This window comes from Chitinispirillales bacterium ANBcel5 (assembly GCA_029688955.1).
GTDB classification, from domain to species: domain Bacteria; phylum Fibrobacterota; class Chitinivibrionia; order Chitinivibrionales; family Chitinispirillaceae; genus Cellulosispirillum; species Cellulosispirillum alkaliphilum.
Genome location: JARUKZ010000031.1, coordinates 1 through 51,591, shown reverse-complemented (window position 1 = coordinate 51,591; position 51,591 = coordinate 1). Strand labels below are relative to the sequence as shown.

Annotated in this window: 49 protein-coding genes; 32 read left to right on the top strand and 17 right to left on the bottom strand. The window is 41.5% G+C overall.

Annotation, left to right across the window (positions count from 1 at the left end; genetic code table 11):
• The first annotated feature begins 659 nt into the window (after window positions 1-659).
• The 6 genes from QA601_14560 to QA601_14535 all read left to right on the top strand — a co-directional run bounded on the left by QA601_14560 (window position 660) and on the right by QA601_14535 (window position 7,451).
• On the top strand, window positions 660-1,301 hold the full coding sequence (locus QA601_14560) for a GNAT family N-acetyltransferase (GenBank protein ID MDG5816314.1): 642 nt from the start codon (window positions 660-662) through the stop codon (window positions 1,299-1,301).
• A 97-nt stretch (window positions 1,302-1,398) separates the two neighbouring features.
• Window positions 1,399-1,551 (top strand): hypothetical protein, encoded by a 153-nt coding sequence (locus QA601_14555; GenBank protein MDG5816313.1) that lies wholly within the window; start codon window positions 1,399-1,401, stop codon window positions 1,549-1,551.
• Between the two features lie 233 nt (window positions 1,552-1,784).
• Window positions 1,785-2,471 carry a TetR/AcrR family transcriptional regulator gene (locus QA601_14550; GenBank protein MDG5816312.1) on the top strand — a complete coding sequence of 229 codons (687 nt, stop codon included), beginning with the start codon at window positions 1,785-1,787 and terminating at the stop codon, window positions 2,469-2,471.
• Window positions 2,472-2,614: 143 nt separating this feature from the next.
• Window positions 2,615-5,239 (top strand): PEP/pyruvate-binding domain-containing protein, encoded by a 2,625-nt coding sequence (locus QA601_14545; GenBank protein MDG5816311.1) that lies wholly within the window; start codon window positions 2,615-2,617, stop codon window positions 5,237-5,239.
• Window positions 5,236-6,429: an MFS transporter gene (locus QA601_14540; protein MDG5816310.1), complete on the top strand. Its 1,194-nt coding sequence runs from the start codon at window positions 5,236-5,238 to the stop codon at window positions 6,427-6,429. The genes QA601_14545 and QA601_14540 overlap by 4 nt, the downstream gene beginning before the upstream one ends.
• A gap of 101 nt (window positions 6,430-6,530) precedes the next feature.
• The gene (locus QA601_14535; GenBank protein ID MDG5816309.1) at window positions 6,531-7,451 is read left to right on the top strand and encodes a glycosyltransferase; all 921 of its coding nucleotides are present in this window, start codon (window positions 6,531-6,533) and stop codon (window positions 7,449-7,451) included.
• Between the two features lie 10 nt (window positions 7,452-7,461).
• Here QA601_14535 and QA601_14530 read toward each other — a convergent pair whose 3' ends face one another.
• The 6 genes from QA601_14530 to QA601_14505 form a co-directional block, all read right to left on the bottom strand.
• Complete coding sequence (locus tag QA601_14530; GenBank protein ID MDG5816308.1) at window positions 7,462-7,953, bottom strand: cupin domain-containing protein; 492 nt, start codon at window positions 7,951-7,953, stop codon at window positions 7,462-7,464.
• Between the two features lie 57 nt (window positions 7,954-8,010).
• Window positions 8,011-9,273, bottom strand: a complete 1,263-nt coding sequence (locus QA601_14525; GenBank protein ID MDG5816307.1) for a PLP-dependent transferase — start codon at window positions 9,271-9,273, stop codon at window positions 8,011-8,013.
• Window positions 9,274-9,431: 158 nt separating this feature from the next.
• Complete coding sequence (locus tag QA601_14520) at window positions 9,432-10,259, bottom strand: M48 family metallopeptidase (GenBank protein ID MDG5816306.1); 828 nt, start codon at window positions 10,257-10,259, stop codon at window positions 9,432-9,434.
• A gap of 3 nt (window positions 10,260-10,262) precedes the next feature.
• Window positions 10,263-10,769: a DUF4870 domain-containing protein gene (locus tag QA601_14515; protein MDG5816305.1), complete on the bottom strand. Its 507-nt coding sequence runs from the start codon at window positions 10,767-10,769 to the stop codon at window positions 10,263-10,265.
• An 80-nt stretch (window positions 10,770-10,849) separates the two neighbouring features.
• Window positions 10,850-11,431 carry a DUF4389 domain-containing protein gene (locus tag QA601_14510; GenBank protein MDG5816304.1) on the bottom strand — a complete coding sequence of 194 codons (582 nt, stop codon included), beginning with the start codon at window positions 11,429-11,431 and terminating at the stop codon, window positions 10,850-10,852.
• 118 nt (window positions 11,432-11,549) lie between these two features.
• Window positions 11,550-12,662, bottom strand: coding sequence for a hypothetical protein (locus QA601_14505; protein MDG5816303.1), 1,113 nt, complete (start codon window positions 12,660-12,662; stop codon window positions 11,550-11,552).
• A 290-nt stretch (window positions 12,663-12,952) separates the two neighbouring features.
• On the opposite strand from QA601_14505, the gene QA601_14500 reads away from it, so the two are divergent.
• The gene (locus QA601_14500) at window positions 12,953-14,140 is read left to right on the top strand and encodes a DHH family phosphoesterase (protein MDG5816302.1); all 1,188 of its coding nucleotides are present in this window, start codon (window positions 12,953-12,955) and stop codon (window positions 14,138-14,140) included.
• 37 nt (window positions 14,141-14,177) lie between these two features.
• Window positions 14,178-14,603: a DUF2267 domain-containing protein gene (locus QA601_14495; protein MDG5816301.1), complete on the top strand. Its 426-nt coding sequence runs from the start codon at window positions 14,178-14,180 to the stop codon at window positions 14,601-14,603.
• A 38-nt stretch (window positions 14,604-14,641) separates the two neighbouring features.
• Here QA601_14495 and QA601_14490 read toward each other — a convergent pair whose 3' ends face one another.
• Window positions 14,642-17,020 carry an ATP-binding protein gene (locus QA601_14490; protein ID MDG5816300.1) on the bottom strand — a complete coding sequence of 793 codons (2,379 nt, stop codon included), beginning with the start codon at window positions 17,018-17,020 and terminating at the stop codon, window positions 14,642-14,644.
• A 208-nt stretch (window positions 17,021-17,228) separates the two neighbouring features.
• Here QA601_14490 and QA601_14485 point away from each other — a divergent pair, with 208 nt between their 5' ends.
• Both QA601_14485 and QA601_14480 read left to right on the top strand, forming a co-directional pair.
• Window positions 17,229-17,366 (top strand): hypothetical protein, encoded by a 138-nt coding sequence (locus tag QA601_14485; GenBank protein ID MDG5816299.1) that lies wholly within the window; start codon window positions 17,229-17,231, stop codon window positions 17,364-17,366.
• 193 nt (window positions 17,367-17,559) lie between these two features.
• Window positions 17,560-18,093: an OmpA family protein gene (locus tag QA601_14480; GenBank protein ID MDG5816298.1), complete on the top strand. Its 534-nt coding sequence runs from the start codon at window positions 17,560-17,562 to the stop codon at window positions 18,091-18,093.
• 57 nt (window positions 18,094-18,150) lie between these two features.
• Here QA601_14480 and QA601_14475 read toward each other — a convergent pair whose 3' ends face one another.
• From QA601_14475 to msrA, 3 genes are read right to left on the bottom strand one after another with little or no spacing between them, the layout of a single operon-like run.
• A complete protein-coding gene (locus QA601_14475; protein ID MDG5816297.1) occupies window positions 18,151-19,038 on the bottom strand; it encodes an SDR family oxidoreductase in 888 nt (295 codons plus the stop codon).
• A 53-nt stretch (window positions 19,039-19,091) separates the two neighbouring features.
• Window positions 19,092-19,538, bottom strand: coding sequence for a peptide-methionine (R)-S-oxide reductase MsrB (gene msrB, locus QA601_14470; GenBank protein ID MDG5816296.1), 447 nt, complete (start codon window positions 19,536-19,538; stop codon window positions 19,092-19,094).
• Complete coding sequence (msrA, locus tag QA601_14465) at window positions 19,535-20,080, bottom strand: peptide-methionine (S)-S-oxide reductase MsrA (protein MDG5816295.1); 546 nt, start codon at window positions 20,078-20,080, stop codon at window positions 19,535-19,537. Before msrA ends, msrB begins: the two co-directional genes overlap by 4 nt.
• Window positions 20,081-20,217: 137 nt before the next feature.
• Between msrA and QA601_14460 the strand changes: the two genes are divergently transcribed.
• A complete protein-coding gene (locus QA601_14460) occupies window positions 20,218-21,171 on the top strand; it encodes a PAC2 family protein (protein ID MDG5816294.1) in 954 nt (317 codons plus the stop codon).
• Window positions 21,172-21,175: 4 nt separating this feature from the next.
• On the top strand, window positions 21,176-21,385 hold the full coding sequence (locus QA601_14455) for a helix-hairpin-helix domain-containing protein (protein MDG5816293.1): 210 nt from the start codon (window positions 21,176-21,178) through the stop codon (window positions 21,383-21,385).
• Here the strand turns inward: QA601_14455 and QA601_14450 are convergent.
• Window positions 21,382-22,293 (bottom strand): PEGA domain-containing protein, encoded by a 912-nt coding sequence (locus QA601_14450; GenBank protein ID MDG5816292.1) that lies wholly within the window; start codon window positions 22,291-22,293, stop codon window positions 21,382-21,384. The two genes, QA601_14455 and QA601_14450, sit on opposite strands and share 4 nt — an antisense overlap.
• A 90-nt stretch (window positions 22,294-22,383) precedes the next feature.
• Between QA601_14450 and QA601_14445 the strand changes: the two genes are divergently transcribed.
• The 5 genes from QA601_14445 (at window position 22,384) to QA601_14425 (ending at window position 27,067) form a co-directional block, all read left to right on the top strand.
• Window positions 22,384-23,979: a right-handed parallel beta-helix repeat-containing protein gene (locus QA601_14445; protein ID MDG5816291.1), complete on the top strand. Its 1,596-nt coding sequence runs from the start codon at window positions 22,384-22,386 to the stop codon at window positions 23,977-23,979.
• Between the two features lie 18 nt (window positions 23,980-23,997).
• The gene (gene nfo / locus QA601_14440; GenBank protein ID MDG5816290.1) at window positions 23,998-24,840 is read left to right on the top strand and encodes a deoxyribonuclease IV; all 843 of its coding nucleotides are present in this window, start codon (window positions 23,998-24,000) and stop codon (window positions 24,838-24,840) included.
• Between the two features lie 463 nt (window positions 24,841-25,303).
• Window positions 25,304-25,453, top strand: coding sequence for a sensory rhodopsin transducer (locus QA601_14435; GenBank protein ID MDG5816289.1), 150 nt, complete (start codon window positions 25,304-25,306; stop codon window positions 25,451-25,453).
• Between the two features lie 22 nt (window positions 25,454-25,475).
• On the top strand, window positions 25,476-26,672 hold the full coding sequence (locus QA601_14430; GenBank protein MDG5816288.1) for a D-arabinono-1,4-lactone oxidase: 1,197 nt from the start codon (window positions 25,476-25,478) through the stop codon (window positions 26,670-26,672).
• 32 nt (window positions 26,673-26,704) lie between these two features.
• On the top strand, window positions 26,705-27,067 hold the full coding sequence (locus QA601_14425; protein ID MDG5816287.1) for a sensory rhodopsin transducer: 363 nt from the start codon (window positions 26,705-26,707) through the stop codon (window positions 27,065-27,067).
• A 3-nt stretch (window positions 27,068-27,070) separates the two neighbouring features.
• Here the strand turns inward: QA601_14425 and QA601_14420 are convergent, their stop codons facing one another.
• Entirely contained in the window at window positions 27,071-28,345 is a 1,275-nt protein-coding gene (locus tag QA601_14420; protein ID MDG5816286.1) for a cobalamin-dependent protein, read from the bottom strand.
• A 292-nt stretch (window positions 28,346-28,637) separates the two neighbouring features.
• On the opposite strand from QA601_14420, the gene QA601_14415 reads away from it, so the two are divergent.
• The 3 genes from QA601_14415 to QA601_14405 all read left to right on the top strand — a co-directional run bounded on the left by QA601_14415 (window position 28,638) and on the right by QA601_14405 (window position 31,262).
• The gene (locus tag QA601_14415; protein ID MDG5816285.1) at window positions 28,638-29,393 is read left to right on the top strand and encodes a glycosyltransferase; all 756 of its coding nucleotides are present in this window, start codon (window positions 28,638-28,640) and stop codon (window positions 29,391-29,393) included.
• Between the two features lie 117 nt (window positions 29,394-29,510).
• A complete protein-coding gene (locus tag QA601_14410) occupies window positions 29,511-29,966 on the top strand; it encodes a single-stranded DNA-binding protein (protein MDG5816284.1) in 456 nt (151 codons plus the stop codon).
• Window positions 29,967-30,020: 54 nt separating this feature from the next.
• Window positions 30,021-31,262 carry a CNNM domain-containing protein gene (locus QA601_14405; GenBank protein ID MDG5816283.1) on the top strand — a complete coding sequence of 414 codons (1,242 nt, stop codon included), beginning with the start codon at window positions 30,021-30,023 and terminating at the stop codon, window positions 31,260-31,262.
• A gap of 14 nt (window positions 31,263-31,276) precedes the next feature.
• On the opposite strand, the gene QA601_14400 is transcribed toward QA601_14405, so the two are convergent.
• Both QA601_14400 and QA601_14395 read right to left on the bottom strand, forming a co-directional pair.
• Entirely contained in the window at window positions 31,277-31,759 is a 483-nt protein-coding gene (locus QA601_14400) for an NfeD family protein (protein ID MDG5816282.1), read from the bottom strand.
• 2 nt (window positions 31,760-31,761) lie between these two features.
• On the bottom strand, window positions 31,762-33,228 hold the full coding sequence (locus QA601_14395; protein ID MDG5816281.1) for an NfeD family protein: 1,467 nt from the start codon (window positions 33,226-33,228) through the stop codon (window positions 31,762-31,764).
• Window positions 33,229-33,584: 356 nt separating this feature from the next.
• On the opposite strand from QA601_14395, the gene QA601_14390 reads away from it, so the two are divergent.
• Window positions 33,585-34,415 (top strand): RNA polymerase sigma factor RpoD/SigA, encoded by an 831-nt coding sequence (locus tag QA601_14390; protein ID MDG5816280.1) that lies wholly within the window; start codon window positions 33,585-33,587, stop codon window positions 34,413-34,415.
• 74 nt (window positions 34,416-34,489) lie between these two features.
• Here QA601_14390 and QA601_14385 read toward each other — a convergent pair whose 3' ends face one another.
• Window positions 34,490-35,482, bottom strand: coding sequence for a class I mannose-6-phosphate isomerase (locus tag QA601_14385; GenBank protein MDG5816279.1), 993 nt, complete (start codon window positions 35,480-35,482; stop codon window positions 34,490-34,492).
• Window positions 35,483-35,964: 482 nt separating this feature from the next.
• Between QA601_14385 and QA601_14380 the strand changes: the two genes are divergently transcribed.
• Window positions 35,965-37,410 carry a sugar transferase gene (locus tag QA601_14380; protein MDG5816278.1) on the top strand — a complete coding sequence of 482 codons (1,446 nt, stop codon included), beginning with the start codon at window positions 35,965-35,967 and terminating at the stop codon, window positions 37,408-37,410.
• A gap of 279 nt (window positions 37,411-37,689) precedes the next feature.
• On the opposite strand, the gene QA601_14375 is transcribed toward QA601_14380, so the two are convergent.
• Window positions 37,690-38,757, bottom strand: a complete 1,068-nt coding sequence (locus QA601_14375; GenBank protein ID MDG5816277.1) for an MlaE family lipid ABC transporter permease subunit — start codon at window positions 38,755-38,757, stop codon at window positions 37,690-37,692.
• A 484-nt stretch (window positions 38,758-39,241) separates the two neighbouring features.
• On the opposite strand from QA601_14375, the gene QA601_14370 reads away from it, so the two are divergent.
• The 10 genes from QA601_14370 to hemW all read left to right on the top strand — a co-directional run bounded on the left by QA601_14370 (window position 39,242) and on the right by hemW (window position 49,134).
• The gene (locus QA601_14370) at window positions 39,242-39,691 is read left to right on the top strand and encodes a hypothetical protein (GenBank protein ID MDG5816276.1); all 450 of its coding nucleotides are present in this window, start codon (window positions 39,242-39,244) and stop codon (window positions 39,689-39,691) included.
• A gap of 269 nt (window positions 39,692-39,960) precedes the next feature.
• A complete protein-coding gene (locus tag QA601_14365; GenBank protein MDG5816275.1) occupies window positions 39,961-41,106 on the top strand; it encodes a 1-acyl-sn-glycerol-3-phosphate acyltransferase in 1,146 nt (381 codons plus the stop codon).
• Entirely contained in the window at window positions 41,096-42,487 is a 1,392-nt protein-coding gene (locus tag QA601_14360; GenBank protein MDG5816274.1) for a diadenylate cyclase, read from the top strand. The genes QA601_14365 and QA601_14360 overlap by 11 nt, the downstream gene beginning before the upstream one ends.
• A 66-nt stretch (window positions 42,488-42,553) precedes the next feature.
• The gene (locus QA601_14355; GenBank protein MDG5816273.1) at window positions 42,554-43,897 is read left to right on the top strand and encodes a glucose-6-phosphate isomerase; all 1,344 of its coding nucleotides are present in this window, start codon (window positions 42,554-42,556) and stop codon (window positions 43,895-43,897) included.
• Window positions 43,894-44,310: a secondary thiamine-phosphate synthase enzyme YjbQ gene (locus QA601_14350; protein MDG5816272.1), complete on the top strand. Its 417-nt coding sequence runs from the start codon at window positions 43,894-43,896 to the stop codon at window positions 44,308-44,310. The genes QA601_14355 and QA601_14350 overlap by 4 nt, the downstream gene beginning before the upstream one ends.
• Before the next feature lie 138 nt (window positions 44,311-44,448).
• Entirely contained in the window at window positions 44,449-45,969 is a 1,521-nt protein-coding gene (gene trpE, locus QA601_14345; GenBank protein ID MDG5816271.1) for an anthranilate synthase component I, read from the top strand.
• Entirely contained in the window at window positions 45,963-46,565 is a 603-nt protein-coding gene (locus tag QA601_14340; GenBank protein ID MDG5816270.1) for an aminodeoxychorismate/anthranilate synthase component II, read from the top strand. The genes trpE and QA601_14340 overlap by 7 nt, the downstream gene beginning before the upstream one ends.
• Window positions 46,562-47,338, top strand: coding sequence for an indole-3-glycerol phosphate synthase TrpC (trpC, locus tag QA601_14335; GenBank protein MDG5816269.1), 777 nt, complete (start codon window positions 46,562-46,564; stop codon window positions 47,336-47,338). Before QA601_14340 ends, trpC begins: the two co-directional genes overlap by 4 nt.
• 2 nt (window positions 47,339-47,340) lie before the next feature.
• Window positions 47,341-47,970, top strand: a complete 630-nt coding sequence (locus tag QA601_14330) for a phosphoribosylanthranilate isomerase (GenBank protein ID MDG5816268.1) — start codon at window positions 47,341-47,343, stop codon at window positions 47,968-47,970.
• A gap of 12 nt (window positions 47,971-47,982) precedes the next feature.
• Window positions 47,983-49,134, top strand: a complete 1,152-nt coding sequence (hemW, locus tag QA601_14325; protein MDG5816267.1) for a radical SAM family heme chaperone HemW — start codon at window positions 47,983-47,985, stop codon at window positions 49,132-49,134.
• Here the strand turns inward: hemW and QA601_14320 are convergent.
• Window positions 49,127-50,857 carry a response regulator gene (locus QA601_14320; protein MDG5816266.1) on the bottom strand — a complete coding sequence of 577 codons (1,731 nt, stop codon included), beginning with the start codon at window positions 50,855-50,857 and terminating at the stop codon, window positions 49,127-49,129. The two genes, hemW and QA601_14320, sit on opposite strands and share 8 nt — an antisense overlap.
• Window positions 50,858-51,591 lie beyond the last annotated feature (734 nt).

Below are 51,591 nucleotides of genomic sequence, written 5' to 3'. Positions count from 1 at the left end.
TGGTTTTGGTTAGTTTTCAAATGGCGGTGTACTAAAGCCCACCAGAGAGCTCCTTTGTTTATTAGTATGCTATTTTGGGGTTCAGTAAAAAGAAACGTAGTTAAGATATAGATTCGATTAGGTTTGAGATGATTATGTATAAGTTAGCAGATGAAATGATCTGGTTTAGACCATTTTGTCTGGCATCTCTCAAAGATGCGGTATCTACAATACACGATATATAGTTTCAAAAACGCACCTATTGGCGATAGCATACTTCTTAGTGGGTTATTTAGGACGGCAAAGTGGGACCATAATTGCGCAAACACTGTAATTGTGCAAACGCTTTGTTACAATGGGGAGGAGACGAAGGGTGTTTGTCACAGGTGTTGGCGCTTTTATTGGTGGAGGGCTCACAGTTTAATGGTTTTGAAGCAAAAAGCGTAAAAAGGAAGAATACTACCCAAGCAAAAATTAATTTAAAAAGGAACTACAAGGGTAACCTGTTTTCAGGGAATATCGCTTCGGAAAACGGGCAAGGTTTTCTATACTACGTGTATTGTATTTGTATAGAGAAGTAGTTGTAAGTGTGTAAAAGCCTTTGTATCGCGAACCGTTGCTTAGTAGAGCCGGTGTTAGCCGCAAGTTGGGTAATTTTAAAATAAGCGGGAGTAGACGAGATGGGTGCTGTAGAGATCAGGGATTGTGATAGTGAGAACGTGGAAAAGTGCGCAGAAGTTGTGGCTGAATCGTTCAAAAATGAAGTAATGACAGAGTATCTGTTTGATTTTTCAAAAGATAGTACCTACCAGGCTTATCGCAGGAATATAGCCAATGAAGCCAGGGGGGTAGCTGAGAGCGGTTGCAGGGTGCTGGCTGCTTTAAGGGATGGTGAAGTTTCCGGGGTGGCGCTTATTAAAAGTAACAGGAAACTTCCACTGGGTAAAAGGATCACACTTCTGATGAAAAGATTGCGCTGCATTGCTCCCATGGTACTTAAAATAAGGATTGGAAGAGCGCTTTCAGTGAGAAATACTATACCTGCACCCAAGAGCTTAAAAGGTAATTACATCATACTTTTAGCTCTGGCTGTTCATCCCAAGTATCAAAATCAGGGGATTGGAAAAAAACTCCTTTCACAAATTCATTCAATCAGTGAAAACGATCCAGACAGTTCAGGAGTATACCTTTTTACTGCTGACAAAAAGAATCAAATCCTTTATGAAAAGGTTGGGTATAAGACAATTGATGAGCGGCATGCCGGAGATTTAACTGTATATCACATGTTTAGAGAAAACCGAAATGCCCAAAAAGCATGCTGAGTAATATTCTTTTAACAGGGGCTTTGCGCCCCTACGCCTCGTGGGCGATAAAATTAGTTTGTTAACGAGTAAACATTTTTTATAAAAAGAGGAGCTAATGAGAAGACGGTACTGGCAACTTGGCTTTCTTAGTCTTTTGGGTATAAACGGCATCGTTAAGGTTATTCAGGGAGATCTATTGACTTCGGTGTGGCTTTTATGGTTTGTTTGGGTTGTATGGTTTTTGCCTGTCAAAGAAAGTGGCAAATAGCATCCAACCTGATTGGCTATACATTAGTGTTAGCTGCAAGAGTTTCCTCTGGCCACCGTTTACTCTTTCAATGATAGTTTATAACCATTCCCACCGTTTTAATGAAAACAGCTGGGAAAATATTTGAGAGTATACAAAAAGATCGCAAAAAAAGGTGTTGACTCCACAATGAAATGGGGGTATATTAAAACTAAACATACCGACGGTCGGTATAAATAGAAGGGAGGACACTTTTGACCAGGCATCACGATCCTGAGAAACGAAAACAGGACTTTCTCAATACCGCCCTTGAGCTTTTCAACACCAGGGGTTACGAGAAAACCACGGTAAACGATATAATCAAAGCAATGGGGGTATCAAAAGGTGCCTTTTACCATTACTTTCAGTCCAAGGAAGATGTAATCGAGCAGATATCGGAGAACTATGCAGATCATGTGTTAAGGGTTTTGGGGCAGATCGCGCACAGAACTGACCTTAATGCAGTAGAGAAGCTTAATGTGATGATTGCAACTATTCAGGGCCATAAAACGGGCACAAAAGAGCAGAGGTCTAAAATTAAAAAAGTATTTAAAGAAGATGACAACTTGAAACTGGAACGTAAAATTCTAACCAAACTGCGGGCAAAAATGCTCATCATTACCAAAACGTTTATTACTGAGGGGATCGAAAACAAGTTGTTCCGAAGCTGTGATGCGCATGAACTTTCTGAGTTTCTTATCTTTGCGTTGAATAGCCTGGATACCTCAGCAGAAGAATTGGTGAACACTGAAATGGTAAAAAACCCACCGGATCTTAAAGAGCTCAGGGGGCGCCTGGTAAAGAAATTGGATTACTATGAGGAGATAATAAATGAGGTTCTTAAGCTTTCTCCGGGAACAGTAGTGATAAAAGAGCCGTATTTGAACCGCTTTTTGGGGTGAGTAGTGGATAAGGCATTTTTTTTGCCTACATACATACCGACGGTCGGTTTAGGAAAGGAGTGTGAATTTGCTACTCAAAAAGAAAGAAACACGTTGAGGGGAAAAACTTAAAACTATAAATACACATCATTTAGGAGAGAAGTATGAGTTACCTGTATGTGAAAAATTTAGAGGATGTACGAAAGACTGATCTTGCCGTAGTGGGTGGCAAGGGAGCAAACCTTGGTGAGATGATAGAGGCCGGGCTTCCTGTTCCGGGCGGATTTGTTTTACTGACCAATGCATACAGGGAGTTTGTGAAGATTAACGGACTGGATGAAAAGATTACAGCACTGCTTTCAGAAGCTGGTATTGATAATGAAAGAGAGGGGGAGTGTGTTTCAGAGAAGATTAAGCGATGGTTTGTGGATGGTGTTGTTCCCGGGGAGATTAAGGCTGAAATTGAAGCGATCTATAAGGCCCTGGGCAGACCGGTGATAGCAGTTCGCTCCTCTGCTACAGCCGAGGATCTGCCCGGGATCTCTTTTGCGGGTCAATACTCCACATTTCTCAATGTGCAGGGAGAAGAGGAGCTGTTAAAAAGTGTTAAACAATGCTGGGCCTCGTTGTGGAATAGCCGGGCACTGTTGTATCGTAAAAAACTGGATATCAGTAATCTTGATCTGGCACATGGAGTGGTGGTTCAACACCTTATTCTCTCAGAGAAATCCGGTGTCCTTTTTACCGCAAATCCGCTAAACGGCCGTCGTGACCAGATTCTGCTAAACTCATCCTGGGGTCTTGGTGAGGCGATTGTAGGGGGAGAAGTAACCCCCGATCAGTGGGTTGTTCAAAAAGGCAATGAAGAGATTGTTGAGACTAGTGTTGCAAAAAAGGAGCACATGACTGAGCGAAAAGCGAATGGTATCGTTTTGGTACCTGTAGCAAAGGAGCTTCAGGAAAAGGTAACACTCTCTAATGAAGAGGTGAAGACGATGCTTAAGCTTGCGTTGCAGGTTGAGAACTATTTTGGCACTCCGCAGGATGTTGAATGGGCCTATGCAGATAACCGGTTCTATCTGGTACAGTCGCGTCCGGTAACTTCACTATTCCACTTGCCCGAACGGGTGCAGGGGCGAAACGGGCTTCGAATCTATCTTAACATGAATAACTACTCTCAGGCGATGCAGGAGCCGTTTACACCGATGGGTGTTCAGGTAATAAAGGAAATGGTCAGGGATACGATTAGGAAATTTGGTGGTAAGCATTTGGATGATTCAAGACTGCTTTGGGCTTTAAATGATCTGGGGGGGCGGCTTTTTGTCGATATAACGGAGTTAATGCGAATGCGAAAATTCCGGCGCAAACTGGAAAATAATCCAATAGATAAAGATCCTGTTACCTCTAAAGCATTGCTTCAGTTATTGCAAAGGGAGCAAAAGGAGATTACAAGCGGTAAGGGTTTGAATATGTTGAAACTGTTAAACCGATATACTCTCCGATATGGGCTGAGTGCCTTAAGAATGTTTAATGTCGGCAAGCGCGGTGCCGAGGCGGGTAGAAAAGGGGCTATTGCTTATGGTGAAGAGTTGGTCAATGAAATAAAGGCAGAGTGTGCGCAGCTGAAAACAAGTGAAGATCGTATGCGCTTTATCGAGCACACAGCCGGTGACATTATGTTGAAAGGTTTTGGCATTGTATTCTTTGTTGCAGTGTCCTCAACATACATCGAAAAGGCACGAAAGATCATGAGCACTTGTATGGATGATGTTTCTGATCTTGAAGCAGTAGAAAAGGCAATACCCCACAGTGTAACAACTGAGATGGGTATGGCGCTTCTGAAAATCGCTGAAGAGCTGGATGGTTCAGGAAAGCGCGCAACGGTGAACAGCCCTCAGATACAATCATTTCTTGAAAACTATGGACATCGTAACAACATCGAACTCGATGTAGGTGTACCATCATGGAAAGAGGATCCATCCTATGTGGTAGATCTTGTTAATACGCACATCGAAAACAAAACGTACAAAGAAGGTCTGAAACGATTTTTTGAGGCCAGGGAGGAAGCTGAAGCAGCGATTGCGCGCATTAGAAAAAAGATGGAGGAGCTCGGGTGCAGGGGTAAAGCAAAAAAGGTGGAAAAGATGCTCAGAGACTTTAGGGAGATGTTTGGTGTCCGGGAGCTCTCGAAGTTCTACCTGCGTCATGTGTTAACTATCTACAGGGAGCAGTTGTTTGAGGTTGGCAGGGAACTGGTTACAAAGGGTCGTCTCAAGCAGCCTGAAGATATATTCTTGGTAAATTTTGAAGACATCCGTTCCGGTCTTGATCTCAGGGCAAAAGCAGCAGAAAACAGGGAACGCTATAAGCTTGAAATGAACAGAAGAGCCCCAAGGATTGTAACCAGTACCGGTGAGAGTATCTATTCGGCTTCTGTAGAAGCTGGTGAGAACGCATTGGCTGGTGTCCCGGTATCACCCGGTGTGTTTGAAGGCTATGTGCGAATTGTCAGGCGTCCGGAGGATGGGGAATGTCTCAATAAAGGTGATATTATGGTTACCATAGGCACAAATCCTGCATGGACGCCCCTGTTTTTAAAGCTTGGTGGGCTGATCATGGAAACAGGTGGTCCAATTAGTCATGGTTCAGTGGTAGCCAGAGAGTATGGGCTGCCTGCAGTGGCTGGGGTGGCAAACGCTACGGTGGAGCTTAAAGAGGGGCAACGGGTACGCTTAAATGGCGAGACCGGCATTGTTGAACTATCGAGTGAAGAGGAAAGTAAAAAATGACAACGAGGGCGGTAGTTATTCTTTACATCGGTATTGCACTGGCTATGGTTGGGTATGGGATCGCCATACCTCTTTTTCCCTTCTATATCGAATCGCTTGGTGGCAGAGGGATTCATCTTGGGTTATTAGTATCGGTATATGGACTGATGCAGTTGCTTTTCGCGCCCCTGTGGGGAAGCCTATCAGACACCCATGGAAGGAAGCCTTTTTTACTTCTTGGAATGCTTGGGTTGGGTACAGGAATGCTGCTGATGGGTTTGGCCACAAGGCTATGGATGCTTTATGGGGCGCAGGTGTTAGCGGGGGCGCTCTCCTGCGCAACTTTTCCGGCAGCTATGGCAATGATCAGCGATCTCTACAGTGATGACAAACGCAGTGCTGCTATGGGGCGGGTTGGTGGCGCCGCGGGACTGGGAGTGATTCTTGGTCCCGGTATCGGGGGAGTGCTTGCGTTTAGTTCACTTTCTGTGCCGTTTTTTATCGCAGCGGCGTTTAGTTTCCTGACTTTGGCCGTGATGGTTGTATGGCTTCCAGAATCATTGGAAGAGAAAAATCGCGCCACTAAGAAAAACGATAAGAATTGGTTTTTTAAGGTTAATTTCCACACTGCACTTGTGGGTCCAATGGCTATAGGGCTTATTGCTGCGTTCGCTGTAAATTTTGGTAAATCAGGATTTACCAGTGTGTACGGCCTCTTTGCCTGGCAGAGATACGGGTATGGTCCTGCGGAGGTTGGGTTACTACTGATGATTATGAGTCTGATGTATGCAGTTGCGCAGGGGGTTTTGGTTGGGCCCTTAACAAAGCGCTTTGGTGAGGTTACTCTGATACGGCTACTATTTCCGGTGATTGCGCTTGGGTTTATAGTAATGTTACTGGCCACCCATACTGTGACAGTGATACTATCAATAAGTATGTTTATGCTTTTTATCGCCTTGTTAAAACCGGTGGCCCTTTCTTATGTCTCAAGGCAGTGTTGTGGCAATCAGGGAGCAGCGATGGGTGTTGCGGAATCGTTTATGAGTATCGGTCGCATTGCTGGCCCTTTGTGGGCCGGGTTTGTTTTCGACATAAATATTAATTTCCCCTACCTGAGTATAGCTGCTTTTTTTGGATTGATGTTTCTGATGAGTTTCAGAGGACGGGTGTTAAAAGGCGCAGGAGAGTGTTTAACAATGAAATGTTTATAAGGGATTCATTGGTTTAAGGTCACCTTATTCATAGACCAACAGACATATTGATTATGAGTCGCTCCTATAGTAAGCTCTAAAGTGCAAAGAGGTTACTATTTATGAGCAATAATGAAAAAACAACTTCGCTGTCCATAATTATCCCCACACTAAACCGGCCACAGGATCTAAAGCGGGCACTTAAGTCCCTGGGCAACTTCTGGGTTGATGGCTATGAGGTGATCGTTGTCGATCAGTCTGATACCTACAATCATACAACTGCACAGAAAAACCACCCACAGGTGAAATTTATCAGGCAGAAGAGAAAAAATCTTCCCCTGGCCAGAAATAACGGAATAAAACAGAGTGGTGGTGAGATAATTTTGTTTATCGATGATGACTGCGAAATAAAAGGAAACTGTATAAAACAGCACCTTCAAGCTCACAGGGATTTATCGTGTGGGGTTGTGGCTGGGAGGGTAAGGCAGAAGGGTACAGCTAGCTGGGCAGCAACCGATGTTGTGTCCACAATAGACCCCCTAACCGGTGAAACAACCGGCAACTTTGATCTGGATTATCATGGCGAAGTGGAATATGCAACGGGGGCAAATTTCTCTGTAAAAAGAGGTGTGCTGTATCGTAGCGGGTTGTTCAATGAGCGATTTACCGGTAATGCTCTCTTTGAGGATGTGGACTTTTCATTGAGGGTAAGAAAAGCCGGCTTTAAAATAATCTATGACCCTAAAGCGCTTGTTCATCATCACGGTAGATCATATGGTGGTTGTCATGAGAGTCGGGAATACCGGTATTACCTCTCAAGGCTTCACAATCATCTTCTGTTCTATCTTTTACATTTCGGAAAAATACCACAGAAGGTGTTTATTATATACCTTAAAAATCTCATAGAGTATCTTTCCAGAAAAGCCAACAGTAAACATAGTTTTAAACTGTTGGCGTTAAGCGGTATGCAAATACTTAAAGCGTATATAGACTTTTTAGCATCCTGTATGAAAATGCCTCTTTACCTTAAGAAACAGGTTTGAGCTATAAAGCCTAACCATTGATACGCTTTATTAAAGATGTATGCTGAGGATAGAGCTTTGAGAGTTCATCAGAGTTATACAGTGTAAAATCATTGAAATCAAATCCCGGCGAAACCATACAACTGACGAGACTGAATGAGTCTTTAGTGTCTACCTCTGCGCCAAAAATGGTATTAGCCTGGATAACAAACTGAGGAGTTTGTCCATTGTTTATTCCCGGACCGAGCTTTATATCCTTCAATGATCCATCACTGTCTATCGTATGTATGGTCATCGCTGAACCGCAGTGATAAAACCAGATTTCATCAGACTTTAAACTGTGAAATTTGGAGTGTTGGCCAGATTCGAGCAGAAAATAGATGGTAGTTGAAAGATTTCTGGTTCCGTTGACATATCTGTCATCAGAAATGGTTAGTGGGCTTCTGTAGACTTCACTGTAATACCCTCCCTCAACATGGGGCTGAAGATTGAGGTTTTTTATAAAAAAATCTGCTGTATACAATGTTGGCGACCTTTAGATAGAATGAAATTTTAAAATAAGTAAAAACTCTTACGGTTATTATAAGTTGTTAAAACTCTGTTCAATATCTTCAATTATGTCATCAATGTTTTCCAATCCAACAGAAACGCGTATTAATCCGGGATTAATGCCTGCTGCGACCAACTGTTCATCGGTGAGTTGTCGGTGTGTTCCACTTGCAGGGTGAAGTACACAGGTGCGAATGTCAGCCACATGCACCTCCTTACAGGCAAGCTTTAGACCATTAATAAACTTTGCGGCTGTCTCCTTGCCTCCCTTTATGGTGAAACAAACCACACCACTTGTGCCTTTGGGGAGGTATTTTTTCGCTGCCCTGTAGTACTTATCATCCTTTAATCCCGGATAGAGAACAGACTCCACTTTAGGCGAACTCTTAAAGTACTCTGCCACCTTAAGTGCGTTTTGGCAATATCTCTCCATGCGCAGCGGAAGCGTTTCCAGGCCAAGATTGAGCAAAAACGCAGAGTGTGCTGCCGGGTAACATCCCAGATCACGCATAAGCTGCATCCTAAGCTTTACGATGTAGGCTGCGGTATCAAATGTTTCGGTGTATATCACTCCATGGTAAGACTGGTCAGGTTCAGTAAATTCAGGAAATTTGCCATCGCTCCAGTTAAACTTACCACTGTCAACGATTATTCCGCCTACCTGAAGAGCGTGGCCATCAAGATATTTGGATGTAGAATGAACCACAATATCCGCACCGTACGCAATTGGCTTACATAAAATTGGTGTAGCAAAGGTATTATCGATGATAAGAGGCACGTTGTTTTTATGGGCAATTGTCGCAAATTTCTCTATATCCAGTACTGCCAGCGCGGGATTAGCCAGTGTTTCCCCAAAAATGGCTCTGGTGTTGGGTTTAATAGTGTTTTGAATCTCTTCTTCATCGGCATCGGGATCCACAAAGATACACTCAATTCCGTATCGTTTGAGAGTGACCGCAAAGAGATTAACCGTACCGCCGTAAATAGTAGAGGTACTGATAAAACTGTCTCCGCTGGAGCAAATGTTGAGAATGGATAGTAGTGAAGCGCTCTGGCCCGAGGAGGTTGCTATGGCGCCTACTCCGCCCTCAAGTGAGGTAACCTTCTTCTCTACCGCTTCTACCGTAGGGTTGGAGAAACGGGAATACATATGTGCTGTGGGAAGATCAAATAATTCCCCGATCCGTTCGGTCGTATCGAAACGGTAGGTAGTACTTTGAACTATCGGCATTACGCCCGGCTCTCCATTCCCAGGAGCATAGCCTTCATGAAGACATTTGGTTTCATCTCTCATTAGGATTCCTTTCAGAAACTTGAAAAAGATAGGCGTGGTTGGACTAAACCTGCCAAAAATAATTTATTAACCAACCGGGTAGGTCACACATTTTTTAGCGGGAATCGCAGGCGTGTAAGTTGTGGCGTTTATAGTGGAAAAGCCTTAAAATCCTCACCTCAATCGAATATAGAAGGAAGGCCTTTTAGTAACTCATCCCAGTTAAAGTCTAAGGGTATAGCATCAACATCGTATTTTAGTGCGGCTGAGTTTGCGTTTTGGATTCTTGACCTTACTGGCGGGTGGGTACTGAAATACCGAAGGGGCGAATCGCCCTCAGAGGTCTCCTCATCAAGCTTATTCATAAAATCTGAAAAGTGTGAAGGGCAGATACCTGCTTCAGCTAAAAAGAAAAAAGCGGTACTATCTGCCCTTTCTTCTTGCTCCCGGGTATAGGTGACATCGATCAGATTTTTGATTACTGATTGCAGATGAGTACTCGAGCCTCCACCCATGATTGAAAGAACCGTTGAGACACCAAATTGCCTGACCATTCTTTTTAATGGATCTCTGTTAACTACGTGTGCGACTTCGTGCGCTATCACAGAGGCAAGTTGCTCTGGAGAATCACATAAACGTATAAGAGGAACGTAGATCACTATAAGGCCACCGGGGAATGTAACTGCATTGACAGTACTGCTATTTACCACCAAAACTTCGATAGGATAGGGAATGTCTTCAATGGAATGTTCAAAACGGTTGGTTATTGAGTCAATCAAATGGCTGATTTCGGGGCTGTTTACTAAAGCCGCGTCTTTAATAATTATATTCTTCACCTGTTTTGAAAATTTCTTTTCCATATCGATTGAGAATTGATCCATCTGATTCAATCCTAATTGCAGAGAGGACCTGTTTTTAATGTATTGCTGGGAAAAGAACGCCACACATGCGGTGATAACTATAAGTAATCCTAAGAGTAATAATTCCTTTGATGCTCTTTGTGTCATTGCTTAAAAGTCTCCGGGAGGGGTATTGACCATTTCCGCCTTTGGGGTCTCTTTTTTGGGATTGTAGTAATGGTTAAAGGCTAATCTGCCAAAAACAAGATAATAGTAAAATTTACCTTTTCTCGCTGCGATACACGCTATAATCGAGAAAACGATATAAATTAGATTCCAGAAGAGGGTAAATAGAAGAAAACTGTAGAACGTGCTGTTAAAGGACCGCTCTGTAAAAAGTATGAAGATAGTCCATATCACAGCCACTCCGTTAAATACTGAGATAATTGATTCTGTCAGTAATGATTGAAGCGAGTGAAATCCCACAAATTTAGAGGTTTTACTATTAAGGTAGTGGTAAATAATAGCCGCTATAAGACTTAGAAATGGAATTGGCAACCCTGCTCCCAAAGCGCCAAACATCATCAGGTACGCTCCCATAGCATCCTCTTTTTCCCGTTCGGTGATTTCATGAGGTTGGGGGATTGTGAGACTTGTCGCTGTTTGGTTTTCACTCATCGGTTTGAATCCTGAGGTTTAATGGTGAACTTACTGCACACAACATAGTAATTATTAATGTTGTGTACAGTGATTTTGATTTATTCTTTTCCTGAAAACTTTGGGTAAGTATCGGTTAAAAAGGATTTGTAGGCCTTTAAACGCATCATCCAACGCAGGGTGCCTACATTAAAACTGTGCCATGATTCGGGATAGGAACCTGTGAACAACACCACCCACCATGCAAGAAATTCAAGAAAAGAACCAATTATTAATCTGAAATACAGAACAAACCAGTGAGGGATTGTTATATAGAATATGCCAAAAAACGTTCTGAGTAACACAAGTCCGCGGCTTAGTTTTTCAGGATAAGGAATTTCAAGGGTAACTTTATCATCTGGTTCTAAACCTAAAGAGGGATACCCATCGAAGAGGTGGTTAATGGATCCCGCTACTCTTGAAGACCAGTTCATAAGCTTTACCTGATATTCAAACATACTCTGAGGATATTTACCTGTGAAAAGAACTACCCAGAAAGCAACAAAGCCAAGTATTCCACTCCATATACCAGCAAAAAACAGTAGGAAGAAATGAGGGATTGCGATGTACAACCACCCAAAAAAGGAGCGTAGAAGCAGCTCTGATCTGGAAAAGTATTCCTGTCTGGGGATATCAAAAACCATTTGAATTTCCTCCTTAATCAGTGTATGTTGGTGAAACAGAATTTATAGCAATATATATTGTATTGAAGTAAAGAGTCAATATGGATAAACAGTACAGAATTCTTAGCTAATAATTCACTTAAGCTAAAGAGTAAAGTGTCTCTCCACTAATAGGGTCCAAACCATACTCCTGGCAAAGGTTAACGAGAATATCTCTATGAGTAGCTGCGCAGTTCATAACCGTATCGTTACCACCGTAATAAATTATAATGGTTCCATCTTCTTTGCACTCTAAACCACATGTAAATACAACATTGGGTACGTGAACATAATCATACTCATTTACCTTGCAGTCTGCCATTGAGGGGAAAAGAATAGGGATGCCTGAAACCTTAACTTTTTGAGGGTCATTTAAATCATGAAGAGCAACTCCCAGAACGTAAGGGTTTCCGTCCATAGTTGATCTGACACCATGGAAAATGTTTATCCACCCTGCATCTGTTTTAACGGGCGGAGCTCCGGGACCGATTTTATCCTGAAATGCACCTGGTCCTTTACCGGTTTTAAAGACTGGTTGGGAATTTATCTCCCAGGGGCCGTTTTCCCAGTCTGTTGTGTAACCCAGGTGGATGCGCGTAAATGCTCCGCCAACATCACTATCTGATGGGTCATTGGGCCTGAATAAGGCAGCATACTTACCCTTAATTTTTTCTGGAAATACAACAACATTTCTCATGTCTATGTTTTGCATTGCTCCCAGTCGGGTAAAGGTGTTGAAATCCTCTGTTTGTGCTATACAGACTCGTACTCTGTCCTTTTCTTTACTGCTGTAGGCACTGTAGGTGATGGCAAAGGTGTTATCAATAGGATTTATCCTGGGGTCTTCAATACCACCGCTTTCAGTTTCTATCTGATCGTTAGGGTTAAGGTTTTCCTTGAAATCGCTGGATTGATTAGCTGGTATGAGTACTGGTGAAGGGGCAACATTCCACCGCAAAAAGCCATCTTTGCTTTTAGCCAAACCGATCACGCTGATTCCGTTTTTAAGATGTGAGCGAAAGAGCATGATGGTTTGGCCATCAAAGTAGGTAATACCGGCGTTGTGAACGGTGGTGACCTGAAGAGCAGGTGATTTCCATATTTGGTTTACTTTTTGTGGGGTTAGGATGGGGTTAAGTGGAAAGCGCAGTACTGGATTCTGGGGAGTTACATATCCGGAGAAGTACGGTTTGAAGTGAACTTTTCTATTCATGCTTCTCTCCAAAGTTAAAAAAGTGTGGATGAGCATTGTATTTGATGGGAGATGGGATACAAAGGGAGGCAATAATAGTACCACTCTTTACTGCTCTTTTCTGCACATCGCTTATAGATCTTTTCTCAAAAGTGATAAGAGCAGGACAAATTAATAATAATTGTTTGGTGAAATTGAGCGTTAAGGCCTGCCGTGTGATGGCATAGGTATTGCTCCAAAGGTTAAAAGGAATAAAAAAAACAGTATATGGTAAGTACTATTAAGCTTAGAAACGAGAGAGTGGGGTTTTGATGTTCATACAAACAGAGAAAGTAGAGTCTGTGCGGGGATTATTTGCGGTTAGAGACTGTATAGAGTCTGCGGAGAGTATTGTGATAGCTGGACATAAAAATCCCGATGGAGATTGTATCGGATCGCTTCTGTCACTGGGTCTTGGGCTGGAGCGTCTGGGCAAGCAGGTTTATATGGTATGTGATGAGGGGATTCCGGAGCGGTATTGTGAGCTTGCCGGAGCAGAAAGAGTGTACAGGCATGTGGAAGGGCGTTTTGATATTGCTATAGCGGTTGATTGCGCCGGCAGGGAGATGGTTGCAGAAGGTGGCGGGGTGTTTAGGAGGGCTAAAAAGATCATTGAAATAGATCACCATCAGTGCCGCGCAAGTTTTGGAGATTATTCCTATATAGATGATGAGGCCGCTTCGGTCGGTGAGATGGTTTTTCATCTCTTAACTGAGCTTGGAGTGGAAATAACCGCTGATATTGCTCAGAGCATCCTTACTTCCATTATAGTAGAAACCAACTCTTTTCGTCTTCCGGGTGTACGGCCCGATACTTTTCAAATATGTGCTGAACTTTTAAAGACAGGAATGGACTTTTCGCGTGTGGCGGAGACGGTTTTTTGGGTTACATCAAGGGAGACAGAAATTTTGGGTGGTATTTGTCTTTCACGGTGTAGGTTCTACCATAATGGTCAGCTTGCCTGTTCCTTCCTTACCAGGGAAGATTTTTTAAAGCTTGGTGCCGGTGAAGCCCATGGTGACCCTGTGATAGAAAAGATGCGCTCAATAAGTAGTGTAAAAATTGCTGTGCTTTTCAGAGAACAAAGAGGGGGTAAGCTGCGGGTTAGTTTCAGGTCAAAAGAGGGGATGGATGTTTCGTTATTGGCAAAAAAGTTTGGAGGCGGGGGGCACATTGGGGCTGCAGGCTGTACAATCCCCGATTCAGCACAATGCAGAGAAGAGCTTTTGAAAGCTACAGAGCAACTGTTGCTTTTGAATCAATTATCTCAGTATAGGAGTGAAAACGGGATACAAAATAGCCGCTCTGTAACCACTACGGGAGATAAATCAGATACAAAGTTTTTTAATAAACATGATGAATCGCTGATAGAACACTGCCAGGACTGGGTGACCAATCTTGGAGATTGTAAAAAGAACGAAAGCGTTCAAAAGGTAGGCCAGGGAAGCGTGGCTGTGTAAATCTGTGCGCACAATCGAAAAAAAAGGAGTAAAGTGTATGACTATGACAGGGTTAGAGAGCTTTGATACTGCTGTGCAAAAAGCTGATATTTGGCTCAAAGAAATAATGCAGGAGATGGGGGTTGATTCCCGAAGACGGGCTTATGGAGCATTAAGAGCAGTTTTACATTCTCTGAGGGATAGGCTGACACTGGATGAAGCTGCTGATTTAGGCGCTCAGCTCCCCATGCTTGTTAGAGGAATCTATTATGATGAATGGGACCCGTCACGTAATCCTGTAAAAATTCGCCATATTGATGATTTCTTAAACTACATACAGCAAAACTATCATAGTGATGGTGAGATTTCTACAGATAAAATTGCCCGATCAGTATTCAATGTATTAAAAAGAAGAGTAACAGAAGGTGAAATAAAGGATGTAAAAGGGATGATGCCTGAGGAGTTGTTGGAGCTCTGGAAGTAAAACCTACTCTTTAAACCGGGGAAAATGGTTAGCTACACCTATGTTTCCCCGGTATTTGTCTTTTCAACCCTGAAAATCATCTCTGCTGTGCACCCTGTTGCTTGTTGGTTGTTATAAAGTTGTATAGTGCCTCTGTGACTTTCAACAATCTTCTTCACTATCCCAAGTCCAAGTCCTGTACCTCCTTTGCGGGTAGTAAAAAAGGGATCAAACAATCTCTTAAGATGGTCAGGAGATATCCCGCTGCCCTGATCAATCACCTTAATAATAATATTGTCTTCCCCGGCTGCTAACTCGGTGCTCACCAGTACCTCTTTAGTGTGGTCGCTGTGAGCACAGGCGTTTTCAATAAGATTGAGCATGACCTGTTGAAGCTTCTCCTGATCACAGATAATCATTTTATCGTGCACATTTCTTCTGATCTTTAGCCTGACTTTATAATTTTTGTATTTTGATGATTGCTGCCAGGTAGAGATGGCGTCCTTTAAGATATCTTTTACTCTAAAGGCACACATATCCTTTTTCTCTACAGGACGTCCAAGATCAAGCAGTTCGTGCATTAGGTTTGATAGCCGGGTTACCTGAGCTCTAATGTGTTCAATATAGGGGCGGTACTCCTCATTTTTACCAAGCTCCATATCCAGGGCTTCTGTAATAGCAAGTATGCCATTGAGTGGATTTCTTACTTCATGAGCCACACCTGAAGTTAACAAACCAAGCATTTTCATCTCCTGGTTTTGAAAAAGTTGCTGCTCAAGGTTGCTCTGTTCAATCTCACGGGCTAAAAATCGGGAGAAGATTTCAAGTTGCTGAAACTCATATTCTGTAAAAACTCTGGGTTGGGTATCCATAGCACAAATAGCGCCGATCAGTCGTTTATCATTACCAAGAACAGGTACACCGATAAATGAAATCATATCCGGATACTCTGCAAAAAATTGGGGATAGTGTTCCTGTAGCTGCCCTGATAGCTGCAAGGGCTGCTTATCTTTTAGAATGATTCCGCAAGGATGACTACTTAAGGCTATGGAGTTTTGATGTTTCTTTATACCGTTATGGTGTTGGGACAGAGTGCTGAAATTTTTCTGATGTACTATACCCAGCGCTGCATGGGGGATGTGGAGCACTGTAGCTATGCCCGAAATTATTCTGTCATAAAGGTCGTAAAAATCATTGGTGACACTTGTTGCTATAGAGTAAACATTTTCCAGGGCTAGATGTTTTTGCAGTAGTTCATGTTCGGCTCTAAGCCGCTCTCTTGTCTCTGTTCTAAGCATCTGGTGTGAACGGTTCAGCGCAGCGGTTCTTGATTCTACACGCCTTTCAACTTCGCTGTAGGCGCTCTTTAATGCCTCTTCTGCTCTTTTGCGCTCTAATATAGTTCCAATAAGTTTTGAGCTGAGAAATAGTCTGCTTTTGGCTGTCTCGGTTATAATTGATGGGGGCGCTTTTGAGTTATAGGAAAGAGAGTAGAGTTTTTTGTAATCGACATTGATCTTTTTGGCAATCTCAGCAAGATGCTCAGGGTTTTTATAAGGATTTCCATAACCAAAAACCAGTGCCCCTACTATTTCACGGTTGGCTTTGATTGGAATCGCAAAGAGGTTTAACCCAAGGTGACATTTACTGCTAACTGCCTCTGATCGATTGATTGCTTCTTTGGCCACCGAGGAACACGACTCATGACATAACCAGCAACCACTCTCCATGGCTTCACTATTTGATTCGGTATCAACACTCTCACGTGTGGCCTGATTGAGAAAACGGCACCATTCATTAGTTATCATATTGAGAGCATAATGGCAGTTTTTTTCAAAAATTACAGTATTTATCCCGGGTAAGTTTAAAAAATCACTTGCAATGTCCTTTAACATCTCTTTGCCCAGGCTGTTTAGGATCTCTCCGTTTTTGTTTAGTGCGGTGAGGTCACCATAGGGCATAGTAGAAACAGAAGATAAAGAAGTAGGGGAGAGATAGTGAGACAGTAACCACTGGCAATAATCGGGCATGGCTTTGTTATTTTGGTGTGTACAGCACTCTTCACTGCTCAGTTCGTATAGCAGCACAATTGTAGAGAAGTTTTCAGAATATTGGAATTGTACTTTAGCTGAGGACAAGAGATACTTTTTATGGTCTGTTAAAGTGGTTATGGTGGTATTAGAATGGGGGGTATTTTTAATCCGGTCAGCGATGTAGGGTTTGTTTGCTTTGCATCTCTTAAAAACACTTTCGACCAGCTCTCCCTTAGGGTTAAAATTCAACAGGGAAACAGCTGGTTTGTTTGCGCTTGAAACACAATAGTGTTCATCGAGAATCAAAACAGCAAAGGGCAAATCGTGCAGGAGTTTCTGTGCACTGTTCTCATACTCTGCAAGATTTGAAAACACTTTAGATGAGGTATTCAAAGGGTTGTTCATTTAATATTCTCACTTCAATCATTTTTGCTATTCTTCAGCGTTTAGTTTCTTTAAAAAACGGGGGGTAGAGTTATTTGATCTCTTGTTTTATCCCCATTTACTGTAATGCTTGCTTAAGCCAAGCTACTGGAAGGAGAAAAATGGTGCCCGGCGAAGCTTAAATGAGCTTCTTTAAACAAAAATGCTACTAAAAGCGATTACAATCCAGATGGTAGATACAATATATGTTAGGAGTATTGATTCAGTAAATGGAAATATTTATAAAGAGAGAGAAAGTGGGGAGAGGGGAAGAAATGCTGGGATTTTGCCGGTAAAAGGAGCTCTGAATGGGGCTGGGTGGTATTGAAATAGTGCTTCATACTGGTTTTTTTTCACAAAAAACGTTTTTTAATGGATATTTTAAAATTTTTACATTATCTTCCCTGTTGAAACTTGCTCAATTCAGTATTCACATAATATATTTCACTTTGTATCAAAAAACGGTAATCTGAAAAAAAAGTCTAATTTCTCAAATCAACACAAGAGTGTGGAGGTATCCGATGAATAGAGTTTTGTACGGTTTCATGGTCCTTACATTTGCCATGAGTGTGGTAATGATGGGCTGTGGAGGAAAAGAAGTCACAACAGTTGAACCTACCCCTGAACCACCGCCGGTTGTTGAGGAACCGGAACCGCCACCACCGCCACCACCGCCTCCACCACCAGAGCCGGATGTAGACTCTCTGCTTCGGGAGACATTACAGACCGTTTATTTCGATTTCGATCGTTATGAATTGCTTCCAGAAACAGTTAGAAAACTTGAAACTGTGGCTCAAGTCTTAAGAGAGCACGAATCGGTGAGAATCCGTGCTGAAGGACACTGTGATGAACGTGGCTCTTCTCAGTACAACATGGGTTTGGGTGAAAATCGCGCAAGTGCAGTAAAAGATTATCTGGTAAATTATGGTATCTCTGCCAACAGAATCGATATTACTTCCTACGGTAAGGAAAATCCTGTGCGCAGAAACTGTGGTATTAACGATGACTGTCACTCACAAAACAGACGTGTTGAGTGGACAGTATTGAGTAGATAGAGTTAGCGCAAGAAGAACGGTATAAAGGGGTGATCCAAACGGGTCGCCCTTTTTTTATTAGCCATTTCTAAGCTCTTCCTTTAACTTCAAAAGCCCTTCAACCACTGTTTTTGGACAGTAACCCAGTGAGAATGCTTTTTCACTGAGCAGCGAAACATCTCTGGGTCTTGCTGCGCTTGTAACAATATCTCTCTGACTCGTAGCAGCTATAAGGGACTTATTCAGCTCAAAAATCTCCGCTATCAAACCTCCAAATTGGTATCTGCTAACAATTTCTTTTCCACCCAGGTGTAGCGTACCGCTTAGCTCCGGGGGGCATTGAAGTAAAAATCTGGCTACATCAGATGCATTCGCAGGAGTGCGGAATTCATCATGAAACAGATTAACTCTTCTATTGGCTCTCAGTGAATCGATAACAGACATGGTAAAATTTTTTTTGTTAGCACAAAAGCCGTAGAGTAATGGTAGTCTACAGATAAGGGCGTGGGGGTTTGAGCTGAGAATGCTTTTTTCTGCAAGGTGTTTGTGCTTTCCATAGGTGTTTATGGGAGATGGGGGTGAGTCTTCCCTGTAGGGAGCAGACTCACCATCAAATATTAGATCTGTGGAAGTATAGATGAACCGCACTCCTTTAAAGTAACATAATTTAGCAATATGAGCGGGGGTTTGGGTGTTTATGGCAAGTGAAAGTTTCGGGTGTCTTTCACAAGTTTCGGGAGAGGCAACAGCAGCACAATAGATTAAAGTATCTGGCGTGACCGTTTCGATAACAGCTGATAGGTTTTTATCTTTGCACAGATCACATTTGAAATTCTTAACGCCTGTTAGTGCTAATTTAGTATGATTGTAGGTGGCAGTAATATCGAACGCTGTATTCTCCCTGAGTGCCTCTCTGAGAAGGTGAAATCCCAGAAATCCACTTGCCCCTATAATGAGTATTTTCATCTCGTCTGCCTGGTAAAGGTTTCACTGCTTAGTAGTAAATATAGTATAGGAAGTTAGTGTTCGAACAGTTCCTCGTACTTCCCGTAACCTTCTTGCTGCAGTTTTCCTTTCGGAACAAAACGCAAAGCAGCTGAATTGATGCAGTACCGTAGTCCTGTGGGTTCTGGCCCATCATTAAAGAGATGTCCCAGGTGGCTCTTGCCATGTTTACTGCACACCTCTGTGCGTACCATACCGTGACTTCGATCCTCTGCTTCTATAAGGTTTTCCCTTTTCAGGGGCTTGAAAAAACTTGGCCACCCGGTACCTGAATCGTACTTGTCTTTTGATGAAAAGAGTGGCTCACCGCTTACAATATCCACATATATCCCCTCCTCATGGTTGTCCCAGAATTGATTATCGAAAGGGGGCTCGGTGCCGCACTGCTGGGTAACTCTGTACTGCAGTGGAGTCAGTTTGGACTTAATTATTTCTGGTGATGGGCGTTTATACTCTTTCATTTCCTTTTCCTTTGTTTGCCAAGAGTTGAGTTTATGAACTGTTCCCTTCCTGATGCTTTTTTGTATAATTGGTAGTGAAGGGGATTTTTTCGGTAATAGAACTGATGATCTGGTTCAGCTTTATAGAATTTTGTGGCAGGGATTATTTCTGTTACTACTTTTTTATCGAAAACGGCTGAATTTTGGAGCATCTCTTTAGACTCTAAGGCCAACCTTTTTTGCTCTTCATTGTGATAGAAGATCGCTGTTTTGTATTGTGAACCCCGGTCGGCAAATTGTCCATTAGGATCGGTAGGGTCAATTTGGAGCCAGAATATTTCAAGCAGCTTGGTATAGCTGATTTTTCCGGGATCAAACAGTACCTGAACCGCTTCTCTGTGACCGGTGTTCCCCTGGCTTACCTGTTGGTAGGTAGGGTTTTCAGTTGTGCCTCCTGTGTACCCGGCCCATACTTCAATTACTCCATCCTGAGCTTCAAAAGGACCTTGGAGGCACCAGAAACATCCTCCTGCAAATGTGGCATACTGATAATGATTGTTCATAAAAATAGTTCCTTTCTAAGAATAATTCGGCTTTTGGGGGGATAAAATTTTAGTCCAAAGAGGTAGTTATGGAATGCTTTTTGCAACCAGTCTTAAGTGAATAAGTAGATCATATTTCATGTAAAGGGGTGAAAAGTATGGGCAAAGGGATGCTGGATTTTAACACTCCGCCGCTTATGTTTGCAGCGTGGCCGGGGATGGGTGATGTAGGATTAACCGCAATGGAGTACATAAGAAGGGGAGTTGATGCAAGGCTCTTTGCTGAGCTTGATATGGGTCCATTCTATTCGCCTGAAGAAGTCGTTGTTCATAAAGGACTTGCCAGCTTTCCCGAAATTCCCAAAAGTTTTTTTATGGAGCAACACAACCCGGATCTGGTTTTCTTCGAAAGCACGATGCAGCTTGGTGGAACTGAAGCTATAACCGTGGCAGAAGCTGTTTTGGATGTGGCACGGAAAATAAAGGCCCCACGAATTTTCACCGCAGCTGCTTTCCCTTATCCTATGAGTTACAAAGCACCAAGCAGAGTTTTCGCTGCTGCAAACAGACAGAAATTTTTAAGGGAACTTTCGCTGTTTGGTATAGAGCCTATGCCTGAGGGGTTTATCAGTGGGCTTAATGGTGTATTGCTTGGAATCGCGGCTTCTCAGGACATTGAAGCAGCCTGCATCCTTGCTACTATTCCATCGTATGCCTCAGGGCTTCTTTATCCAAAGGGCTCTTTGGAAATAATTAAAGCCCTATCAAAAATCGCAGATCTTGATGTGGATACTTCTGAGATCGAAGAGCAGACACGGGCTTATGATGAGACTTATGAGGATATAGAGGAGAGACTCAGGCAGGTTTTCCCTTCAATGATTGAAGGTGATGAGGAGTTGGGATTGGAGCAACCTTTTGAACTTAAGGAGCAGCAGGGAGATGATGAGAGGGTTCCGGAAATGGTTATGAACAGAATTGAGAGGCTTTTCAGGGAGGTGGCTCAAAGTAAAAACAGGGAAAGAGCAAAGGAGCTTAAAGCGGAGTTAGACCGGTGGGGTATTTTCGACCTTTATGAGAAAAGATTTCTCGATCTGTTTAAAGAGGAGGAATAATATATTGGATAATGGCTCAAGGGTGAATCTTAATAAATCTGGGTTAGAGGAGATTTCAAAACTGCCTCAGATTGGTGAGCTTAAAGCTAAAGAGATTGTCGACCACAGGCCCTATCGCTGTTGGGAGGATTTGAAACGAAAAGTGCCAAGTATTGATGAACGGTTGTTGAAGATTCTTCAGAAGCAAAAAGACAGAATAGATTTTGAGCTTTAAAATGCAAACGAAAGTCCAAGCGAGACACCACTTAAAATCAAAGAAGAAACAGCCAGGCGTTCAAAGGTCTGGGCTCTTTTAAAAAGTGTGTCAAACCTTTCAGGCCGCTCAAAGTAATCTTCCCTTCCCAAAGAAAGGTACTGCTGATGATAATGGTTCTCAAGGGTGTAAAAGACCACCGAAGAAAGAGCGCTGAGAGCTGCTACGTAAAAATATTTTGAGTGGTAAAACCTTCTCTTGTTTAGTTGAAGGTAGATGCTGTGGGTTCCTCCATCTTCAAAAAACAGATCTTTGCATAAAGTCTGATACCCTTCTTTTGATGCTTCAATGGAAAACCGTCCAATGGGTCTAACCAGCTCAAGGGGAGTGATACCTTCGATTCCACCGGGTCCTTGGATATTAACCCCTTCAGGAGATGAATAAATCCTTATATGGTAGAGGTATTGATTTCTGAGGTTCTCTTTTATTTTCCTGGCTATAATGGATTGGGTGGCAAACAGGTCTTCCCTGCTTACAGAAAAAGAGATCAGTGGGTTGGCGACCATCTCTTTGATTTCCGATCTACTCTCGGGTGGCTTTTGGGATATGGAAGCAAGGAGTAATGGCTCTTTTGTATCCAAATCAGCTTCATTTTCTATTATAGACAGTAGAAGAGTTAGCTGCTCGGAATCATTTCTCTCAGTGGAACTCTCTTCGTACCAATGGTCCATTTCTATAAGACAGTACCCAATTTCTCTCAAAGAGGAGTATAATTCTTCGAAGAGTTCCTTTAATAGCGATTCATTGATTATATTTTCTGGATAGAGATAGGTGGTAAAGAGGAGGGGTTTGCTATCTTCAGGACACTCACTGTCAGAAGCAATAGCACTGCAATAAAGAGTTAAAACGATTAAACCTAAAACTCTCACGTGTTACCTGTCCGGTTATGAATGGGTATACCCTTCTTTGGCAAAACTCATACATGATAAATATACATTAATGTTTCGGAAGGCATTTCCTTGGTTGGGCTGAATTATAAAAACAGAAGAAATCCTACAACGTTTAGAGGTGGAGAAGGTATTGTTTCACTTCGGGTAGGTTTGTTAGTTTCAGCTCTGCTCACAGCAGCTTTTTTATCCTCCTGTATTGAACGTAGTAATCCCTGGGATCCTCATAAAGGCTGCCCCAATATAATTATTGAGGAGTTGTATGAGGAGAACACCCAGTACATCGATTCTGTTTTGAATCGCATGGCTGATTTAACTAAACGATCTGAAGATGAAGATTTGTTAGATTCAATTAATGAACTTAATGCTGATTCTGAGACTAAAAACCTACATATAAAACAGAGCAATGACTCCATTTTAGCCCTCAATAGCTACATCGATAGTCTAAATCGTATCCGTTCGGAAAACGAAACACCACAATTAAAGAGTTTATTGGATACCTTGACTTTTTATCTTTTCTCTGAAAAAGAGTTTGGTTATAAGGCAATTGAGGCACAGTTCCAGGACGGTTCGGTATATGTAGAAAAACTGATTTCTGATGTGAATGATAAGTGTCTACCAAACGGTGTCTTCCCTTCCTTCTATGTCGATTCCGTTTTTAATAAACTAGATTCTCTGGATTCCAGAATCAGCAAAATGAGGGCTTCAATCGAGCAACACAGTTACTATTTAGAGAAAAACAGCGGGTTTATTGCTGATTATAATAACAATGTTCATAACCTTAACATACAAATATTAAGATATAATGATTCTATTCTGTATGATTCCCGAACCCGTCACGAACCAACGGTTAGAAATGACCGGGAGCTTCTTGAGGCAATAAATGAGTCCAGTCCTGGTGATACAATCGTACTTGATTCAGGTGTTTACAGTGTTTCACTAAGATTTTTTAACACCGGAACAGAAGCTAACCCTATAGTCATTATCGGTGCTCCCCTTCACCGTTCAGTTCTTGATTCCAGTGATGTAATTATCAGCAATCGTTCCCATATTCAATTCTACGGCCTTGTTTTCGCAAACAGTGCTGTGAGCGGGGTGAAAGTTGAGGCTCACAGTAGATCAATTTACTTTGAAAATTGTATATTTACCAGCAACAGGCAATACGGCATTGAAGTACTTGAAAGTGAAGTAACTCTTAAGAATTGTAAAGTTTTGTATAATGGCTGGTCCGGCATACGTGCTCAGGGAAACGTCATAAGCGATTATAAACTGATAGGTGAAAATGTGTTAGTTGCTCATAACGGGCTTCATGGTATAAATCTTGTGTCTCAGACCCTTTTCTTTCAGAGAAGTACCATTTCTGATAATCGCTCACAGGGGGTACGAATAGAATCCGCTAATCGCCAGGCAGATTTTGAGCGTTGCCTTTTTACGTTCAATGGCAGCTATGGAATAAAGAGGGACGAAAACGGCTCAGAGCAGGGAACATTTACTACCCAGCTCAGTGTTTTTTACGGTAATGAAGCTGGGGCGTTTGATGCAGAAGCTTCCCATATAGAACATAATGTACCTTATATCTCGCACGATCCACTATTTCATGACAGGCAAAATGGTGATTTTACTGTTACTGCTCAGGATGTGCTCAATTTAGGTGCTGGTTTTAGGTAGAATTATACTGGAGGAGATGTGAAAAAAGTAGGACCACACGTTAGCACTGCTGGAGGGGTACACAATGCTCCCTTGAACGCCCATGCACTGGGAGCAAAGGCATTTGCACTTTTTACAAAAAACCAGAGACGCTGGGCTGCTAAACCATTAGAAGATAAGGTTGTTGATGCTTTTAAAAGCAATTTACGTGCGTGTGACTATATTCCCGATGACATCCTTCCCCATGGGAGTTATCTGCTAAACATTGGGCACCCGGATCCACAAATCCGCTCCAAATCTATTGATGCATTGATCGATGAGGCTGAACGCTGTGCATTGCTTGGTGTACCGTGGCTTAATATTCATCCAGGCAGCCATCTGGGTGCTGTTTCTGAAGAGCAATGTTTAAAAACCGTTTCTGATTCAATAAATAGGGTACTTTCTGCTGTCAGTGGTTGTGGAATTGTGATCGAAACAACTGCAGGGCAGGGGGGGAGTGTAGGGTACCAATTTGACCATTTGGCCAGAATACTTGACGGGGTCGAAGATCGCTTGCGTTGCGGAATCTGCATTGATACTTGTCATATATTCGCTGCCGGATATGATATTACCACAATTAGTAATTATGAACGTGTTATGAAAGAGCTTGATTCTCTGGTTGGAAGAGAACATATAAGAGGTGCTCATTTAAATGATTGCAAGACAACTCTTGGCAGCAGGGTTGATCGTCACGAAAGTATAGCTAAAGGCAATATCGGTGAAACCGCGTTTCGATGTTTAATGAATGATGAACGTTTTGAAGATATACCTCTTGTTCTTGAAACCATCGATGCAGCGATATGGCGTGAAGAGATAGAGCTCCTTTACAGTTTCTGTGCTTAGTATTTCAAAATGAAGCTTCCGGAATTTTCCTCATAGTAATGGAAAATGAGAATAAATGAAAAACAATAACAGACTGTGTACTAGCTGCCTGTGTTGGTGAATCTTTTTATATAAAGATTTATTGATATATGTAATATGCTTAGCCGCAGTTATCAAATTCCAAGATGGATGATTTCGGGCCTACGTGCATAATAGTAACTCAACTCTATAGTTAACAGCTTCTAAACAGGTGGAGTTTTGTTATCAAAAAGTCTGTTCGTACATAACCTTCCGTAGTTAAAAGAACTATAATTTTTTCACTAAACATTCGAGACCCGTTACTGGGATACTTGTACTTTGAATACCATATGGTTTGAGGAAAACACTAAAACCAAAATGGGGCAAAGCTTTTGCTTCATTAACCAGTATCATCACCAGAAAAGGAGTTTATTATGTCTGAGGGCGCAATACCGGGAAAGCGAAAATGGGCAATTGCCCAATGCCCATACCTGCAGGAACTGACTATGGTTGTGTTATAGAGTCTGATCTTCCCGTGGTTGTTCAGCATACCCGATTGGACAGCAGGCAGGCTGAAAATGCAATTATGAGCACAATAGCTTTTGGCAGTGATTGAAGTAAAAAGAAAGTGTCTGTAGATGCAACATCAATGGAAAAACTGGTCTGGAACAATTCATTTCACGCCAGGGAGTTATGTCGCTCCCAAAGAAGAAGAACAGGTAGCTGAGATTGTTGCCAGTGCAGCAAGAAGGGGCTTGGGTGTTCGTCCATTGGGACGAGGGCACTCCTCCTCTCCACTTGTTCAGACCGATGGAGTATTGCTTTCCCTTAAAAATTTCTCGGGAATCTCATCTTTTGACTTAGACAACTCAGAGGTATGGCTTGGAGCTGGTACCGTACTGAGCAAAGCAGGCAGAGACCTTCTTGAGATCGGTTTTTCTATGGAAAATTATGGGGATGTTGCCTATCAGTCTGCTGCAGGGGCATTTGGAACCGGAACTCATGGCTCTGGAGTGCACCTCAAAAATCTCTCCTACCATCTTACCGGAGTGAGGTTTATTGATAGTCGTGGAGAGATTATTCAGGTAGAAGAGCAGAGCAACCCTGAGTTTTTTAAGGCCGCAAGGGTTTCCCTTGGTACGCTTGGAATTTTTACAAGTGTAAGGCTTAAGGTGATACCGGCTTTTCGTGCCGTTCGTCGCTATTGGTGCACTCATGTTGATGATTGCCTTGAACACATTGAAGAGCTTCAGAATAATAACCGTAGTTTTGATTTTTACTGGTACCCACGTAGCGATCTGGTTCAGATACGCACACTCAATCTGGTAAATGAAGATAAGAATGAGGCTACAGGTTCATCACAATTGCGAAAAGAAAAATATGGTTATGCTACTGACATAATCCCACATGAGCGAACTTTAAAATATCATGAAATGGAGTTTGCTTATCCTCTCAAAATGGGCCCCCTGGTATTTAGGAGGATCAGGAACAGGGTAAAAAAGATCCATAGAAAAGATGTTTGTTGGAGGGTTTTGTATAGAACTGTTGCCGGGGATGATACTTTTCTCAGCAACTGTTACGGTCAGGACACAGTGGCAATCACCATTCACCAGAATGTTACTCTTCCCTATGAGCAGTATTTTGCCGATATGGAGCCACTGTTTGTGTCTTTGGGAGGGCGTCCGCATTGGGCCAAAAAGCACTCACTGCAATCTGAATCGTTAAAAGAGCGCTACCCTATGTGGGACGATTTTCTCGCTGTCCGTAAAAAGTGGGATCCCGAAGGGGTTTTTCTAAATAGCTATTTGCGACAACTGTTTGGTTTAAAGAGCTAAGAGCAAAGAAAGGAAGAGACGTTTTGGAGGCGATGGGAAAAAGGGTATGGGTTATTTCTGGTGGATATATTAACATCGAGTCTACCGGGCATGAGCCAGAACTAACCAGTCACGATACTGTAGCAGTTTTAAACACAGGCAACAGGGGTACAAAACTATCCATAGAAATTTTTTACAGCGATCGTAAGCAGGAGGGGGCTCATCATATTTTGGTTGATGCGCAAAGGGTGCGTCTGATACGTTTTAATGATCTTATTGATCCCGAACCTATTTTACTTGGAAAAGCGTTTGGAGCGGTGATAAAGAGCAGTGAAGCGATAGTTGTGCAGTTCTCAAAACAAACTACAGCTTCATCTGCTCTTAGTGAGATAACGACTTTGGGCTATTGTGAGTAGTTATTAGGTCGCTACATCAAAGCTACGCAGAGTATCTTCCGGAGTTTTACAACGATAAAATTCTCTCCAGAGCAGATCATAGGATTCCATGAGTTTTTGCTCTGTGAAATTTTTGGGTTTAAAGACCACGTTGGAGTGGTTCCAGAGGTCATAGTTTCGGTGAAGAACCCTGTTTTCTTTGACCACCTGTGTTCCAAAAGGGGTTCCCGGGAAGGGAGTAATAATATAGAATTCAGCTAAATCGATACGAGCATCATCACAAAATTTTAGAATTCTGTCAACAACTCCTTCGTCCTGATCATCAAACCCTATTCCAAACGACCCAAAGAAATGTATTCCGCTGTCTTCGATCATTCGGACCAGATCGACACCTTTTTTCCAGTCTTCCGCACTGCACTCAGGGCTTAAAAGGTTTTTGGATACACTGTCAAAGCCAAAGATCGTATAGATCGACTCAGCTTTCCCTTCATAGAGCTTTTTATAGAATTGGGGATCGGGGACCATCATCATGGTTGAAGCCAGAAATATTCCTGCATTGAGATCTTTTGTTCGCTCCATTATTTGAAGCAGAAAGCGCATGTTTTTCTTCCCCGGCAGCATCACTGTATCGTCGGTGAAATAGAACTGTCTGTAGGGCATGGATTCGATGTCTTTAATTATGTTTTCGACCGGTCTGAACCGAAACAGAGGACCTTCTTTTTCAGGAATGGGACATCCTGAGCACTTAACCGGGCACCCACGCATCGTAAGCACAAGGTGTGCATTCCATTTATATTTGTCACTGCTGAATATTTCTCTTTTGGGGATGGGAAACTCCGAAAGGCAATAAGGTTTGGTTGCTTGGTAGACTTTTTTTAAATTTTTGGCCCGGGCATCTTCAAGTACCTCATGCCAAATAGGTTCTACTTCACCAATACACACAGAATCGCAGTGCTGGAGGCATTCATCGGGAATTGCAGTGGGGTGGATTCCACCCATAATGGTTGGGGTTCCTCTTTTTTTGAACTCATCGGCTATTTTGTATGCTCTTTGGGCTTGTGGTGTAAAACAGCTTATTACTACAAGATCCACCTTTTCATCAAAGTCTATTTGCTCTCCAATATTATCATCTGTTAGGTTAACTTCGATATCCTCTGGAGTAAGTGACGCGATAATCGGCAAAGCCAGTGAGGGTGGCATTGTGTAGTCTCCCACTACATGATCTTTTAGTGATTCACGAAGAGAGGGGTGGTCCTCAAGAAATTTCTTGAACTTGGGATAAATGAGACGAAGTTTCAAAGTATACTCCAGGTTATAACTGTTTTTTTTCAGTGTTGGTAGTCTGCAGTCTTATAGCCCTTAATGTGCAGGGTATGAGGCTTACTGATTTTGAAACTATAAAATATTATAGGCACATTAAGGAAACCAGCACTGTAAGCAATGGAAACAAGTATGTAGAGTAGGGTAAAAGAAATAAAATGGTAACACAGGCGCAGTATGAAAAACGAGAGTTATTTGAATCGTTGTAATTAATCAGGTATTTTATTATCTTAGAACGATTTGTAATTTCAACTTTTCGGTCATATTTTCAGTGAACAAAGAAGACAATGTATATCTGTCCATAGTTATACCCGCTTTTAATGAAGCGGGAGCGATTAGGGCTGGTAAGCTTAACCGCATCGTTACCTGGGTTGAAGAGCAGGCATTTAGCTCTGAAATTGTAGTAGTAGATGATGGTAGTTTAGATGAGACTGCATCACTTGCTGCTCTTTCTGCAGACAGGGTGCTGAGGATAGAACATGCTGGTAAGGCCACCGCTTTAGTCAGTGGGATCTCACAGGCCAGGGGAGAGAAGATTCTTTTCACTGATATGGATCAGGCAACGCCAATAAAGGAAGCCTCTAAGCTTCTCGATGCACTCAAAACTGTGGATGTTGCGATTGGCAGCAGGGGGCTGGTTCGTCCCGGAGCCCCACTAGGAAGGTATTTGCTCTCCTGGGGTCAGGTAGTTTTACGAACTTTGATACTTGGTCTTAAATTCTCTGATACTCAGTGCGGCTTTAAGGCAATGAGCTCAGGGGCGTGTAAGGATATTGTTTCAAAGCTTTATCTCTACAGAACCAATCGAAGAAAGAAGCTACACGGTCCCAGTGTCACAAGTGGCTTTGATGTGGAGTTTCTTTATGTAGCTAAAAAGCTTGGCTACAGTGTAGCGGAGATAGGGGTAGAGTGGAATTACCAGGAAACCCGCAGAGTTAATCTTTTCCGTGATTCCTTACGCGGGATAAGGGATCTGATTTATATAAAAATGGCTGCTTTAACGGCTAAATACTCACGAAGAAGCTAAAGATTAGTCTCAGGGAAAGTAAAATGTTGCGTTTAGGCTGGGTAAGATCAATTTTATAGTATCACGGCTCAAAAATAACAGAATTTTTTAATACCCCAAATACCGGAGGAGGTAAAAATGGGTGTGAACAAAGCGATTCTCATAGGAAATTTAGGTCGGGATCCGGAACTCAAGTACACTCCCTCAGGTCAACCGGTAGCGTCATTCCCACTAGCAACTTCTGAGCGTTGGACCGACAAGTCCGGCCAGAGACAGGATCGCACTGAGTGGCATAATATTGTTGTGTGGGGACGTCAGGCGGAATTTGTTAACCAGTATTTAAAAAAAGGAAGGTCCTGCTATATCGAGGGAAAGATCAGCACTCGCTCCTGGGATGATCGGGATGGTAACAAGAAGTATCGTACAGAAATAGTGGCTCTATCTGTTGAGTTTTTAAACTCTCCTTCCGGTTCGTCCGGATCTGCTCAATCTGGATCGAATCAGTCGCAAAACTTCCAGAATTCATCACCTTCTCCTCAGTATGAGCCTCAGGTGAATGAACAATTTTCTGCCGATGAAGATCTTCCTTTTTAAAAAAACACCCCTTTTTTCAGAGCGGATCATTGGATTCGCTCTGTTTAAGAGCTTATGTCGATCTTTATATTGCTGCTTTTTTTAACGACACTGTTTATCGTTCTTTCTGCATTTTTTTCCGCTTCTGAAACGGCACTTTTTTCCATACCCAGGGAGAGAATACTTTCTTTCCAAACTCATGAAAAACGATCGTACAACCTTGTCTACTCTCTTCTTCTTGATGGACAGCGCACATTACTTTTGATTCTGCTGGGTAATACTTTTGTGAATATTACCCTTGCCGGAATCGTTTATTCGTGGATGAGCCTCATTTTTCGCGAACAATCTGCTCTAGTGAGCCTTTTTGCAGGAACTGGTATTATAGTTGTTTTTGGTGAAATTATTCCAAAAAACTATGCACTTAGAAATAATGAAGCTCTTGCGGTTTCTATCGCCCCCTATTTTCACAGGTTAAAACGGTTACTCTCTCCTGTTTTGTCTTTTATTGCCCGACTCAATCAGTTTTTCCTAAAAAAATTTAGGGTACACCTTAAAAGCCCCTCTCCATTTGTTACTTTCGAAGAGCTTAAATGGGGAATAATAAATCTTAGAAAGCGTGGTGCTATAACCCCAAGCGAACAGGAAATGATACAGGGGATGCTTGAACAGGGGGCGCTTGCTGTAAAAAAATTTATGACCCACCGTTCAATGATACCTGTTTTTCTGCCTACAAAGAGGTGCAGCGATGCGATTAGAGAGATGAGCGAGTTAAAACAGACATTTGCGCTGGTCAGCGACTCTGAAAGTAAACTGCATGTTAAAGGGTTTGTTAGGCTTCACTCACTTCTCAAATCGCCTCCCCATGCTCCGGTGGGGCGGCACTGCTATGGTGCCCATTGGGTTCCGGATAGTGTCGAGATGGCGCAATTGTTGGCTTTTATGTTTCGCAAAAAAGTTACCGAAGTTTGTGTTCTCGATGAATTTGGGGGATATTCGGGGGTGTTTTCGTTATCCGTGGGGCTTAGAAAAATATTTCAGTCGGCGCAGCAAACCACCGAAACTATTCATTTCAAGATCCCTGCAGCATCAATGGTTTTTGATGGATTGCAGGATATTGAGTCGATGGAGGAGTGGTTACCACCTACTCTTTCACAACATTCCCAGGGTGCCAGAACGTTAAATGGGTTACTGAGCAATTATTTGGGGCGTATACCCGAAACCGGAGATAAGTTTTTTGTAGATGAATGGTATTTTTACGTAGTTAAAGCAGAACCGACAAGGATAAGTACTGTTCTTATAAGAAAGAAGATTACATAAAGAACAGCGTTGCTTTACTGAGGTTTTTTCTTTACTACAATTCTGTTGCCGTCAGTAGCAGCTACAATTACAGGCGAGTTTTTGGCTATAAACTCTCCTCTGCTTACCACATCACAGCGTTTGCTCCCAATGATTGCTACCCCCGCAGGTCTAAGATCTGTAACCGTTTCCCCTTCAACCCCTATAAGCTCTTTTGGGGACTTAGGTTCATTGGCATCTGAGCCATCACCCTGACCCAAAGAACTCCTAAGAGTAACAGGTGAGATGGCAAGCAATTTTACTCCTATAATAATCAGTATGGGAATAAGTATTAGATCTGCTGCAAGAAGCACAAAACCGGCAGTTGTTGAAACATTAGCAAAGACAAGATAGAGGGAATAAGCAAAGAGCCCCAGCGCTGTTACAGTGAGTATTCCTGCCGATGGGAGTATAAACTCTGCAAGGATTATTATGATTCCAAGCAGTTGAATTAGTATAGGAATTAGGATATCTCTCATATTTATACCTTACGTTTTACCACTATTCTTGAGCCCCTGAGTTCTGAAACAACTACTTCTGAACCGTTGTCAACAAATTCCCCTTCGGTTACAACATCATAGGGCTCACCATTAATCTCCACTTTTCCTGAAGGACGAAGGGCTGAGACAACCGTGGCGGTTTCGCCTACAGCAGGTAGGGCCAGCTCTTCGTTATCGATACGTGCATCTTTTAAGGTTTCGCTCAGGTAAGGCCCCTTAACTACCATCCCTATGTGAGGGAAAAGATAGCGGAAAAACGCAACTATAATGACCACCGATCCCAGCAGGCTTGCAACCACCATGGTGATATTGCGTACTAATATATCCTGCTGCCATGGAATTTCAGGGCTTGGTATCACGAAATTCTGAAAAGAGAGAACCATCCCTGCCATCATAAGCAGTATTCCAATAAAACCCATGAAACCGAAACCAGGTGTCACAAATACCTCAAAAGAGAGAAAAACCAGTCCCAGTATCAAAAGGAGCAGTTCTGTATAATCGGCGAGTCCAACCATGTACTGTCCCAGGAAAACAGCGGCAAGGCAGATTACACCTATTAAACCCGGGAGGCCAAAACCGGGTGAACGTATTTCAATATACAGGGCAGCAAACCCGATCATCATGAGCATTGGAGCGATGCGGCCTATAAAGCGAACCAGAGTTTCTGACCAGCTTTCTTCAATTCTGATGATTTCGGCCTCATGGTATCCCATATCCTCAAGCATCTCATCAACAGTGTTCACGCTTTTGCGCGAGAATCCAAGTTCCACTGCTTCAGTATCGGTCATAGTGAGAAGTTCACCTTTTCTGACCACTGTTTGGGTTGAAACAATCTGTTCCCTTATTTGGGGGCTTAGATCTGCATATCCGGTAGAGTCGACATAGAAGCTTGAATCTGGAAGTGTTACTTCAAGAACCGTTAGCTCCTCAGTAACCATTGCTTCTGTAAGCACTTCCGGATAGTTATTTCTTCTTGCAAGGGCACGAAACTTTGCTCTTATGGGAGATTGATACTTTTCACCAAGCATCTGTGGCCCTTCACTGGACATAATAAGTGGTGCAACATCCCCTATGGTGGTATTATTGCGCATATAGAGCTGATCGGCAGCAAGCGCAATGAGAGCTCCGGCGGAGATTGCCTGAACTTGCACATAGGAGACAGTGGGAGTGCTGTTTATAGCGGCAATAGTATCTGCAATAGTAAAAGCGGCATCGACCTGCCCACCGAAGGTATCAATTTCAAACACAATCAATGGGTTACTGTACTCTTTAGCTTCTCTAATAGCTCTGGATATAAAAGCTGCCATCCCTGCATCAACTGTACCCTCTATTCTGATAACAATTACCTTGTCAGATAAATTGGAGGTATCTGGTCTTTCCTGTGCTGCTATGAGGGATAGGAAAGCGAAGATGAAAATGAGTTTGGCTATAGTAGTAAATGTTCGCATAAATCAAAAATAGGGTTCGCAGCGTGAGCTGTCAATATAATAAGATATTATATATAGTAGAAAAGAGCGTTTCTTCAGGGTGGCTGGTTAATTTAAAGTGTACTACGTTGATGGAAATGAAGATATTGGGATGCATAGATGAAAAATGGCGTAATTGCATGATTTGAAAATAGTTACTGGGTTGTTTCGTAATGCGTTAACTAAGGTTTGATTGAAAGGAACAACTAGATGGATAAAGTAACTCTAAAAATCACTTTTAATAACGTTGCGTTATGGTGTTGCAGATACCAATTTTATATAGTAAGTAGTTTATCACTCCGGCAGCCGGAAGGCGGTTTAATCGGTTAAGTATGGATATGAAAACAGAAACACTGTATTTTCGTGATATCGGACGATATCGTTTGATTGATGAAAAGCATGAGCGTGAGTTGGTCAGACGCGTACAGCAGGATGACCGCAAAGCCACCAATGAGCTGATTACTTCTAATTTAAGATTTGTGATCAGTGTTGCAAGGCGCTATCGTGGACGGGGGTTGAGTTTTCTTGAGCTTATTAATGAAGGAAACATGGGGCTTATCAAGGCTGCAAAACGATTTGATCTTAACGTTAAGGTTAAGTTTATCAGTTATGCGGTATGGTGGGTTCGTCAGGGAATACAGAAAGCGCTGCTTGAGCAGGCTGACACAATACGGATCCCCCCTAATAAGCTTGCTTTGGTTAATAAGTTTAAGAAGGCTTTGGATCGTAATCTGGGTGATTATCATGCTACTATCGAGATGGAGGAGTTTAGGGATCATGAGAAGGATATTGTAGAAGTAATGGATAAACTCTATGGGGTTTCTTTAGACGCCCCGCTTCCGGGTAACAACCTGGGAGAAGAGAGCACGATGACACTTCAGGATATCCTGGGAGTTGATCCGGATCAGGATGGGGAGAGTGGGCGAAAAGAGCTTGCTTCTGTTCTTGATAGTGTCCTTCAGTATATCACCAGCAGAGAAGAGCGGATATTGAGGATGTATTTTGGGTTGAATTTTTCTAAGCAGTTTACCCTTGAAGAGATTGGCAAAGAGCTGAAACTCACAAGAGAAAGGGTCAGATTAATACGAGACCGCTCTCTTCGTAAATTGATGCAAAATCCAGATTCCAGGGCAAAGCTGTCGCCGTTTTTTCATGATATCAGGCAGTAACCGATCGGAAATAAGGGGGGCGAAAAGCCTCTGCTTCTCTGAAAGTGTGTAACTGCCTGGTACTGAAGACTATTTTAAAGTGCGGCAGATAAAACACAACTTCCCGCTGTACCCATCAAACCAACCTCTTTGAGGTTTGCCGGCAGAAGAACGGTTTGTCCCAGTGCAATATTTATCATTCCACCGCTCCATTTTAGCTTTGCTGAACCTGCTACCACACTTAAAGCCTCAAAAGAGTCCTTGGGGAATACAGGAATCTCACCCTTTGAAAAAAAAGAGTATTCTTCAAGGGTGAAATCGGAGCAACAACAGCGTAAACGCCGGCTGCAAAAGGGAGTATCTATAATTACAGATGGTTCAGGAATATGAACTTTACCACCCTTAAGGTTTAGGATCTTCAATGCCTCATCAAGGTGAAGTTCACGTCCCTTTCCTTCATCATCTTTTCGATTCCAGTCATAAAGCCGAAGGGTTATATCTGATTCTTCCTGGACTTCATATATTAGGGCTCCGCCAAGAATTGCATGAACCGTACCACCCGGAATAAAAACCACATCCCCTTTTTTAACCGGTATATAGTTGAGTAGGTGGTGTAGTGTACCGTTAAGAACAGCCTGTTTTACCTCTTTTTCTGTTACATCACGATTAAAACCCGCAATTATCTCTGCTTCCGGCATTGCATCAATGATATACCAACACTCAGTTTTACCGTTTTCTCCCCAGCCATGTATTTGGGCCTGAGATTTATCAGGGTGTACCTGAACAGAAAGGTTCTCTGTTGCATCAATAAATTTTAGTAACAGAGGAAACCCCGAACGTTTCAGACAGCGTTTTCCGGCAAAAGAGATTGGATCTGATATGAAAAGGTCTGTTAAGGTTTTACCTTTGAACTCACCCCCACAAGCAATCGATTGACTGTCTCCCCATCCACTCAACTCCCAGGACTCACCAATAGGAATTGAAGGCGGAAGAGTCTTGTTTAATTTCTTCTCAAGAGAACGTCCACCCCAGATTTTTTCCTTCAATATTGGTTTAAAGATTGCCGGAGAATATGAGTATAGAGACATTTTCTTAGCCGATTCCTTTTTACAGTATGAATAATAGTTAAAAATAGTGTACGAACATAGTTGAAATGAAGTAAAAATACAAAGAAGGGGAAAAAAGCGGGCTTTGGGCGTTATTTCGTTCAAATCTGGTGGTAAAATAACTGAAGCGATGGGGGTTGTTATACGATCAGATTTTTTTTGTACTATAATGCTTATGCTCAAATGCTTTAACTGGCAAAGAAGGAATGTATAACTGTGAACTAAGATAAAAGCTGTAGGTGCAAAGACCTTTATTTAGACTAATTATTTAGGGAGAATCGTGATTTCAGGATGGAGAACATAATAATAACAAATAAGCAGATGTTTAGGTGTAAGTATTGCAAGTTTTAAATAGTAGACTGATAATTGAAAATTTCCCCTAATCTCTATATGAATTTTAATTCTTGATTTTACATTTTATAGCTTCGTAACAGAATGGTAAAAAATTATCAGAGGTAGTGCTTATGAAAACTGTATGTCGTCAAGTCCTGTCGGATGTTTTCAAACTCACCGACATCTTACTGCTTATTACTGCACTATTAATTGCAGATGTTATATCCAATCAACCGGTATCTATTTCAAGGCTTGCGGATGTAATATCTCCTCGTATATCTGTTTTCAATGGAGTTTTGGGAACTTTAATTCTTCTTATTTGGCATTTAGTTTTTCTTTGGTTTGGCTCCTATAATTCAAAAAGGTTTATATCATTATTTGATGAGTTTATACTTTTACTCAGGGCGGTTTTTTTCTGCACGGTGTTATTAGCGGTGATTGACTATCTCAGACCTACTGAGTTGGTTAGCATTTCTTTTATTTACTTATTCTTTTGGATCAGTTTGACCATTCTTTTCTCTTTTAGAATATTTCTGCGCTTTGTACTCGGTTTTCTTCGGGCCAAGGGCAGAAATCTGCGTTACATACTGATAGCCGGGACAGGAAAAAGAGCACTGGCATATGCACGATACATGGAAAAAAATCCTCAGATAGGATATTCTGTCCTGGGTTTTATAGATAATGAATGGCATGGGGAAACACCACTTGGGACAGGTATGCCACAAATTGTGTGTAGCTTTGAGGATTTTTCTTCTTATCTAAGGGATAATGTTGTTGATGAGGTGGTAATCTGCCTTCCCATCAAGACCTGTTATCAGAAGATACTCATGATTTTGAAAATAGCCGAGGAGCAGGGGACTGTAATTAGAATGTCAACTGATCTTTTTAACCTTAAGGCAGCAAAATCAAGGGTGGAACATATAGATGAACGCAACCCGCTTATCACAATAGTAACAGGAGCGATGTATAGGAGGATGGTATTGGTAAAATCACTGATAGATTTTGCTGCATCCTTACTTCTAGTCGTAATTCTATTACCGGTATTTATAGCTGCTGCTTTAGCAATTAAGTTTTCAAGTCGGGGGCCTGTATTCTTTAAACAGTCAAGAGTAGGGATGAACAAAAGGGTTTTTGAAGTTCTTAAGTTTCGTACCATGGTAACAGATGCAGAGCAGAGGCTTGAACAAATCGCTCATTTAAATGAGCGCAAAGATGGAGCCGCCTTCAAGATTAAAATGGACCCCAGAGTTACTCCGGTTGGGAAAATTCTAAGAAAATTTAGTATAGATGAATTACCGCAACTTTTCAATGTGCTTAAGGGGGATATGTCACTGGTTGGTCCAAGACCACTTCCTATCCGTGACTTTAATGAGTTCAATGAAGACTGGCAGCGTAGACGTTTTTCAGTAAAACCAGGTATTACCTGTATATGGCAGGTCTCGGGGAGGGATAATATTACCTTCGAACAGTGGATGAAAATGGATATGAGATATATAGATGAGTGGTCGTTGTGGCTGGATTTAAAAATTCTGCTTAAAACGGTTCCTGTGAGTATTTTAGGAGTTGGGGCTTCGTGACACCATCAGAAAATGGGTTACTGGAACTCAAAACAACAATATTGGGGTAGGCGTAAGTGCAATTGCAGAGCCTTGAAGTTCAAAGGTGAGAAGGCAGACCGGTGGCTTGGGATGGTTGGGGTCTCAAGCACACCGTGTGTATTTGGTTATCGGGAGAGTTGGGTAGGGTAAACTAATGTACAAGGAATAAAGTATAAACAAATGTAGTAAGCATCCCCCTAAATTTTGGGTTTTTGACCTATAGTGCTATAGCAAAAAACAGTTGGGCGTATATGTGTTTTAAATAATAAACGAAAAAATTGCATCAGTTACTACTATTACGAATATTCCTGCCACAACGCTTGCGGTTGTTTCTTTCCCCACAGCTTCTGCACCACCCTTAACTTTGAAACCATAATAGGCACCGATCCATATAATTAGCCAAGCGAAAACGAATGACTTTGAGACTCCTGCCAATACATCTCTAAAGTGCAAATGTTTAAGCAGTTCGCTCCAGAAAAGGGCTGAGGTAATATCAAGATATACAAGACCTATTAAATAACCCCCAAATATTCCAGCAGCGGTTGCCAGGGCAGAAAGCAGAGGCATTGTGATTGTTATGGCCCAAAACTTTGGAACTACTACAAACTGTACCGGATTGATTCCCATTGTTTGAAGGGCTTCGAGTTCTTCTCCAACACCCATAGTGGCAATTTCTGCAGTTGTTGCACTTCCTGTTCGTCCTGCCAGAATAATAGCTGTAAGTAGAGGTCCCATTTCTCTTACCATAGTAATACCGATTAGTGGGGCCAGAAATACTCCTGCACCGAAATTTTTAAGCTGCATTGCAGTTTGGAGTGCCAGTACTACCCCCACAAGAAATGATAAAAGTGTAATGATTCCCAGGGCTTTAAAGCCTAATTGGTACATCTGCTCTCCAAGAGCTCCTTTTTTTATATCTCTACGCTTGATGGTTCCAATAGTACCCCAATAGAGCATCTCAACCAGTACAGAGAGAGCCTTTAAACAAGACTGGTAGCTTTTGATAAATCTATCCCCAACAGAGTAAAAGTACCCAGGTTTTGGAGCTGGCGTAGGATTATGGCTCTTTTCAGGGCTAGAATTGAGCTCTTTTACAATATTGGGCGGGGCGTTTTTGAGTACCAATTTTCCGCCACTGAGGGTATGAAGAGAGTGTAACAGGCGAAGAAAGCAGATACCGGAAGAATCGATTTTTCTGGTTTGGGAAAGATCAACAGTAGTTTTGTTGCTGTGATCACCTTTAAGTAGACCGCAGGATTCGACCCAGGTCCGATCCAGAAAAGGTGGCCCTTTAATGACTTTTTCATCTTTGGGGGTCAGTTTCATTTTCTGCTCCATGGGAGGGATACATCAAAAATGGGATCTGAAGTATGTATTGCTTCAATATTTCGCTTCAGGTATCCGTAATAGATTACTGAAAATTGTGTCTCTCAGTGTATTTACACTCTTCAGTGTGTCTGAATCACATTTAAGGTAAAATACATGAGTGCTACACCTGAAGGTATGCAGTAGAGAGAAAAAGGGTAAGATAATTGTATGGTTGACCATTCGGTAGCACAGGAAGTAAACGTTCGCAAAAATAATTTTGTGTACAGGAGATGTCAATGTCAAATTGTAAGTGTTTGATATAAAGCAGTATGCGAGTGGTCAGTGCTTTTTTTGTGTGATCTTCAGATATTAAAAGAATATAAATAGATTGCTTTTTTACCCATTTCTCGATATATTATATGCCTATCAAGGTCAAGATAAAAATTAAAAAAAGATAGCTCTATTCCTTTCTTCTATTTTCCCAGTCGGAGGACTTCTCAATATGCAGTTACCAAAATCGAGGCGGCGTCAGAAACTACGGGAGAAAAAGTGTCAGTATCCAGGATGCGGAAAAATATTTTTTGGGATTCATATCTCAAAATACTGCCCTGAGCATCGTCAGGATCGCTATAGGATACGCAAGCGCACAAAACCCGAAGACGTCAATATCAAAAATCAGACCTTCAAACATAACTATACAGAAGTAGTAACTATGGTTATGAACTGTGCCCTTGAAGGTTGTGATCATCAGTTTGAAGTTAAAATATACCCCAGGCAGTATATCTATCCCAAGTATTGTCCGGAGCATCGTAACGAGTATAAACGAGTTCGTCACCTTCAGCAGATTGGTCGGGAAGATCTGATCGACGAAATGAAGAAAGATGGCGAGAGTTTTGAATATGATCATGCAGGTAGCAATAAAGAAACCAAATCAGAAGCTGATGTAGCCTGATTGTTTAAGTTTTGAAGTGGATACCTGGTGTAGGGTATTCGCTTCTTTTATCTACTTCTCCTAACTTTCCAAGCTATTCATAGCCGCCTTTCTTTAAATTCCACACCATTTTTTTGTTCACTGCCAATGGGGTAAAAGAAAATACTTTTGATTTATGACTTCAAATCCTATTTTCTAACATACTATACTATAGGATCTTTGTGCACAATATACTTACAATTGTATTCTAAGCTAAAAGAAATCATTCAATTTGGAAATAATCTTAAAATATGAAATCATATCACGAGTCGGTTGCTCAGGTCAGTGAGGGTGTAGCTCACTTTTTCAAATCTGTTTTTACCTCTGTGGAGATTGATGGGCCAGCGGTTGATGGTGAACAGGTTCAAAAAAACCCTGTAATGGTGGTTAGTACGCATCGCAGTCATGTGGATTACTTTTTAGCTGGTAAGATCCTTTATTTTAAAGGGTTTAGAAATCTTAGGTTTGCTGCGGGTGATAATCTTACAAAGTTACCCTGGATAGGCCCGAAGTTCAGGAATTTTGGTGCTTTTACCGTATCCAGGAGTAATGGGTTTGAGCGTAACTATGTACGCAATCTCTGCAATGATGTTGTGGAGATGATGCAAAATGGAGATACGGTGCTTGTGTTTCCTGAAGGTGGGAGAAGTTACAGTGGTGAGATGCTTCCGATACGGGGGGGGATACTAAATGCTGCTATTATTCTTCAGGCCAGATATCCAGATAAAGATATAACTATTTTACCCATGTCAGTTTCCTATGAGCGGGCCCCAGATGTACCGTGGTTTTCTTTATTACTTAAAGCAAAGAAGTATCGTAAGAAAAACACCCCTGTTTTTAAGCGTCTTTTAGGCAACATTTTTTATTTTGGCGCAGATGTTATGGCGTTTTTTCCGGTATTTTTTTACAAGATATTCAAACGTAAATATGGAGCGATCTACTGTGATTACGGGGAACCCTTTTCTGTTCGGGAACGTTTGGATATAGAGAAAAACAGAAATACAAAAACAAGGGACGAGTTTTTTGCTCATCGCCAGTCACTGGATCAACTTAGTGCTCAGGTTCACGATACCTTTTTATCTCTTTACAGAATTCTTCCAGTTCATGTTGTATCGAGAGCTATAAATGATAATGGGGCAGATCTGTTTAGTAATGAAGAGTGTGAAAAGAAGGTTTCATTCGCCAGGGATGAGGCAAAGAGTAAGGGGTTAAATGTTAGGTCAGTAGAATCGGTTTCATGCAAAGTATTGGTACAGAAGGGACTTGAGCAATTAGAGAAACTCAAAGCTATAAAAAGGACATCCAGTGGTATAAAGGTAGTAAGGTCAGATCTTATAAATTACTATTCATCTGCGCTTAATCTCTGCCGTGAGGAGAAGAAGATAGATGTCATTTGAAGATTATTTAGTTATACCAACCGTAATAGAACTAAAATCTACCGATAAAACAGAGGCGCTTAGGGAACTTGCTCTTGGAGTATGTAAAGCAGCTGATGTTCGCAGACAAAAAGCAGTGATAGATGAGATGCTTAAGAGGGAAGAAAGCTCTTCAACGTTTATCGGTCATGGGCTTGCGCTTCCGCAGACAAGGGCTCCCATTAAGCAGGAGTTTGCAATTGCAGTAGGCAAAAGTTCTGCTGGAATACCCTATGATGCCGCCCGCAATGCTTTAGCACAGATAGTGGTTCTTTTGGTGGCTCGGGAGGATGCGGATACAAACAGGCAGGTACAGATACTTTCTGAGTTGGCTACCTTTTTTAAATCCAGCGAAATCAGAGATCTTATAATTAAAAGTGAAACCCCTGTGGATATGAGAGCTGTGGTGCTTGCTCTTAAAAAGGGTGGAGTTGATGAAAAACCTTCTCGCCCAGCAAAAAAGCCAGCTGGACCGGTTCTTTCCTCAGCGATGGTCCTTGCCAGAGAAACAAAATCTTCGGCAATAATGATATTTGCAGATTGTGTAAAAGAGAATGATTTTCTCGAACAAACGAGAAGTAAAAATCGTATCATTATTGTTACGAATAACAAAACAAGGTTTGATCCCACAAAAGATAAACGTATTATAGGCGTAGTTCAGGCGCCACCGATTCCCGCATCGCGTACCGGGCAGATAAAAATAGGTATTCTCCTTGCACTTTCCCGAAACCTCTTAACTAAGGAGGATAAAATTGTTTGTGTATCTGGCAACAGCAAAAATAACCAGTTTGATACCATTGTAGCGATTGATGTGGCGCTTGAGTATGATTTTTTCTTTCTTAACTCACAAGACCTTTTGCCACCTGACGTAAAACCCGAGGTTTTGGAACGGGTGATTGGGCTTGCGGGAGAAATTGCTGTTGAAGGGAGAGAAGGTAAACCAGCGGGTACAATTTTTGTACTTGGGGATACCAATTCGGTGAATGCGTATGTAAGGCAATTAATAATCAATCCATTTCGTGGATACAGTGAAGCAGAACGAAATATAATGGATCCGGGATTGGCAGAGACTATAAAGGAGTTTGCAAGCATTGATGGGGCGTTTATTGTTACCGGGGACGGAATTGTGCTGTCGGCCGGCAGTTACTTAAGGCCTCAGCCAATAAAGGAAGTTGAACTTTTACCCGGTGGTCTTGGAGCGCGTCATATCGCTGCAGCAGGAATAACTGCTTGCACCAACTGTCTTGCGATTACAATCTCAGAGTCGACCGGGATGGTTACCCTATTTAAAGGTGGGGCAATGATGATGTCTCTTTCACGTCCGGTTTCAAAGGATGGTGATAAGGTACAAAGTTATCCTTAATCAAAATTACCTTTTACTAATGCAGGTTTAACAGTTACTATCTAAAATAAATACAGGAGATTCAAAATGCAGAAGGTATGGTTTGATGATCGGTTTATGTCAGATTTTGTTTCCAGTGATGAACTTGAACACTATAATCCAGCTGTTGAATCTGCACAGAAAATGCTTGAGAACAAATCAGGTCCTGGTAATGATTTCCTTGGCTGGCTTGAATTACCCAAAGCTATAGACCCAGCGACTCTTAAGCAAATAAGCGAAAAGGCAGAGCAGATTCGTTCAAAAGCCGATGTTCTTATTTGTGTCGGTATCGGTGGATCCTATCTGGGTGCAAAGGCTGCAATAGAATATCTCTCACCATCTTTTGAGCAGATGCGCAAGCCTCAGATTATTTTTGCTGGTCATACTATTAACTCCGATTATCTTTCAGACCTTCTTGAGTCGCTAAAAGATAAAGAAGTAGCGGTCAATGTCATCTCAAAAAGTGGTACAACCACCGAACCGGGTATTGCTTTTAGAGTGATACGTCACTGGATGGAACAGCGTTATGGCAGAAAGGAAGCTGCGAGCCGTATCATTGCGACTACAGATCCTTCAAAAGGCGCTTTACGTAAACTTGCAAATGAAGAAGGATATTCTGCTTTTGAGATCCCCGGAGACGTGGGTGGTAGATTTTCTGTGCTTACACCTGTGGGATTGTTTCCTATTGCAGTTGCAGGAATAGACATTAAAAAATTGATGGAGGGGGCTTCTCAGGGGTACGACCTTTTTAAGGGAAGGGATATTCAGAGCAATATCGCTGGGCGTTATGCTGCGATGCGAAATATTCTGTTCAGGCGAGGTTACACAACAGAGGTAATGGCAACATTTCAACCGCAACTACACTTCATTAACGAATGGTGGAAGCAGCTTGCAGGCGAAAGTGAAGGTAAAGATGGTACCGGAATATTTCCTGCCGGACTTGATTATACAACTGACCTTCACTCTCTGGGTCAGTGGATGCAGGAGGGAGTAAGGTCGGTATTTGAGACTTTTATGCTTATCAAAAATACTCGTTCGTCTATTTGTGTACCGGCTTTTGATGATGACAGTGATGGATTGAATTATCTCGCGGGTAAGACATTCGAGGATATAAACAATAAAGCGTACCAGGGGACACTGCTTGCCCATTTAGATGGTGGTGTTCCTGTTTCCACATTAATGCTTGAGGATAGAAGTGAGCAAACACTTGGTCAGCTGTTCTATTTTTTTGAAAAAGCGGTTGCACTATCCGGCTATATTCTAAGGGTAAATCCTTTCGATCAACCTGGTGTTGAAGCATATAAAAAGAACATGTTTGCTCTTCTGGGTAAAGCAGGATTTGAGAAACAGCGCGAAGCTCTTGCGCAAAGAACAAAGGATATGGGTGTATGAAATCATTTAGAAAAGAGCTCACGTTTAAAACTCCCCATAGACGGGATTACTTAAATATTACTCCCGATGTGCAAAAAGCACTGTTAGAAAGTGGAATAAAAGAGGGGTTGTGCCTGGTAAATGCAATGCATATTACTGCAAGCGTGTATATAAATGATGATGAAAGTGGTCTCATCGCAGACTTTGACGATTGGCTTGAAAACCTTGCTCCGCACGAACCTATATCACAGTATCGTCATAATGGTGCAGAGGATAATGCTGATGGACATCTTAAGCGCCAGGTTATGGGTCGAGAAGTTGTGGTAGCTGTTAGTAATGGTAAGCTTGATTTTGGGCCCTGGGAGCAGATTTTCTATGGTGAATTTGATGGTCGGCGTTCAAAAAGGGTACTTGTAAAAATCATAGGTGAATGAAAAAACTACTGCTGCATTATGTTCATGCAGCAGTAGTCGTAAAACTCTATTTGGTTTTAAAGATTAACTGTAGTACCCCGTAATGATACACGGGTTAAACTGAGTTTGTTCAGGTGAAAAAAAAATCGAAAGGCAAAAGTGATCTATCCGACTTTTGAAGAGGTGAAGAAAGCGTCTTGTGGTGCTAATGTCATCCCGATTTGCAAAACTATACTTGCCGATACAGAGACTCCGGTATCAACATGGTTGAAACTGTTCAGCAGCGATAAATATAGTTTCCTTCTTGAGAGTGTAAGTGGAGGGGATACCGTTGCACGGTATTCATTTCTTGGTGGAAATCCCTTTGCTACCTTCAGTGCTTCAGGGGAAAACTGGGTTTATGAATCGAGCACAAAGCGGGAAACTGGCAATGGTGATCCGGTAACAGCATTACGTAAGCATTTTGCAGAATATAAGGTAACTGCATCAGGTGCTATTCCAAGATTTTCGGGAGGAGCTGTAGGATATTTTGCCTATGATTCAATCCGTTTTAAGGAAAATATACCGGACAAAAATGACAAAAAAGATCCGCTTTACGATATCTTTTTTGGGTTTTACAGGGATATTGTTGCATTCGATAACAGGGAGAACCGACTTCTTTTAATAAGTAATATCGTTCTTGAAAACAATTGCTCAGATATAAAACGCGAATACGAAAACGCTATTCTGTCCATAGAAAAAATGGAACAGCGTTTAATAAACGGAACCGTGGATTCATCAATTATAATTGGCAAATCCGGTGATATTAAATCTAATGTACTTAAAGAAGAATACGAAGATGCAGTAGAGAAGTGCAGGGAGTATATAAGGGCTGGCGATATTTTTCAGGTTGTGCTTTCGCAACGATTTTCTGTAGAAGTAGAAGCAAAGCCGTTTGATCTTTATAGAATTTTAAGGGTTGTTAATCCTTCGCCTTACATGTACTATCTTAATCTCGATGATACTTCAGTAATCGGTGCTTCACCGGAGATGCTTGTGCGAGTTGAGGATGGTAAGGTTGAAACAAGGCCAATAGCCGGTACCCGCAGGCGAGGTGAAAGTGAAGCCAGGGATGAAGAGCTGATAAAAGATTTAAAGAGTGATCCTAAAGAGATTGCAGAGCATGTTATGCTCGTAGACTTAGGTAGAAACGATGTGGGGCGAGTAAGTAACTACGGCACATTAAAAATTGATGATATGATGCACATAGAAAAGTATTCACATGTGATTCATTTAGTCACCAATGTGTCGGGTGAGTTAAAGAACGGTTGTGACGCATTTGATGCTCTTTTTTCATGTTTTCCTGCAGGTACACTTTCGGGGGCACCCAAAATAAGAGCTATGGAAATTATTGATGAGCTGGAAAACGTAAAAAGAGGTTTGTATGGGGGAGCTCTTGGTTATATTGACTTTAACGGTAATATGGATACCTGCATTGTAATCCGCACAATACTTTATCACAATGGTAAAGCATATATTCAGGCTGGTGCTGGAATCGTTGCAGACTCTGTGCCCCAAAAAGAATACCAGGAAACGGTAGATAAAGCATCCGCACTTTTTTCATCAATAAAAAGAGCAGCTGAAATTGCCGGAAGTGATTCTACTAAATGCGATACTAAGAAAGCGGAGCAGAAATGCTGACTATAATAGATAACTATGATTCTTTTACATATAATTTGGTGCAGTATTTTGGTGAGTTATATAACGGGCCGATTTCAATCCACAGAAATGATTCCATAGATGTTGATGAAATAAAGGAGATGGGGCCTTCTGCAATAGTTATCTCCCCTGGGCCATGTACTCCAAAAGAAGCTGGCGTTTCGGTTGACGTAATAAAAGAGCTTGGAAAAAAAGTCCCTGTTTTGGGTGTCTGTCTTGGGCACCAATCAATTGGCTATGCATTTGGTGGAAAAGTAATCAGAGCACCTTATCTTATGCATGGAAAGGTCTCATCGGTCTTTCATAACCAAAGAGGCATTTATGCCGGAATACCTTCACCTTTTACCGCTACCAGATATCATAGCCTTATAGTTGAAAAGAAGAGCTGTCCTGATTGTCTTAACATTGTGAGTAGTACAGAAGATGGCATCATAATGGGATTCGAGCATAAGACGTATCCAATATTTGGTGTGCAATATCATCCTGAGTCGATCCTTACTGAGCATGGAAAAACATTACTTGGGAACTTTTTAACGCTTGCAGGATTAGAAATCTCAAAAAGAGCAGAAGTAATATGAATGAAGTGTTAAAACGAATTCTTGCAGAGAAAAAACGAGAAGTCCATTCTCTAAGAGATATGCGTAGTCGGTTTGGTGGACGTACATCAGAGCCCCGTAGTTTTTCGGGTGGACTCAGAAATAAAGACCGCCTCTCTATTATTTCTGAGGTAAAAAAGGCATCACCGTCTAAAGGGGTAATATGTGAAAACTTTGATCCGGTAAATATTGCTTCAATCTATAAGCAAGGTGGAGCAGATGCCATATCTGTCTTAACAGATTCTAAATTTTTTCAGGGACATTGGAAGTATTTAGTTGATGTAAGAGAAAGTGTAAATCTACCGGTTCTAAGAAAAGATTTTATTATTGATACCTTGCAGGTTGAGCAAAGTGCTGCTTTGGATGCAGATGCGATTCTACTAATTGTTGCAGCGTTGGATGATCACCAATTGTTTGATCTTTACCAGGCAGCTTCTGATTTGAGAATGGAGCAATTGATTGAGATTCATACGTTACCTGAATTGGAAAGAGCTATGAAACTTGATCCATCACTCCTTGGAATAAACAACAGAGATCTTACAACTTTCAATGTGGATATTGATGTTACACTCAGGCTGATTAAGCATATCCCTTCGGAGGTAACAGTTATATCTGAGAGCGGAATCAGTACCGTTGATGAATCTGTTACTCTACGTAGCGCCGGTGTAAACGGATTATTGGTGGGAGAAACTCTTATGAGAAGTAATGATCCGGCATCAATGATAAGAAAACTATCTCTTAATCCAGGAGCTTAACGATGAATATAAAAGTAAAGTTTTGTGGAATAACAAGGTATGAAGATGCAAAAATTGCGGTTAACCTTGGAGCTAACGCCCTTGGCTTTATATTTTATCCATCCAGCCCACGTTATGTTCATCCTGCTCAGGCATTGAAAATAATAAAACAACTTCCCCCGTTTATATCCAAAGTTGGAGTATTTGTTAATGAAGAAATCGATACAGTACGTCGTATTGTAAAAGAATTCGGGATTGATGCAGTTCAACTTCACGGTTCCGAAACTCCCGAATATTGTAACTCTTTATGCACTGTACCTGTAATCAAAAGTTTTTCCGTACAGCCGGATTCCGATGTAACACCGTTGAGTAATTACGATGTGAGCGCTTTTCTTTTAGATACCTGGGATCCGGAGTGTCATGGTGGTAGTGGTAAAACATTTGATTGGTCTATTGCAAAGAATGCATGCAATTGTTACCAAAATGTTATTCTCGCAGGAGGACTTGGTCCATCAAATATCGCGGAAGCAGTCTTGGCAGTAGAACCTTATGCAGTAGATGTAAACAGTGGAGTTGAGATCAGCCCAGGTGTGAAAAATCCTGTTAAGATGAGAGAGGTTATGAAGACGATCAGAAGTTTGAAAGGTTCCTGAAGTTATAAATCAATGAATTGTTATACTAATACTCTTTCCCTTTATATACACATCCCCTTTTGTTTAAAAAAATGCCGCTACTGTGATTTCTACTCTGTTCCCTTTAATACGGAACTGGCACAGAGGTATACAAGTGCCTTAGTCAGGGAATGGGAATTAATAAAGAAAACCCTGCCGTCGGAGCCAAAAATTACGACCATTTTTATGGGCGGCGGTACACCTTCCTTGCTTGGAAAAAATGATTGGATCTTCCTTAAGGAGAGACTTTTTTCAAAATTAGACTTGAGTTCACTCAAAGAGTGGACTGTGGAAGTTAATCCTGAGACATTCTGTGAAGAAAAGGCTTACCTGTGGGCTGAAAATGGCGTTAATCGTCTTACTTTTGGCGTCCAGTCCCTTAATGAACGGGAACTTAGTATTTGTGGGCGGACCCATAGTGCTAAAAAGGCTTCTGAAGTCTTAAATAATTGCACGCTAAATATATTTAAGTCAATTGGGGTGGATGTTATTTTCGGACTTCCAGGTCAAGGAATTGATTCATTAAAAGATAGTCTAGCTTTGATTCTTGAAAATTCTAAAGTTAAGCACCTTTCCGCATATGAACTAACTATTAATGAAAATACTCCTTTTGGTAGGCATAGGAAATTTTTACCTCTTCCAGAGGAAAAGGTCTTGATAGAGATGCATAGTCTTGTTTCAAATGTATGTAACGATTTTAACTTTCAGCAATACGAGATATCTAACTACTCTTTATCAGGATACCAATCCTGTCATAATCTTGCATACTGGGACCATAAGCCTTATATTGGTTTAGGATGTTCGGCACACTCATACATTCACCCAAACCGGTGGGCAAACATTGAAGATATAACAGGTTACCTTAACTCTATCGACTCTGGTAAACCAGCAATTGAATACCAGGAAGAAATTTGTAAAAAGGAACTCTCAACAGAACTTATATATCTTGGTTTAAGGAAAAATATCGGATTAGATGAGAAGAGATATTTAGAACTGACCGGGCAGGATTTTTATAACGATGTCAGAAAGGCTAAGTTGGAAAAATTTGTTTCTGACGGACTTTTGATATATAGTTTAAACCGATACTGGTGCCTTACAGATAAGGGGAGAATAGTTTCCAACAGAGTAGTCGGAGAACTCATTTAACATCCGGTTTTCTATCATCTTTTTTTGATATTAACTTTTCCAGAGTAAGAATGAAAATTCTAAGATCAAAGTTTTCATTCATAACTGCTAATTGTTCCGATTCAGTAAAATCATTAGTATTAGAAGTGACGACCAGGAGTGGTGAAAAATAGTACCTGGTATCTTCTGATCCATGACCAATGATTTTAGAATAAGTGTCAATATCTTGAACGCTAACTGTATCACCACCCCAAAGTATGAGACAGTCAAATTTATTATCTAACTCAGCCGTGTTTTGAGTTGGACTAACAATTTCTACTCCCCAACCATGCTTACTGAGATAAATACTCGGTGCTATGAACATGTCCCTTTTAAAATTTACGATACCAATTTGATGACCTGAAGCATGAAGCTTTGTCTGTTCTTCTTCATCAAGCTTAAGCATCCTTTTAAACGATACAATTTGATTGGTAACGTGTTCAATAAATTGATTTGTAATCCCAGCCCTTATTCCTGCTTTCAAAAAATGTTCTTTAGAAACCGCGTATATATACTCATCACATTCTTTACCGGTTATTAAACTTTTGGCCAGCAGGTTACTTAAGCCAACACAAAAAGCAAATTTACTATCATTTTTACTAAGGCTTTCTGGTTTTATATCCTGAATTTTATCCTGCATAACAATAACATCGGTAACAGGTTGAGGTAATTTCCATTTAGGAAACAGAGCAGCAATAAGGTCGTTATGTGTTATTCCCATCTCGGTTTTTTCGCATTGAATAAAGCTACTGCCTTCATTTACCGTTTTCTGAAGAACTGTGTCGAAAATATCGGGAAAGAATTCATCATATATAATTATTCCAAAGTCATGTAGTAAACCCGCTAAAAATGCCTCCTCTGTATTGATGTTTGATATTTGACGAGCTAATGCTTCAGAAATAACAGCAACAGACAGCGAATGATTCCAGAACGCGATTCTACTAAAACCAAAAGATTTACGGTTTTTATCTAACAAATTGATCACCGTCATACTCATCACAATCTTCTTGGTCTCATTGAACCCGATTCTTACGATAGAATCTTTTATTGAAGTTATCCGTCTGGACGAGCTTGCGAAAAAAACAGAATTGGATAACTTTAAGATATGGGTGGCAATCACAGGGTCTGCTGTAATCGCTTTTGCCAAATGTGCAGCTCCAGTTCTGTCGTCCTGAGTCAGGTGCAGTACCCGTGCAACAGTGAAGGGAAAAGCCATTAACGAAGAAACATGATCTGACATAATTTCGATTTTTTGAGTACCAGGTATATCAGAACACAGTAACTTGTTAAGGTCGTTTTGTTTACTATTTGGCTTGGGATCTTTTTCTATCTTTTTATTTGATGCTTTCAAAAATTGATCTATCACATTAACTAAGGCTGAAAATTTCAGCGGTCTTTGAAGATAGGTGCAGATACCGAGTTGTGATAATGAGCGTTTTTCTATTTCACTGAGTCTAATTCCGTAACCAATAATGGGTATAGATTTAGTTTTTTTATGGCCTTTGATTAACCCACAGAAATGGAGCTGCTCGTGAGCCTGTCGTGGCAATTCAAGCAGTACCAGGTCCGGCAGGTACTGAATGATCGTGAGATAGTTCTTGTATACTGGCTCGGCAAGTAAAACTTTTATACCGCGCTGCTCAAGGGCGAGCTTAAGGATCTGTTTTTCTTTATTATTACCGCAGATAAGTACGATACAAACCACAGGAAAGACCTTAAAAAGTGTTCATTAGAAGAAAAGGTATACTAATTTAAAGAGTATATGATAAAAGTGATTAGGGGTCAATATTAAAGAGATTTAAGTATGAAAGCACGACCATTTTTACTGTTTCATTATTATTTAGGCTGTTTTGTGTGCTGTACCATGGTTTAGTGTATTGGTGATTGAATTCAGTATGTACTCACCTATCCCTTACGGAATTAAGTAGGTATATAGGAATGAAGAGGCACGCCTAATACACTGAATAGATTCAATGTAAGAGTCCTCAGGTACATTCAATCATCCAAATGCAAAACAGGGGTGAATGGGTGCTCAATGCATTATCAGCATAGGAGGGAAATTCTATGCTGAAATGGAGAACCTTGCTGGTTTACTATAGATGTTTTCCTAGTGGTAATAGACGGATAGTTTTGGACCGTTTTTTTTAAGGCCGATTGGATTACATTACCAGTTTTATTGCCTTGAGATATAATGAATATAATACCGTAACGTTTTTATGAAACCAATAGGTGATTTCTGCGCACTGACCGCAAAAACAGTAAGTTTCTGGCTTTCGGGGAAGGGTTTAGCGTTTAGGAGTTGAATAATTCCCATAAGTTTTATGTACAGCTGTCTATAGCAAAATGTCACAATAGCTGTTAAAAAAGGTGTCAGTATGGCTATGATTTCACAAAGTGAAATTGATTATTGAATTGTATCCATGTCTCTCAATTAAACGT

Coding starts and splice junctions, on each gene's coding strand:
- QA601_14560 (MDG5816314.1), top strand. CDS start 660: ATGGGTGCTGTAGAGATCAGGGATTGTGATAGTGAGAACGTGGAAAAG.
- QA601_14555 (MDG5816313.1), top strand. CDS start 1,399: ATGAGAAGACGGTACTGGCAACTTGGCTTTCTTAGTCTTTTGGGTATA.
- QA601_14545 (MDG5816311.1), top strand. CDS start 2,615: ATGAGTTACCTGTATGTGAAAAATTTAGAGGATGTACGAAAGACTGAT.
- QA601_14540 (MDG5816310.1), top strand. CDS start 5,236: ATGACAACGAGGGCGGTAGTTATTCTTTACATCGGTATTGCACTGGCT.
- QA601_14535 (MDG5816309.1), top strand. CDS start 6,531: ATGAGCAATAATGAAAAAACAACTTCGCTGTCCATAATTATCCCCACA.
- QA601_14525 (MDG5816307.1), bottom strand. CDS start 9,273: ATGAGAGATGAAACCAAATGTCTTCATGAAGGCTATGCTCCTGGGAAT.
- QA601_14520 (MDG5816306.1), bottom strand. CDS start 10,259: ATGACACAAAGAGCATCAAAGGAATTATTACTCTTAGGATTACTTATA.
- QA601_14515 (MDG5816305.1), bottom strand. CDS start 10,769: ATGAGTGAAAACCAAACAGCGACAAGTCTCACAATCCCCCAACCTCAT.
- QA601_14510 (MDG5816304.1), bottom strand. CDS start 11,431: ATGGTTTTTGATATCCCCAGACAGGAATACTTTTCCAGATCAGAGCTG.
- QA601_14505 (MDG5816303.1), bottom strand. CDS start 12,662: ATGAATAGAAAAGTTCACTTCAAACCGTACTTCTCCGGATATGTAACT.
- QA601_14500 (MDG5816302.1), top strand. CDS start 12,953: ATGTTCATACAAACAGAGAAAGTAGAGTCTGTGCGGGGATTATTTGCG.
- QA601_14495 (MDG5816301.1), top strand. CDS start 14,178: ATGACTATGACAGGGTTAGAGAGCTTTGATACTGCTGTGCAAAAAGCT.
- QA601_14490 (MDG5816300.1), bottom strand. CDS start 17,020: ATGAACAACCCTTTGAATACCTCATCTAAAGTGTTTTCAAATCTTGCA.
- QA601_14485 (MDG5816299.1), top strand. CDS start 17,229: ATGGTAGATACAATATATGTTAGGAGTATTGATTCAGTAAATGGAAAT.
- QA601_14480 (MDG5816298.1), top strand. CDS start 17,560: ATGAATAGAGTTTTGTACGGTTTCATGGTCCTTACATTTGCCATGAGT.
- QA601_14475 (MDG5816297.1), bottom strand. CDS start 19,038: ATGAAAATACTCATTATAGGGGCAAGTGGATTTCTGGGATTTCACCTT.
- msrB (MDG5816296.1), bottom strand. CDS start 19,538: ATGAAAGAGTATAAACGCCCATCACCAGAAATAATTAAGTCCAAACTG.
- msrA (MDG5816295.1), bottom strand. CDS start 20,080: ATGAACAATCATTATCAGTATGCCACATTTGCAGGAGGATGTTTCTGG.
- QA601_14460 (MDG5816294.1), top strand. CDS start 20,218: ATGGGCAAAGGGATGCTGGATTTTAACACTCCGCCGCTTATGTTTGCA.
- QA601_14435 (MDG5816289.1), top strand. CDS start 25,304: ATGGGCAATTGCCCAATGCCCATACCTGCAGGAACTGACTATGGTTGT.
- QA601_14430 (MDG5816288.1), top strand. CDS start 25,476: ATGCAACATCAATGGAAAAACTGGTCTGGAACAATTCATTTCACGCCA.
- QA601_14425 (MDG5816287.1), top strand. CDS start 26,705: ATGGGAAAAAGGGTATGGGTTATTTCTGGTGGATATATTAACATCGAG.
- QA601_14410 (MDG5816284.1), top strand. CDS start 29,511: ATGGGTGTGAACAAAGCGATTCTCATAGGAAATTTAGGTCGGGATCCG.
- QA601_14405 (MDG5816283.1), top strand. CDS start 30,021: ATGTCGATCTTTATATTGCTGCTTTTTTTAACGACACTGTTTATCGTT.
- QA601_14400 (MDG5816282.1), bottom strand. CDS start 31,759: ATGAGAGATATCCTAATTCCTATACTAATTCAACTGCTTGGAATCATA.
- QA601_14395 (MDG5816281.1), bottom strand. CDS start 33,228: ATGCGAACATTTACTACTATAGCCAAACTCATTTTCATCTTCGCTTTC.
- QA601_14390 (MDG5816280.1), top strand. CDS start 33,585: ATGAAAACAGAAACACTGTATTTTCGTGATATCGGACGATATCGTTTG.
- QA601_14385 (MDG5816279.1), bottom strand. CDS start 35,482: ATGTCTCTATACTCATATTCTCCGGCAATCTTTAAACCAATATTGAAG.
- QA601_14380 (MDG5816278.1), top strand. CDS start 35,965: ATGAAAACTGTATGTCGTCAAGTCCTGTCGGATGTTTTCAAACTCACC.
- QA601_14375 (MDG5816277.1), bottom strand. CDS start 38,757: ATGAAACTGACCCCCAAAGATGAAAAAGTCATTAAAGGGCCACCTTTT.
- QA601_14370 (MDG5816276.1), top strand. CDS start 39,242: ATGCAGTTACCAAAATCGAGGCGGCGTCAGAAACTACGGGAGAAAAAG.
- QA601_14365 (MDG5816275.1), top strand. CDS start 39,961: ATGAAATCATATCACGAGTCGGTTGCTCAGGTCAGTGAGGGTGTAGCT.
- QA601_14360 (MDG5816274.1), top strand. CDS start 41,096: ATGTCATTTGAAGATTATTTAGTTATACCAACCGTAATAGAACTAAAA.
- QA601_14355 (MDG5816273.1), top strand. CDS start 42,554: ATGCAGAAGGTATGGTTTGATGATCGGTTTATGTCAGATTTTGTTTCC.
- QA601_14350 (MDG5816272.1), top strand. CDS start 43,894: ATGAAATCATTTAGAAAAGAGCTCACGTTTAAAACTCCCCATAGACGG.
- QA601_14340 (MDG5816270.1), top strand. CDS start 45,963: ATGCTGACTATAATAGATAACTATGATTCTTTTACATATAATTTGGTG.
- trpC (MDG5816269.1), top strand. CDS start 46,562: ATGAATGAAGTGTTAAAACGAATTCTTGCAGAGAAAAAACGAGAAGTC.
- QA601_14330 (MDG5816268.1), top strand. CDS start 47,341: ATGAATATAAAAGTAAAGTTTTGTGGAATAACAAGGTATGAAGATGCA.
- hemW (MDG5816267.1), top strand. CDS start 47,983: ATGAATTGTTATACTAATACTCTTTCCCTTTATATACACATCCCCTTT.